The 53,848-nt window shown below is 56.0% G+C and carries 67 protein-coding genes (1 of these 67 cut by a window edge); 43 read left to right on the top strand and 24 right to left on the bottom strand.

Annotated elements, in window-relative coordinates; all coding sequences use genetic code 11:
* The 6 genes from GOX61_RS11785 to GOX61_RS11760 all read left to right on the top strand — a co-directional run.
* On the top strand, window positions 1–807 hold the 3' portion of the coding sequence (locus tag GOX61_RS11785) for a DMT family transporter (protein WP_170334390.1). Its footprint begins 105 nt before the window's first position; the window shows 807 of its 912 coding nt (coding positions 106–912); the start codon falls outside the window, past its left edge; the stop codon is at window positions 805–807.
* Between the two features lie 185 nt (window positions 808–992).
* Window positions 993–1,328, top strand: coding sequence for an AtpZ/AtpI family protein (locus tag GOX61_RS11780; protein WP_170333924.1), 336 nt, complete (start codon window positions 993–995; stop codon window positions 1,326–1,328).
* A gap of 2 nt (window positions 1,329–1,330) precedes the next feature.
* The gene (locus GOX61_RS11775) at window positions 1,331–2,086 is read left to right on the top strand and encodes a F0F1 ATP synthase subunit A (protein WP_170333922.1); all 756 of its coding nucleotides are present in this window, start codon (window positions 1,331–1,333) and stop codon (window positions 2,084–2,086) included.
* Between the two features lie 48 nt (window positions 2,087–2,134).
* Window positions 2,135–2,359, top strand: coding sequence for a F0F1 ATP synthase subunit C (locus GOX61_RS11770; RefSeq protein WP_008755373.1), 225 nt, complete (start codon window positions 2,135–2,137; stop codon window positions 2,357–2,359).
* An 86-nt stretch (window positions 2,360–2,445) separates the two neighbouring features.
* Entirely contained in the window at window positions 2,446–2,997 is a 552-nt protein-coding gene (locus GOX61_RS11765; protein ID WP_170333920.1) for a F0F1 ATP synthase subunit B', read from the top strand.
* Window positions 2,998–3,002: 5 nt separating this feature from the next.
* Window positions 3,003–3,563 carry a F0F1 ATP synthase subunit B gene (locus tag GOX61_RS11760; RefSeq protein WP_155142214.1) on the top strand — a complete coding sequence of 187 codons (561 nt, stop codon included), beginning with the start codon at window positions 3,003–3,005 and terminating at the stop codon, window positions 3,561–3,563.
* 94 nt (window positions 3,564–3,657) lie between these two features.
* Here GOX61_RS11760 and GOX61_RS11755 read toward each other — a convergent pair whose 3' ends face one another.
* On the bottom strand, window positions 3,658–4,161 hold the full coding sequence (locus GOX61_RS11755) for a metal-dependent hydrolase (RefSeq protein ID WP_170333917.1): 504 nt from the start codon (window positions 4,159–4,161) through the stop codon (window positions 3,658–3,660).
* Window positions 4,161–4,931 (bottom strand): FadR/GntR family transcriptional regulator, encoded by a 771-nt coding sequence (locus GOX61_RS11750; protein WP_170333915.1) that lies wholly within the window; start codon window positions 4,929–4,931, stop codon window positions 4,161–4,163. The genes GOX61_RS11755 and GOX61_RS11750 overlap by 1 nt, the downstream gene beginning before the upstream one ends.
* 156 nt (window positions 4,932–5,087) lie before the next feature.
* Here GOX61_RS11750 and GOX61_RS11745 point away from each other — a divergent pair, with 156 nt between their 5' ends.
* The 5 genes from GOX61_RS11745 (at window position 5,088) to GOX61_RS11725 (ending at window position 11,741) form a co-directional block, all read left to right on the top strand.
* Complete coding sequence (locus GOX61_RS11745; RefSeq protein ID WP_170333913.1) at window positions 5,088–6,287, top strand: PLP-dependent aminotransferase family protein; 1,200 nt, start codon at window positions 5,088–5,090, stop codon at window positions 6,285–6,287.
* A 43-nt stretch (window positions 6,288–6,330) separates the two neighbouring features.
* The gene (locus GOX61_RS11740; protein WP_170333911.1) at window positions 6,331–6,738 is read left to right on the top strand and encodes a hypothetical protein; all 408 of its coding nucleotides are present in this window, start codon (window positions 6,331–6,333) and stop codon (window positions 6,736–6,738) included.
* A gap of 140 nt (window positions 6,739–6,878) precedes the next feature.
* Window positions 6,879–10,334, top strand: coding sequence for a chromosome segregation SMC family protein (locus tag GOX61_RS11735; RefSeq protein ID WP_170333910.1), 3,456 nt, complete (start codon window positions 6,879–6,881; stop codon window positions 10,332–10,334).
* Window positions 10,335–10,388: 54 nt separating this feature from the next.
* Window positions 10,389–10,751 (top strand): hypothetical protein, encoded by a 363-nt coding sequence (locus tag GOX61_RS11730; protein WP_170333908.1) that lies wholly within the window; start codon window positions 10,389–10,391, stop codon window positions 10,749–10,751.
* A gap of 192 nt (window positions 10,752–10,943) precedes the next feature.
* Entirely contained in the window at window positions 10,944–11,741 is a 798-nt protein-coding gene (locus GOX61_RS11725; RefSeq protein WP_170333906.1) for a class II glutamine amidotransferase, read from the top strand.
* A gap of 49 nt (window positions 11,742–11,790) precedes the next feature.
* Here GOX61_RS11725 and GOX61_RS11720 read toward each other — a convergent pair whose 3' ends face one another.
* The 3 genes from GOX61_RS11720 to cobD are packed head-to-tail and all read right to left on the bottom strand — an operon-like array spanning window position 11,791 to window position 14,852.
* Entirely contained in the window at window positions 11,791–12,954 is a 1,164-nt protein-coding gene (locus GOX61_RS11720) for a lytic murein transglycosylase (protein WP_170333904.1), read from the bottom strand.
* Window positions 12,955–12,969: 15 nt separating this feature from the next.
* Complete coding sequence (gene cbiB, locus GOX61_RS11715) at window positions 12,970–13,890, bottom strand: adenosylcobinamide-phosphate synthase CbiB (RefSeq protein ID WP_170333902.1); 921 nt, start codon at window positions 13,888–13,890, stop codon at window positions 12,970–12,972.
* Window positions 13,887–14,852, bottom strand: a complete 966-nt coding sequence (gene cobD / locus GOX61_RS11710) for a threonine-phosphate decarboxylase CobD (RefSeq protein WP_170333900.1) — start codon at window positions 14,850–14,852, stop codon at window positions 13,887–13,889. Before cobD ends, cbiB begins: the two co-directional genes overlap by 4 nt.
* 182 nt (window positions 14,853–15,034) lie before the next feature.
* Here cobD and GOX61_RS11705 point away from each other — a divergent pair, with 182 nt between their 5' ends.
* Window positions 15,035–15,397 carry a response regulator transcription factor gene (locus GOX61_RS11705; RefSeq protein ID WP_155142235.1) on the top strand — a complete coding sequence of 121 codons (363 nt, stop codon included), beginning with the start codon at window positions 15,035–15,037 and terminating at the stop codon, window positions 15,395–15,397.
* Here GOX61_RS11705 and GOX61_RS11700 read toward each other — a convergent pair.
* Complete coding sequence (locus GOX61_RS11700) at window positions 15,379–16,368, bottom strand: glutathione S-transferase family protein (RefSeq protein WP_170333898.1); 990 nt, start codon at window positions 16,366–16,368, stop codon at window positions 15,379–15,381. The genes GOX61_RS11705 and GOX61_RS11700 overlap by 19 nt on opposite strands.
* 211 nt (window positions 16,369–16,579) lie before the next feature.
* Between GOX61_RS11700 and GOX61_RS11695 the strand changes: the two genes are divergently transcribed.
* Complete coding sequence (locus GOX61_RS11695; RefSeq protein ID WP_155142239.1) at window positions 16,580–16,933, top strand: hypothetical protein; 354 nt, start codon at window positions 16,580–16,582, stop codon at window positions 16,931–16,933.
* Between the two features lie 3 nt (window positions 16,934–16,936).
* Here the strand turns inward: GOX61_RS11695 and GOX61_RS11690 are convergent, their stop codons facing one another.
* Together GOX61_RS11690 and GOX61_RS11685 are read right to left on the bottom strand one after the other, a co-directional pair.
* On the bottom strand, window positions 16,937–17,464 hold the full coding sequence (locus GOX61_RS11690) for a L,D-transpeptidase family protein (RefSeq protein WP_170333896.1): 528 nt from the start codon (window positions 17,462–17,464) through the stop codon (window positions 16,937–16,939).
* 3 nt (window positions 17,465–17,467) lie between these two features.
* A complete protein-coding gene (locus GOX61_RS11685; protein WP_170333894.1) occupies window positions 17,468–18,640 on the bottom strand; it encodes a MalY/PatB family protein in 1,173 nt (390 codons plus the stop codon).
* Window positions 18,641–18,738: 98 nt separating this feature from the next.
* Here GOX61_RS11685 and def (GOX61_RS11680) point away from each other — a divergent pair, with 98 nt between their 5' ends.
* The 6 genes from def (GOX61_RS11680) to speB all read left to right on the top strand — a co-directional run bounded on the left by def (GOX61_RS11680) (window position 18,739) and on the right by speB (window position 22,080).
* Window positions 18,739–19,257: a peptide deformylase gene (def, locus tag GOX61_RS11680; protein ID WP_155142250.1), complete on the top strand. Its 519-nt coding sequence runs from the start codon at window positions 18,739–18,741 to the stop codon at window positions 19,255–19,257.
* A 22-nt stretch (window positions 19,258–19,279) separates the two neighbouring features.
* A complete protein-coding gene (gene def, locus GOX61_RS11675) occupies window positions 19,280–19,774 on the top strand; it encodes a peptide deformylase (RefSeq protein WP_155142254.1) in 495 nt (164 codons plus the stop codon).
* Window positions 19,775–19,782: 8 nt separating this feature from the next.
* The gene (gene fmt, locus GOX61_RS11670; RefSeq protein WP_170333892.1) at window positions 19,783–20,688 is read left to right on the top strand and encodes a methionyl-tRNA formyltransferase; all 906 of its coding nucleotides are present in this window, start codon (window positions 19,783–19,785) and stop codon (window positions 20,686–20,688) included.
* 15 nt (window positions 20,689–20,703) lie between these two features.
* Window positions 20,704–20,958, top strand: coding sequence for a hypothetical protein (locus GOX61_RS11665; RefSeq protein WP_155142258.1), 255 nt, complete (start codon window positions 20,704–20,706; stop codon window positions 20,956–20,958).
* A 1-nt stretch (window position 20,959) separates the two neighbouring features.
* Window positions 20,960–21,196 (top strand): GlsB/YeaQ/YmgE family stress response membrane protein, encoded by a 237-nt coding sequence (locus tag GOX61_RS11660; protein ID WP_155142259.1) that lies wholly within the window; start codon window positions 20,960–20,962, stop codon window positions 21,194–21,196.
* A 62-nt stretch (window positions 21,197–21,258) separates the two neighbouring features.
* Entirely contained in the window at window positions 21,259–22,080 is an 822-nt protein-coding gene (speB, locus tag GOX61_RS11655) for an agmatinase (protein ID WP_170333890.1), read from the top strand.
* Window positions 22,081–22,083: 3 nt separating this feature from the next.
* Here speB and GOX61_RS11650 read toward each other — a convergent pair whose 3' ends face one another.
* From GOX61_RS11650 to GOX61_RS11625, 6 genes are all read right to left on the bottom strand, one after another.
* Window positions 22,084–22,707, bottom strand: a complete 624-nt coding sequence (locus GOX61_RS11650; RefSeq protein WP_170333888.1) for a trimeric intracellular cation channel family protein — start codon at window positions 22,705–22,707, stop codon at window positions 22,084–22,086.
* On the bottom strand, window positions 22,704–23,171 hold the full coding sequence (rnhA, locus tag GOX61_RS11645) for a ribonuclease HI (protein WP_170333886.1): 468 nt from the start codon (window positions 23,169–23,171) through the stop codon (window positions 22,704–22,706). Before rnhA ends, GOX61_RS11650 begins: the two co-directional genes overlap by 4 nt.
* The gene (locus GOX61_RS11640) at window positions 23,164–23,757 is read right to left on the bottom strand and encodes a class I SAM-dependent DNA methyltransferase (RefSeq protein ID WP_170333883.1); all 594 of its coding nucleotides are present in this window, start codon (window positions 23,755–23,757) and stop codon (window positions 23,164–23,166) included. The genes rnhA and GOX61_RS11640 overlap by 8 nt, the downstream gene beginning before the upstream one ends.
* A complete protein-coding gene (locus tag GOX61_RS11635) occupies window positions 23,754–24,206 on the bottom strand; it encodes a DUF3429 domain-containing protein (RefSeq protein ID WP_170333881.1) in 453 nt (150 codons plus the stop codon). Before GOX61_RS11635 ends, GOX61_RS11640 begins: the two co-directional genes overlap by 4 nt.
* Window positions 24,203–25,153, bottom strand: a complete 951-nt coding sequence (gene ispH / locus GOX61_RS11630; RefSeq protein ID WP_170333879.1) for a 4-hydroxy-3-methylbut-2-enyl diphosphate reductase — start codon at window positions 25,151–25,153, stop codon at window positions 24,203–24,205. Before ispH ends, GOX61_RS11635 begins: the two co-directional genes overlap by 4 nt.
* Window positions 25,154–25,347: 194 nt before the next feature.
* Window positions 25,348–25,923, bottom strand: a complete 576-nt coding sequence (locus GOX61_RS11625; protein ID WP_155142273.1) for a LabA-like NYN domain-containing protein — start codon at window positions 25,921–25,923, stop codon at window positions 25,348–25,350.
* A 130-nt stretch (window positions 25,924–26,053) separates the two neighbouring features.
* On the opposite strand from GOX61_RS11625, the gene folK reads away from it, so the two are divergent.
* From folK to GOX61_RS11565, 12 genes are all read left to right on the top strand, one after another.
* Window positions 26,054–26,635 (top strand): 2-amino-4-hydroxy-6-hydroxymethyldihydropteridine diphosphokinase, encoded by a 582-nt coding sequence (gene folK, locus GOX61_RS11620; protein WP_170333877.1) that lies wholly within the window; start codon window positions 26,054–26,056, stop codon window positions 26,633–26,635.
* A 94-nt stretch (window positions 26,636–26,729) separates the two neighbouring features.
* A complete protein-coding gene (gene rpoZ, locus GOX61_RS11615; RefSeq protein WP_155142277.1) occupies window positions 26,730–27,083 on the top strand; it encodes a DNA-directed RNA polymerase subunit omega in 354 nt (117 codons plus the stop codon).
* 26 nt (window positions 27,084–27,109) lie between these two features.
* The gene (locus tag GOX61_RS11610; RefSeq protein ID WP_155142280.1) at window positions 27,110–29,242 is read left to right on the top strand and encodes a RelA/SpoT family protein; all 2,133 of its coding nucleotides are present in this window, start codon (window positions 27,110–27,112) and stop codon (window positions 29,240–29,242) included.
* Between the two features lie 16 nt (window positions 29,243–29,258).
* A complete protein-coding gene (locus GOX61_RS11605; protein ID WP_170333875.1) occupies window positions 29,259–29,957 on the top strand; it encodes a DUF2062 domain-containing protein in 699 nt (232 codons plus the stop codon).
* On the top strand, window positions 29,950–30,696 hold the full coding sequence (locus GOX61_RS11600) for a pyridoxine 5'-phosphate synthase (protein ID WP_170333873.1): 747 nt from the start codon (window positions 29,950–29,952) through the stop codon (window positions 30,694–30,696). The genes GOX61_RS11605 and GOX61_RS11600 overlap by 8 nt, the downstream gene beginning before the upstream one ends.
* 37 nt (window positions 30,697–30,733) lie before the next feature.
* A complete protein-coding gene (locus tag GOX61_RS11595) occupies window positions 30,734–31,177 on the top strand; it encodes an ABZJ_00895 family protein (protein ID WP_155142284.1) in 444 nt (147 codons plus the stop codon).
* A 67-nt stretch (window positions 31,178–31,244) separates the two neighbouring features.
* Window positions 31,245–31,868 (top strand): LysE family translocator, encoded by a 624-nt coding sequence (locus GOX61_RS11590; RefSeq protein WP_170333870.1) that lies wholly within the window; start codon window positions 31,245–31,247, stop codon window positions 31,866–31,868.
* Complete coding sequence (locus GOX61_RS11585; RefSeq protein WP_170333868.1) at window positions 31,865–32,335, top strand: hypothetical protein; 471 nt, start codon at window positions 31,865–31,867, stop codon at window positions 32,333–32,335. The genes GOX61_RS11590 and GOX61_RS11585 overlap by 4 nt, the downstream gene beginning before the upstream one ends.
* A gap of 5 nt (window positions 32,336–32,340) precedes the next feature.
* Window positions 32,341–32,760, top strand: coding sequence for a holo-ACP synthase (gene acpS / locus GOX61_RS11580; protein ID WP_170333866.1), 420 nt, complete (start codon window positions 32,341–32,343; stop codon window positions 32,758–32,760).
* A 57-nt stretch (window positions 32,761–32,817) separates the two neighbouring features.
* Window positions 32,818–33,657 (top strand): signal peptidase I, encoded by an 840-nt coding sequence (gene lepB / locus GOX61_RS11575; protein WP_170333865.1) that lies wholly within the window; start codon window positions 32,818–32,820, stop codon window positions 33,655–33,657.
* On the top strand, window positions 33,654–34,331 hold the full coding sequence (rnc, locus tag GOX61_RS11570) for a ribonuclease III (protein ID WP_170333863.1): 678 nt from the start codon (window positions 33,654–33,656) through the stop codon (window positions 34,329–34,331). The genes lepB and rnc overlap by 4 nt, the downstream gene beginning before the upstream one ends.
* Window positions 34,332–34,488: 157 nt before the next feature.
* The gene (locus tag GOX61_RS11565; RefSeq protein ID WP_155142295.1) at window positions 34,489–34,965 is read left to right on the top strand and encodes a hypothetical protein; all 477 of its coding nucleotides are present in this window, start codon (window positions 34,489–34,491) and stop codon (window positions 34,963–34,965) included.
* A gap of 26 nt (window positions 34,966–34,991) precedes the next feature.
* Here GOX61_RS11565 and GOX61_RS11560 read toward each other — a convergent pair whose 3' ends face one another.
* Window positions 34,992–36,374: a multicopper oxidase family protein gene (locus GOX61_RS11560; RefSeq protein WP_170333861.1), complete on the bottom strand. Its 1,383-nt coding sequence runs from the start codon at window positions 36,372–36,374 to the stop codon at window positions 34,992–34,994.
* 158 nt (window positions 36,375–36,532) lie between these two features.
* On the opposite strand from GOX61_RS11560, the gene era reads away from it, so the two are divergent.
* Both era and GOX61_RS11550 read left to right on the top strand, forming a co-directional pair.
* Window positions 36,533–37,441: a GTPase Era gene (gene era, locus GOX61_RS11555; RefSeq protein WP_155142298.1), complete on the top strand. Its 909-nt coding sequence runs from the start codon at window positions 36,533–36,535 to the stop codon at window positions 37,439–37,441.
* Entirely contained in the window at window positions 37,438–37,767 is a 330-nt protein-coding gene (locus tag GOX61_RS11550) for a DUF1491 family protein (protein ID WP_155142300.1), read from the top strand. The genes era and GOX61_RS11550 overlap by 4 nt, the downstream gene beginning before the upstream one ends.
* 2 nt (window positions 37,768–37,769) lie before the next feature.
* Here the strand turns inward: GOX61_RS11550 and GOX61_RS11545 are convergent, their stop codons facing one another.
* On the bottom strand, window positions 37,770–38,075 hold the full coding sequence (locus tag GOX61_RS11545) for a hypothetical protein (protein ID WP_170333859.1): 306 nt from the start codon (window positions 38,073–38,075) through the stop codon (window positions 37,770–37,772).
* 182 nt (window positions 38,076–38,257) lie between these two features.
* Window positions 38,258–38,647 (bottom strand): VOC family protein, encoded by a 390-nt coding sequence (locus GOX61_RS11540; RefSeq protein ID WP_155142304.1) that lies wholly within the window; start codon window positions 38,645–38,647, stop codon window positions 38,258–38,260.
* Between the two features lie 168 nt (window positions 38,648–38,815).
* Here GOX61_RS11540 and recO point away from each other — a divergent pair, with 168 nt between their 5' ends.
* Window positions 38,816–39,541, top strand: a complete 726-nt coding sequence (gene recO / locus GOX61_RS11535) for a DNA repair protein RecO (protein ID WP_155142306.1) — start codon at window positions 38,816–38,818, stop codon at window positions 39,539–39,541.
* On the opposite strand, the gene GOX61_RS11530 is transcribed toward recO, so the two are convergent.
* The 3 genes from GOX61_RS11530 to GOX61_RS11520 all read right to left on the bottom strand — a co-directional run bounded on the left by GOX61_RS11530 (window position 39,525) and on the right by GOX61_RS11520 (window position 42,451).
* Complete coding sequence (locus tag GOX61_RS11530) at window positions 39,525–39,917, bottom strand: META domain-containing protein (RefSeq protein ID WP_170333855.1); 393 nt, start codon at window positions 39,915–39,917, stop codon at window positions 39,525–39,527. The genes recO and GOX61_RS11530 overlap by 17 nt on opposite strands.
* Before the next feature lie 50 nt (window positions 39,918–39,967).
* The gene (locus tag GOX61_RS11525; protein ID WP_170333853.1) at window positions 39,968–40,522 is read right to left on the bottom strand and encodes a hypothetical protein; all 555 of its coding nucleotides are present in this window, start codon (window positions 40,520–40,522) and stop codon (window positions 39,968–39,970) included.
* Window positions 40,523–40,759: 237 nt separating this feature from the next.
* Window positions 40,760–42,451, bottom strand: a complete 1,692-nt coding sequence (locus tag GOX61_RS11520; RefSeq protein ID WP_170333851.1) for an acyl-CoA dehydrogenase family protein — start codon at window positions 42,449–42,451, stop codon at window positions 40,760–40,762.
* Window positions 42,452–42,595: 144 nt separating this feature from the next.
* On the opposite strand from GOX61_RS11520, the gene GOX61_RS11515 reads away from it, so the two are divergent.
* Complete coding sequence (locus GOX61_RS11515) at window positions 42,596–43,360, top strand: sulfite exporter TauE/SafE family protein (protein WP_170333850.1); 765 nt, start codon at window positions 42,596–42,598, stop codon at window positions 43,358–43,360.
* 4 nt (window positions 43,361–43,364) lie between these two features.
* Here the strand turns inward: GOX61_RS11515 and GOX61_RS11510 are convergent, their stop codons facing one another.
* The 3 genes from GOX61_RS11510 to GOX61_RS11500 form a co-directional block, all read right to left on the bottom strand.
* Window positions 43,365–43,907 (bottom strand): hypothetical protein, encoded by a 543-nt coding sequence (locus GOX61_RS11510; protein ID WP_155142316.1) that lies wholly within the window; start codon window positions 43,905–43,907, stop codon window positions 43,365–43,367.
* Between the two features lie 33 nt (window positions 43,908–43,940).
* A complete protein-coding gene (locus GOX61_RS11505) occupies window positions 43,941–44,231 on the bottom strand; it encodes a hypothetical protein (protein WP_155142318.1) in 291 nt (96 codons plus the stop codon).
* Window positions 44,232–44,582: 351 nt separating this feature from the next.
* Complete coding sequence (locus GOX61_RS11500; protein WP_155142320.1) at window positions 44,583–46,181, bottom strand: phosphoenolpyruvate carboxykinase; 1,599 nt, start codon at window positions 46,179–46,181, stop codon at window positions 44,583–44,585.
* 347 nt (window positions 46,182–46,528) lie between these two features.
* On the opposite strand from GOX61_RS11500, the gene GOX61_RS11495 reads away from it, so the two are divergent.
* Genes GOX61_RS11495 through GOX61_RS11465 form a run of 7 tightly spaced genes read left to right on the top strand, consistent with a single transcriptional unit; the run spans window position 46,529 to window position 51,953 of the window.
* Window positions 46,529–47,233 carry a response regulator transcription factor gene (locus tag GOX61_RS11495; protein ID WP_155142322.1) on the top strand — a complete coding sequence of 235 codons (705 nt, stop codon included), beginning with the start codon at window positions 46,529–46,531 and terminating at the stop codon, window positions 47,231–47,233.
* 32 nt (window positions 47,234–47,265) lie between these two features.
* The gene (locus GOX61_RS11490; protein ID WP_209015927.1) at window positions 47,266–48,984 is read left to right on the top strand and encodes an ATP-binding protein; all 1,719 of its coding nucleotides are present in this window, start codon (window positions 47,266–47,268) and stop codon (window positions 48,982–48,984) included.
* 3 nt (window positions 48,985–48,987) lie between these two features.
* Window positions 48,988–49,458 carry an HPr kinase/phosphorylase gene (locus GOX61_RS11485; protein WP_170333848.1) on the top strand — a complete coding sequence of 157 codons (471 nt, stop codon included), beginning with the start codon at window positions 48,988–48,990 and terminating at the stop codon, window positions 49,456–49,458.
* Entirely contained in the window at window positions 49,443–50,336 is an 894-nt protein-coding gene (gene rapZ, locus GOX61_RS11480) for an RNase adapter RapZ (RefSeq protein ID WP_170333846.1), read from the top strand. Before GOX61_RS11485 ends, rapZ begins: the two co-directional genes overlap by 16 nt.
* On the top strand, window positions 50,333–50,725 hold the full coding sequence (locus tag GOX61_RS11475; RefSeq protein WP_170333844.1) for a PTS sugar transporter subunit IIA: 393 nt from the start codon (window positions 50,333–50,335) through the stop codon (window positions 50,723–50,725). Before rapZ ends, GOX61_RS11475 begins: the two co-directional genes overlap by 4 nt.
* Before the next feature lie 17 nt (window positions 50,726–50,742).
* Complete coding sequence (locus GOX61_RS11470; protein ID WP_155142330.1) at window positions 50,743–51,012, top strand: HPr family phosphocarrier protein; 270 nt, start codon at window positions 50,743–50,745, stop codon at window positions 51,010–51,012.
* Window positions 51,013–51,053: 41 nt separating this feature from the next.
* Window positions 51,054–51,953: a lysophospholipid acyltransferase family protein gene (locus tag GOX61_RS11465; protein WP_170333842.1), complete on the top strand. Its 900-nt coding sequence runs from the start codon at window positions 51,054–51,056 to the stop codon at window positions 51,951–51,953.
* 51 nt (window positions 51,954–52,004) lie between these two features.
* Here the strand turns inward: GOX61_RS11465 and GOX61_RS11460 are convergent, their stop codons facing one another.
* A complete protein-coding gene (locus GOX61_RS11460; RefSeq protein ID WP_170333840.1) occupies window positions 52,005–52,880 on the bottom strand; it encodes a 3-hydroxybutyryl-CoA dehydrogenase in 876 nt (291 codons plus the stop codon).
* A 163-nt stretch (window positions 52,881–53,043) separates the two neighbouring features.
* Here GOX61_RS11460 and GOX61_RS11455 point away from each other — a divergent pair.
* Window positions 53,044–53,848: DUF6473 family protein (locus GOX61_RS11455; protein ID WP_254436846.1), on the top strand; the 805-nt coding region annotated here is incomplete at its 3' end.

Raw genomic sequence — 53,848 nt, 5'->3', positions numbered from 1 at the left:
TCGATGGGGCGCGTGGGCTTTGGGGCGCTGGGGTGTTGGGTTTACGTGTTGGGTAGGCGTTTGCCGGTCCATCTGACCGTTGGCCGAACTGCGGGGCTGTTGGGCTTTGGCGCGCTGAGTTACGCAGCGCCATTTGCGTTTTATGCGCTGGGCCAGCAGCATATCGGCGCAGGTGTCGCCGGTATTGTTAATGCCACAACACCAGCCTTTGCCGTCATCGTCTCGCATTTCTGGCCCGGAGGTGAGCGGGCCACACTGCTCAAGTCATTGGGTGTGGTTTGCGGGTTTACCGGTATCGTCGTTCTATCACTGCCGCTCTTGCAGTCGGGTGCGAAGTCCGAGTTCTGGGCCATTCTGCTGATCCTGCTCGCACCCGTTTGCTACGCTTTCTCTCTCAATTTCGCGCGCGCATTCCGGGACATGCCGCCGGTTGTTCTGGTGGCTCTTGCCCTAACAGGCGCGACGCTGTCGATTGCCCCACTGGCACTTTGGCGGGAGGGACTGCCGCACATCACGCGTGCCGAGACTTGGGCCTCACTTCTGATGATCGGATTTGTCCTGACCTCGGTGGCATTCATTGCGTTTTATTGGCTGCTGCCAAAGGTGGGACCGACCAATATCTCAACAGTCACCCTGATCGCCCCGGTCTCGGCGCTGGTGCTCGGGACATCTGTTCTGGGGGAGACACTTTTGCCGGAGCATCTGGTCGGCATGGCGGCCATTTTCGCGGGCCTTTTGCTGATCGATGGGCGCATTGTCAGACGTTGGCAAGCGGATAGGGAATACAAAGATCAACCAAAAGGTTGAATATGCGGATTTAGCTACAATCGCCGAATTTGCCAGTCTAACTCTGTGGTCGCATCAGGTGCGCGTTGTAATTAAAGTTTATAAAACAATGCCTTAACCGATCTCGAACTGCGACCTCAATAGCGTTGACTCTGCGCCCCATGCCCCTTAGCACCTAGCCTCAAGACAGTGCGAGGAAACCGCCCGTGACCGATGATGACCAAAAGCAGCGTATGGCGCAGCTTGAGGCCAAGATTGCGGCGGCGAAAAAGGCCAAAGCGCCAAAGCCTCGTGCAGATGCTGACGTGTCCGGTGGCGAGCTTGCCTGGAGGATGGTCATCGAAATGGTTTCCGGTCTTGGGATCGGATTTGGCATCGGATACGGGCTGGACAGCCTGCTCGGGACAATCCCGATATTTCTGGTGCTGTTCACATTGCTGGGCCTTGTCGCGGGCGTGAAGGTTATGCTCCGCAGCGCGAAAGAGGTTCAGGAGAAACAGACGGCGGCCCAAGAGCAGGCCGAACGAGACGAGAGGGACTGAACGTGGCGACCGAGACCACCGCAGCAGAAGGCAGCAGCCTGGTATTCCACCCAATGGACCAGTTCATTGTCAAACCACTCTTTGGCGGTGAGATTGCGTGGTACACGCCGACCAACGTTACACTGTGGCTGTTCCTGGCAATCGCTGCGATCTTCGCTCTGCTGGTTCTCAGCACTTCGAAGCGCGCCATCGTTCCGACCCGTATGCAGTCGGTGGCCGAACTGGCCTACGGCTTTATCTACAAGATGCTGGAAGACATCTGCGGCAAGGAAGGCGTCAAGTACTTCCCATATGTCATGACCCTGTTCATGTTCATCGTCTGCGCGAACTTCCTGGGCATGATCCCCATGTCCTTCACCACCACATCGCATTTCGCCGTGACAATCCCACTGGCGCTGTCGGTCTTCCTGACCGTGACCGTGCTGGGCTTTGTAAAGAACGGCGCAGGCTTTCTGGGCCTGTTCTGGGTCTCCAGCGCGCCTCTGGCTCTGCGCCCGGTTCTGGCGATCATCGAGCTGATCTCGTACTTCGTACGCCCGGTCAGCCACTCCATTCGTCTTGCCGGTAACGTCATGGCTGGCCACGCTGTTATCAAAGTGTTTGCAGGCTTTGCTGCAATCGCCGCGATCTCGCCCGTGTCCGTTCTGGCGATCACCGCAATGTACGGCCTTGAGGTCCTCGTGTCCTTTATCCAGGCGTACGTATTCACCATTCTGACCTGTGTTTACCTGAAAGATGCGCTGCATCCTTCGCACTAAGGTCTGATACCCCAACATCGAAACTTCCAATTCGTAAGGAGATACATCATGGAAGGCGATCTCGCACACATCGGCGCAGGCCTGGCAGCAATCGGTTCCGGCGCAGCCGCAATCGGGGTGGGCAACGTTGCAGGCAACTTCCTGTCCGGCGCCCTGCGCAACCCTTCGGCGGCTGCTTCGCAGACCGCAACCCTGTTCATCGGTATCGCGTTCGCAGAAGCCCTGGGGATCTTCGCATTCCTGGTCTCGCTGCTGCTGATGTTCGCCGTATAATCTGCGGAACCTGATCCTTACGCGCAGGTGGGCCCAAGCCATAGCGGCCCACCTGTTGTAAAGACAAGTTTCCGACGGAGGATATCATGGCGACTGAACCCCTTACAGAAGAGGTAGCTGGCTCGTGCGTCGACTCCTATGGCTCTGCCATCGGGATGCCACAGCTCTGCTTCGATTGGTTCCCCAACCAGATTTTCTGGCTGGTCATCACGCTGGTCGTCATCTTTCTGGTCCTGTCTCGCGTGGCTCTGCCTCGCATCGCGGCAATCCTGGCTGAACGTCAGGGGACCATTACAAATGACCTGGCTGCGGCCGAAGATCTGAAGGCCAAGGCGGTCGAGGCTGAAGAGGCCTATAACAAGGCGCTGGCCGATGCCCGTGCCGAAGCGCAGCGTATCGCTGCCGAAGCACGTGCGGAAATCCAGGCAGGTCTGGATGATGCGATTGCCAAGGCGGACGCGGAAATCGCTGCAAAGGCGGCTGAATCGGAAAAGGCAATTGCCGAAATCCGTGCCGGTGCGCTGGAAAGCATTCAAGTGGTTGCCAAGGATACGGCGGCTGAACTGGTTACTGCGCTGGGCGGCGAGGCGGATGCCAAAGCCATCGCCAGTGCCGTAGACGCGCAATCGAAAGGATAAGTGACATGCGGAACACTCTTGCCCTTATCCTGACCATCGGCGCAGCCAGCCCGGCATTTGCCGCAAGCGGCCCGTTCTTCTCGCTTGGCAACACCGACTTCGTTGTCACGCTGGGCTTTATCGTTTTCATCGCGGTTTTGTTCTACTTCAAGGTGCCGTCGATGATCGGTGGCGCGCTGGATAACCGTGCCGAAGGCATTAAAGCCGAACTGGACGAAGCTCGTGCCCTGCACGAAGAAGCCCGCAGCCTTCTGGCTTCGTACGAGCGCAAGCAGCGTGAAGTACAAGGTCAGGCAGACGCGATTGTCGCTGCTGCCAAGGAAGATGCTGCACTGGCCGCCGAGCAGGCCAAAGCCGATCTGGAAAACTCCATCGCACGCCGCTTGGCTGCTGCGCAGGATCAGATCGCGTCTGCAGAAGCTTCGGCTGTCAAAGAAGTGCGCGATCAGGCCGTGACCGTAGCAGTATCGGCAGCCAACGAAGTGCTGGCAAAGCAGATGACTGCTACTCAGGCGAACAAGCTGATCGATGCGGCAATTGCCGACGTCGGTGAAAAGCTGCACTAAAAGTTTCTGACCCGGTGGTTCCGCTGCCGGGTCTGAATTCTGAGAGGCGATCAAACTCTCGCAAAGCCTTCATATCTGAAGCACATCTACTCCATCAGCCATTATCACTGGATTGTACGCAGGTTGAGTTACGCCTGCGCCAGAGCCATAGCGCTATTGCAAGGGCTGTGATTGCGAGCTCAACTGCAAAGGTCCAGTGGTTCAGAAAAGACAGAATCCAGTGTGAATTGGTTGCCTGCACGACAACAAGCGGCTGCGAGTAGTCCGAATATGGCCAGGCCCATGCGATTTTGCCGACGATGGAATCCAGCGCCATATGAACAACTCCACCAGCACCGAAAAATGCGAGTAAGGTACCCGCCTTAGGGTGGAAAAGCCGTAGCGCAAGTCCAGCAAACAATATAGCGACCCAAACGACAGGTCGATGGGTCAGATAGGCGTGATGATGGTGGGCGCGGTTATCCACCAGATAAAACCAAAGCATGTCCAGATCAGGCGCAACTGCGCCCAGCATTCCTGCGGCGAATGCCAATTTTCCGACATCAGGTGTCGCTGTTCTGAAAATCAGATAGGCACCCGGCAGGTGGCCGATAAACATCAGTTTTGACCGGTTTCATGCGCCAGTCTCTGCTGGGCGATGGTTTCGTTCCTCAGTGCCTTCTGCTGATCCTCCATACATCGCTCGACAAAACTCAGGTGTTGCTGCACCGCTTTCCGGGCCCCCTGAGGATCGCGCGCCTGCAGCGCAGAATTGATGGCCCGATGCTGATCCAGAATCGAGTCTCTGGTTGTGCGTTGCTGGAACATCATCTGTCTGTTGTAGAAAACACCTTGGCGTAGCAGATCGAACATGGATCGCATCATATGCAGCATGACGACGTTGTGGCTGGCTTCGATGATCGCCATGTGAAACTGGGCATCCAGATGTGCTTCTTCCTCGGCTGCGTTGCGATCATGGGCGGCCTTCATCTTTTCAAAGATCGTCTGAATAACCTTAAGATCACTGTCTGATCCTAGCCTAGCCGCCCGCTCTGCTGCCAATCCCTCCATATCCCGGCGAAACGACAGATAATCGAATACAGCTTCATCATGGCTGCTGAACAACTGGATCAGCGCTGGCGAAAATGCCGAGCCCAGCACCTCTGCGACATAGATGCCAGATCCTGCCTTGGCGGTCAGCAGCCCCTGTTCCTGAAGCTCCGAAATCGCTTCTCGCAATGATGGTCGTGATACACCCATGCGTTCGGCCAGTTCTCGTTCCGAGGGCAGGCGTTCACCCGGGCGCAGAATGCCGCGCAGAATGAGTAATTCGATCTGGCGGACAACGGCCAGAGACAGCTTTTCGGTCTGAACTTTTTGAAAGGGCATGACTGTGTCGTTCTAAATTGGTCAAATCATATGACCACGTAAACCAGCCTGCTTCAAGAAACTGCATCATTCAAGTTCATTGAAATATTAGGTCAGAAATATTGACATTAAATTGTGTCGGCATAGGCTGCGCTGAGCAGAGTTCGGAGGAAGCTCATGTCAACGCATCACCTGTTCGCCACCCGTGCATCTCGAATGAAGGCATCCGAGATACGAGAATTGCTTAAGCTACTCGATCAGCCCGGGATTATCTCATTTGCAGGAGGCATCCCCGATCCGGCGCTGTTTCCAGTGGAAGGATTTGCAAACGCTTTTCAGGTGGCACTTGGGGTGGATCAACAGGCCCAGTCACTGCAGTATTCTGTGAGTGAGGGATATGTTCCACTGCGCGAATGGATCGCTGAGCACATGCGCCAGATTGGTGTGGAATGTGACATCGACAATGTGCTGATCACTTCGGGATCACAGCAAGCGCTCGACTATCTCGGTAAGCTTTATCTTTCTCCCGGTGATACCGCGCTTGTGGGTTGGCCGACCTATTTGGGGGCATTGGCGGCCTTCAACGCCTATGAGCCCCGATTTGACCGGATCAGCATAAATGGCAACCGAGGTGCGGCAGAGTATCGGTCCGGGGCAGGTGAGGGGGCGGTCAAGTTTGCCTATCTCTCCCCGGATTTCGCGAACCCGACCGGCGAAACCGTTGATCTGCGAGGACGGGAGGCCCTGCTCGATCTGGCAGAAGAGCTGGATTGCGCCATCATCGAGGATGGTGCTTATCAAGCGCTTCGCTACGAAGGTGAAGCGATCCCGCCGATCCTTAGTCTGGAACTGGCGCGCAAAGGATCGCTTGAGAGCTGTCGCACCATCTATTGCGGCAGCTTTTCCAAGACCCTGTCGCCGGGATTGCGGGTCGGCTGGGTCGTGGCAGCCAAGCCAATTATCTCTCAACTGGTTTTGATGAAGCAGGCGGCTGATCTGCACTCCGCTACGATCAACCAGATGGCGGTCTATCAGGTCGCGAGGGCAAGCTTTGATACCCACATTCCAATGCTCAGAAACGTCTACGGCGTCCGGCGTGATGCGATGTTGGCAGCATTGGAAGAGTATATGCCGAAGGAGGTTCAATGGACCAAACCAGAGGGTGGTATGTTTGTTTGGATCACTTTGCCTTCGGGTATGGATGGCGCTGATTTGCTGTCCAGAGCGCTCGAAACTGTCAAAGTGGCATTCGTGCCCGGGCAGGCCTTTTTCCCTGATGAAACGGGCGCAAATACCATTCGGCTGAGTTTCTCAAACTCTGACGAGGACACAATCCGAGAGGGCATTCGCCGGTTGGGAGAAGTGTTGTGCCGCTGAATCCGGAAAGGATCTGTTAACCAAATTGTCGCAAAGCTGCGGCATGATCCGGTACCTGGCCCTTCTGATGTTGGCAGCTTGCTCTGCGGGTACACCTCATTTCCGAGGGGTACCCGCTACGCGTGTTGCTGTGAACGGCAGCGTGTTTGACGTGCGGGTTCGAAGTGAATTGGCCGAAGCTGTGCGGGTAAACACACAATATGCCCCACGCCTCGGGCCGATCCGCGATCGGGCGGCACTTGCGATGGCGCAGGTTTCGGGCTGTCCCATTCTCGACGTGTTGGGCGATGCCGCAGTTACGGTTGGTGTACTTGGTTGTGATCGTGCGGCAGGGGAGCGCTTGCTGCTGACGGCAATTTCGACGCCAAACTATGAATGTATCGACTATGGCACCTACGAAGATGCAGGCAGTGACTTAGGCTATCAGGTTTTCGAATGTACGCCCTACTGAATGCGCGTATTTTCGCACGGTTTTGGCAAGATATTGTGGATAACTTGGCTCACTGGCCCATATCCTGCGTAACTCCGTTGACTCGTCCCCCATCCCTTGCGCAGACTTCGTGAACGTAGGAATCACGGAAAAAACGGCCATTGCGCTTTAGCAAACTCAAACTGACCGGCTTTAAAAGCTTTGTTGATCCGACCGATCTGATCATCGCGGATGGGTTGACCGGTGTGGTGGGGCCAAACGGCTGTGGCAAGTCCAATCTTCTGGAAGCATTGCGTTGGGTGATGGGTGAGAACCGCCCCAAATCCATGCGCGGTGGCGCAATGGAGGATGTTATCTTTGCGGGGGCTGCCACGCGTCCTGCCCGGAATTTTGCCGAAGTTGTCCTGACGATGGACAATTCAGAGCGACTGGCACCTTCAGGCTTCAATGACAGCGACCAGCTTGAGATTGTCCGGCGCATCACCCGCGATGTGGGCAGCGCCTACAAGACCAACGGTAAGGATGTGCGGGCCCGTGATGTGCAGATGTTGTTCGCGGATGCGTCGACCGGCGCGCATTCACCCGCGTTGGTAGGACAGAACCGTATTGCGGAACTGATCAACGCCAAGCCACGCGCCCGTCGGCGTATTCTGGAAGAAGCGGCCGGTATCTCGGGCCTCTACCAACGTCGGCACGAGGCCGAACTGAAGTTAAAGGGCACTGAGTCCAACCTGACGCGCGTTGATGACGTTCTCGAACAACTCGGGACACAGCTGGCGCAATTGGCGCGTCAGGCCCGTCAGGCTGCACGTTATCGCGAGATAGGCGAGCAACTGCGCCAAGCCGAGGGCATGCTGCTTTATCGTCGCTGGAAAGAGGCCGACATTGCCCGCCAGCAGGCCGAAGAAAAACTGCGCGAACGGATCACCGAAGCATCGCGCGCTGAGGCCGAAGCAAGAGCGGCAGCGGCGAAGCGCGCTGAGATTGAGGAAACCCTGCCGCCCTTGCGCGAAGAAGAGGCTATCGCCGCCGCGGTCCTGCAACGCCAGCAGGTTCAGCGTGATGCACTGGCCGATCAGGAAACCCGCGCGCGCCAGACCATAGAAACGCTGACCAATCGTATTCAGCAGCTTGGCAACGACATCGAGCGTGAGACTGGCCTGAACCGGGACGCCGGGCAGATGATCGAACGACTGGAATGGGAAGCCCGCGAACTGGCCAAAGCTGCCGAAGGTCACGAGGACAAGGTAGCTGAGGCCGCCGAAATTGCCCGCGAAGCTGCCTCGGTTTTGCAGGATCGTGAAGATCACCTGTCGCAGGAAACCGAGGATATGGCCCGCCTCGTTGCGCGCCATCAGTCTGCGCAACGGTTGGTCGAGGATAGTCGCAAGACACTAGCGCGTTCTGAAGGTGAAGAGGAGAAAGCCCGTTCGGCGGTGGAGGAGGCGCGCGGAGCGCTGACCCGTACCAGCGAAGCCTTTGAAACTGCTCAGGAAGCCGAGGAAGAGGCGCGCGAGGCTGCTGAAGCTGCCGAAGAAGCGCTGGCCGCTGCCGATGAGCTGCGCAATGAAACACAGGCGCGCGAAGCCGAAGCCCGGGCACAACGCTCTGAGGCAGAAGGTGAACTGGGCGCCATCCGAGCCGAGACAACGGCGCTGGCTAAACTGGTTGAACGGGATACGGCCGAGGGTGGGCAGGTGCTTGACCTGCTGCGTGTGGCGCCCGGTTATGAAAAGGCGCTTGGGGCTGCACTGGCCGACGATCTGCGTGCGCCTCTGGTCGAAGGGGATGGCCCTTCGGGCTGGGTGCAGGTGGCTGGATATGACAGCGATCAACCTCTGCCCGAGGGCGCCGAACCACTGGCGTTGCACGTCTCTGGACCGGACCGTCTGAGTCGTCGGATTGCACAGATCGGGTTGGTTGATGCCGATCTAGGCGCGCGGTTGCAAGCGTCGCTGAAACCCGGTCAACGGTTGGTGTCGCGCTCGGGCGATCTGTGGCGCTGGGATGGTTTCCGCGCATGGGCTGAAGATGCGCCAAGCGCTGCCGCCCTGCGGCTGGAGCAGCTCAACAAGCTGGAAGCGCTGAAACAGGAACTGACGCGTACCGAAGCGCAAGCTGATGGTGCACGCGCCGCGCATGAGGCGTTGTCACAGCAACTGGCGGATGTGACCGAAGCCGATCGTCGTGCACGCGAAGCGCGTCGTGCTGCCGATCAGCGCATGGCCGAAACCGCGCGCCAACTCAGCCGGGCTGAAGCCGACCGCAATCTGGCACAGGGCAAGCTGGAAACCCTGTCTCTGGCCGTGGATCGCCACAAGGAAGATGCCATGTCTGCTCGCGCTCAGCTGCGCGAGGCCGAAGGTGCGCTGACCGGGCTGGGTGATCTGGATAGCGCCCGCGCGCAGGTCGAGGATATCAAGCAAACGGTTGAAGCAGCGCGGATTACAATGCTGACCCATCGTTCGACCCACGACGAGCTGCGTCGCGAAGGTGATGCGCGTACCCGGCGAACTCAAGAGGTCACCAAGGATCTCAGCGGTTGGCGGCACCGTCTGGAAACTGCTGAAAAGCGTATATCGGAATTGGCTGAACGCAAGGAAAGTTCAGAAGAAGAACTGACCGAAGCCATGGCCGCGCCCGGTGAGATTGTTGAAGCGCGCGAAGAACTGAATGAGCTGATCGAAACTGCCGAGGCGCGCCGTGCAGAGGCAGCGGACAGGCTGGCCGAGGCAGAAACCCAACAGCGTGAGGTTGTACTGGCCGAGCGTGAGGCAGAACGCCTAGCATCCGAAGCACGCGAAACGCGAGCGGCTGCCGAGGCGCGTTGTGATGCAGCCAAAGAAAGTGTTGTCGCTGCAGCCGAGCGCATTGCAGAAGATCAGCAACTGACACCAAACCAATTGCTGAACCAATTGGATGTTAATCCTGATCAAATGCCTGCTGCGGACACGCTTGAGGCTGAGGTGAACCGCCATAAGCGCCAGCGTGATGCGATGGGTGCGGTCAACCTGCGCGCCGAAGAGGATGCCAAGGAGGTTCAGGAAGAATTCGATACGCTCAACAGCGAAAAGTCCGATCTGGAAGAGGCGATCAAGGCCCTGCGCAGCGGTATCGCCAGCCTAAACCGCGAAGGTCGCGAGCGTCTGTTGACTGCGTTCGAACAGGTGAACTCGAACTTTGCAATGCTGTTCAAGCACCTGTTTGGCGGTGGCGAGGCCAATCTTGTCATGGTCGAAAGCGATGACCCGCTGGATGCGGGCCTTGAGATCATGTGTCAGCCTCCGGGTAAAAAGCTCTCGACGCTGAGCCTGCTATCGGGTGGGGAGCAGACCCTGACCGCGACGGCACTGATCTTTGGAGTTTTCCTTGCCAACCCCGCTCCGATTTGTGTTTTGGACGAGGTCGACGCGCCGCTGGATGACGCCAACGTCACGCGCTTCTGTGATCTGCTGGACGAGATGTGCCGTCAGACCGACACGCGGTTCCTGATCATCACCCACCATGCGGTGACCATGGCCCGAATGGATCGGCTGTTTGGTGTTACCATGCAGGAGCAGGGCGTCAGCCAGCTCGTCTCGGTTGATCTGAAAAAGGCCGAGCAGATGGTCGCCTGACCGCTCACTGCAACGTTATGAGGGTTTTAAGGCGCTGCGGGATAATGTGGCTGCATGACACGACTGTTTCTGATCCTTGTGACTTGTATTTCAACTCCGCTTTGGGCTGCTGAATGGGCAACTAAACCGGGCGATGTGCCGCTGAATCAACAGGAACTGGATGCATTGGCGGGCCAGACGTTCACCTTCTATGACGATGGGCAATCCCGTTATTCTACTGGTGGAGCTTACTCCTATACCTATTCGGAGACGAATGGTGGCGGAACCGCATTCGGTACTTATCGCATTGCCGAGGACGGCAGTGTTTGTGTTGATTATCGTAATGGTCTCAGCCGCTGTGATTTGTATGTGCGCAGTGGTGATCGCTTGATACTGATCAACGAAAAAGGCGAACGCTATCCGGTGCGCCCCGATTGAAATCGGTCTTAAGGGCGCCGTTTAAAAGCCGAGCATACTTAAGTTTGCACCAAGTGTTTGAACGACCAGTTGACATAATGTGTGTCAATTGATCGGTGAAACGCAACAAATAAGCGAATAAATGGGGTATATATTGATGCCTCTGACGATAAATTCCTGACAGCAATAACAGAGAATAAAAGGTCAGAGTAGATGTGCCGTTTTTTAGCTTGGGTCGGCGCTAAACGTTATTTGGATGAGTTAGTGCTGAATCAGGAGCAATCCTTGGTCATGCAAAGCCGCAATGCACTTATTGGGAAGACTCCGATCAACGCAGATGGTTTCGGCCTTGCCTGGTATTCGGAACGTGGCACGCCCTGCTTCTACAAAGACACCAACCCAGCGTGGTCTGACGCCAATCTGAAACAGCTGACGCACCATACGCAGTCGCCACTGTTTCTGGCCCATGTGCGTGCTTCAACCGGGACTGCCACATCTCGAAACAACTGCCATCCGTTTGGCTATGGAAAGTGGAGCTTCATGCACAACGGCCAGGCCGGTGGGCACGAGAGTATCCGGCAAGAACTGGACGGTATGATACCAGCTGACTTGTACCAGCACAGGCTGGGTGCAACTGAAAGCGAAGCGATCTTTCTGATAGCGCATGGTGAAGGCTTGGATGACGATCCAATCGGGGCAATGGTGCGCGCTGTTGAACGCGTTGAGGCACTTTCCCGGAAACGCGGATCACTACCTTACCTTCGGTTCGCTGCCTGCTGGTCGGATGGGGAACGCGTATTTGCTGCGCGATATGCCTCGGACCGATTTGCACCCAGCCTCCACTATCGCGCATGCGCTGACGGCATCATAATTTCGTCCGAGCCACTGGATGCTGATAGCGGAGAATGGACTGAGATACCGGCAAACACCGCGATCGAAACCCGAGGCAAATCGCTTAGACTGCACCCGTTTGAGCCAGTTCCACAGAAATATCACGCAAATGTCGCCTAGCTGAGACCTGTTGCGGGTCCGTATGGCGCGAACGTTCTATGCCAGTGATTTACAGCCGATTCAGTAAATCCGTAGTGGGCCAAGCATCCGCTGGCAGGCCAAGTCGCAACTGTTCCGACTGAACGGCAGCGCGTGTTCCGGCCCCCAGAATGCCGTCGATTTTGCCGACGTCATAGCCGCGTGCCTGCAGTTTGCTTTGCAGTTGCTTCATCTGAGCGCCAGACAGGCCAGGGGCAGGATTGCCCGCGTCATAAACTTGTGCGCCTTCCAACCGAGTGCCGAAATAGGCGGCGGTCAGCACATAAACAAAGCTCTGGTTCCATTCGAAATAGACATCGAAATTTGGGTAGGCCAGAAAGGCGGGTCCCTTGTGCCCCTGAGGCAGGATCAAAGAAGCTGGCAGATTGGCCAGTGATCCGCTGCGCGCCTGAACACCCATGGCTTGCCAGTCAGAAATCGCTCTCGGTTTTCCCGGACCCGACAGTGACCAATCCATCTGATCCGGTACAGTCACCTCCTGCAGCCAAGGCTGACCCGGTTGCCATCCCAGATGTGACAGCATTTTTGCCCCGGACATCAGCGCATCTGGTGCTGAGGTTTTCAAAGAGACCTTGCCATCGCCGTCACCATCGACGCCATTTTCGAGGATATCGCGCGGTAGCATCTGCACCATTCCGATTTCCCCAGCCCATGCCCCAGTGGTACGGTTCGGGTCAAAATCACCCCGCTGATACAATTCGATCGCTGCAAAAATCTGCGGTCGGAACAATTCCGGACGTCGGCAATCGTGGGCCAACGTCACCAGAGCATTGCGCGTGTTGAAATCACCCTGGAAAGCGCCGTAGTCGGTTTCGAAGGCCCAAAAGGCCAGCAACACCCCGCGCGAGATTCCGTATTCGCGTTCGATCCGATCAAACACTGCATCGTATTTGCGCGACATGGCTTGGCCGCGTTCAATGCGATTGGCCGAGATCAGGCGGCGTGAGAAATCGATGAACGGCTTTTGGAAAACACCTTGGGCACGGTCTGCCTGCAGTACTTTGGGATCTTGTTGAACGCCTTTGAAAAATGCGTTCACGGTAGATTTGTCAAAACCTTGCTGGACCGCTTCGGACTTCAGACCTTTGACGAAGGAGTTGAAACCGCCACCGCACTGAGCAAAGGCGGGGGAGGCAAAAAGAGTAGCAGCGACAAGGCCAGAGAGAATACGCATGGACGAGCAGGTCCTTCAAAAGAAAAAGTTGACGACAACCCACACCGACAAGACGCCAAGCGCAAGCCCCCAAACCTTCCACAACATGGTACATGCGCGGAAAACCTCGTATGCGCCGATTTCCCGACGCGCATCACCGTTCACCCAGGCCAGATCGCGAATCTGCCCGTCATAACTGCGAGGGCCTGCTAAGGCGATGCCCAAGGCGCGGGCCATGGCGGCTTCAGGCCAGCCTGCATTGGGTGAAATATGGCGACGCGCATCGACGACCATTTCTGCCCAACGAGACCATTGACCGGATAGCGCGATGATCATCACGCAGGTCAGTCTTGCCGGGATCAGATTTAGCAAATCATCAAGCCGGGCTGAGGCCCAGCCGAATTCAAGGTACTTCTCGTTGCGGTAGCCAATCATGCTGTCGGCCGTATTGACGGCCTTGTAGATCAGCAACCCTGGCAAACCCGCAATCAAGAACCAGAACGCGGGCGCAATGACGCCGTCACTCAGATTTTCAGCCGCACTTTCGATGGCGGAACGGGCAACCTGCGCTTCGGTCATTTCAGTGGTATCGCGCGAAACGATGCGAGCAACCATGGTACGCCCTGCAGGCAAAGACTGCCGTAGTGTTTCGCCGACATCCCGGACATGAGTAACCAGCGATTTCTGTGCAAGGAGGATGGCGCAGACAGCGATTTCGATAATCGGGCCGAGCAAAGAAAGCAGCTTGCCAGCGGCAAAGGCTGCAAGAACCAGAAGCGTGACCGTGAATACACCCTTGAGGCGCCGCTGCGACCCTGTGTTCAAGCGTTTGTCAAGCCAGCCAATCGCATTGCCTATTACCACGGCTGGATGGCGAACGCGGGACCAGAGCCAGTCAGGCTCACCCAAAGCTGCGTCCAGACACATGGCACAAACCAGCAACAGCGCGGTGCTCAAAGCGCTGCCTCCAACCGATCCCAGCCACCTGCGGGGGGCAGGCCAAGGCGCAAATAGGTTTGGGAGTAGGGGAAGATGCGGCTCCAGATATGTGCTTTTGCCAATCGGTCTTGCCATTCTGCAGCATCGTCGACCTCATAAAGTCGGAACAGGCTGGTGCCGCCGACCAGAGACGCTCCCTTTCGGGTGAGCAGAGCGTCTAGTTTGCTTGCTTCATTGGCCAGATTTCGGCGGGTGGCATCGGCCCAATCAATATCCCGCAATGCACGTGTCCCGATCCGCAGGGCAGGGCCTGAGACGGACCAGGGACCTGTCAGATCGTTAAGCTTGCTAATCAGATTGGGGTGACCGATTGCAAAGCCCAGCCTCAGCCCCGCCAGTCCCCAGAACTTTCCAAAGCTCTTGAGCACGACGACACCGGGGTGACCCGCGAGGTGGATCAGAGAAGCATCGGGGGTGACGTCGCAAAAACTCTCATCGATCACGGTCAACGGGGCATCAACATCACACTCACGCCAGATGCGGCCGTCGGGATTGTTGGGATGCACGATCACCCGGGCCTCTGCCGGAGCGTTTTCCTGCACGGACCAGCCTTGCGCATTAAAGGCGGCGGCGTGCTCGTTATATGTGGGCATCGTGATTTGCACCCGACCTGTTCGGGCGAGCGCGGGAATCCTGGCAATGAGAGCTGAGGCCCCTGGCGCAGGCAGGATCATGGCCTCGTCCGGAACAGACCAGAACTGACGAGCAGCGTCTGCCAGCCTTTCAAAAGCGCCATGATCCGGCAGTTCCATCCAGTCCGAAGGTTCCAGACCTGAAACTTCATATGGATGCGGATTGATGCCAGTGGACAAGTCGATCCAGTCCGATCGGGTGCCGCCATAGTTCCGGATAGCACCATCCAGACCCCCACCATGGTCGCGTGCGGCCCGCGGGTTCAATTCGTCGCTTTGTCTTGCCATCTGGATCTCTGCCGGAATCGCGTGTTTCAGCCCGCTTCAAGCGGATTTTTGCCATTTATACAAGCAAATCCGCGTGATCCGAGCCCGTGACAGGCATCGTTAACTTTTTGTTAAGGAAATGACGGGATCACGGACCAAGGGGTCGGCACCGTTCACTCTATCAAGTGCCGAGGTTGTTGCAAATGAAAGTTCTGATTGTTGAGAGTAACCCCGATCTGGGTCGGGTGTGGCAACGCCATCTGCAAAGGCAGGAGGCCGAGGTCACATTGGTCGAAACGCAAGAAGCCGCAATTCTGGCGCTCTATAGCACGGCATTCGATATCATCGTCTTGGATCTGGTATTGGAAACCGGCAGTGCGCTTGCCGTGGCTGATTTTGCCAGCTACCGCCGCCCCGATACCAGGGTGATCTTTGTGACCAATACGACGTTCTTTTCAGATGGATCCATCTTTGCCCATAGTCCTAACGCCTGTGCCTATGTGCAAAGCGGCACGCCGCCAGAAGATCTGGCGGCGATGGTCGAGCATTATGCGGCGGGCCGCTGATCCCGTCTGTGGGGCTCCATGTAATCCAGTTCAGGATTTACCGGGATGATCCGGTGCGGATTGATACTGTCATGGCTGAAGTGATAGTGGCGCACGATATGAGCCATGTTCACTGTCTGGGCAACGCCGGGCCACTGGTATAGCTCGCGCGTATAGGCCCACAGGCTAGGGTAATCGATCAACCGCCGCCGGTTGCATTTGAAATGCAGATGATAAACCGGATCGAACCGGATCAGTGTGGTGAACAGTCTCCAATCCGCTTCGGTGAGGCGATCACCCATCAGATAGCGGCGCGAAGCCAGGTGATCCTCAAGCCAATCCAGAGTTTCGAACAATGGGTTTACTGCATCGTCGTAAGCCTCTTGCGAGGTCGCAAAGCCGGATTTGTAGACGCCGTTATTTACGTTCGAATAGATGCGCGCATTGACCTCTTCGATGTCATCCCTCATCGCCTCAGGCCAGTAGTCATCGGTGTTTCCGGTAATCTCGTCAAACGCCGAGTTAAACATACGGATGATTTCGGAGCTCTCGTTGGAAACGATGGTTTCTTGCTGCTTATCCCACAGGATTGGCACAGTCACGCGACCAGAGTAGGTCGGGTCAGCCTTGGTATAGACCTGATGGGCATAGTCCAGACCATAGAGGGTATCGCCGGTTGCACCATTGCCGTCTTTTTCAAAGCTCCAGCCCTTGTCCAGCATATCGGGATGCACAACCGAGACCGAAATATGATCGCTCAGCCCTTTCAGTTCCCGAAAGATCAGCGTTCTGTGCGCCCATGGGCAGGCATGGCTGACATAGAGGTGATAGCGTTCTGTCTCTGCGGGGAAACCACCTTTTCCGGACAGTCCTGCACTGCCATCCGTGGTCAGCCAGTTGCGGAACTGAGCGGCGGAACGCTTGAACGCTCCTCCAGTGGATTTTGTGTCATACCAAGTGTCATGCCATTTACCGTCGACCAACAGGCCCATCTTGTGTCCTCCGCAAGTATTCACGGCGAAGATAGTCTGCGCTTTCAGTGCTTCCTATTGAACCAGGCGCGCAATTAGCCTGCATCGCTGCACACTGGTGGTTGGGATTTCTGTGCAACAGTCGGCGATTGGGCAAAACTAAGTGTCGCGGTTCACTGGATTTTTACATATCTGCCCCCACAATAAAGAGTGTTAAGGGGGGAATAGATTTATGAGTACCTATGTTTCTAAGGAAATGCGTGCCGAATTGGATGCGGCACGAATCGCTACCCTGAAGAAAGCCAGTCGCTTGAGGGTGGAAATGGGCGACAATTACTTCAAAATCCTCAAATTGTGGAATGATGGATTTTCCGTTGAGGCGGAGACTACGCCGCAATTGCGCGGTCTTGTCGACATATACGATGGTGCAAAGCACCTTTATCAATGTCTGATCATTGCTGATGAAGAAGAGGGCGGCGAGATGCGTTATGAGTTCAAACGCAATACCGCCGCAGCTGATAAGGCCCCGTTGGATTTCTATCGCGCTCCCGATGCGCCAATCGCGTTGCTTGGTGTGGAAGACTGACCGCTAGGGTCGGATTTCAACCGTTGTCCCAGTTGGTGCAAGGCTCCAGAGCCGTGCCATTTCAGAATTCGATATTGCGATGCAACCGGCAGTCCAGTCGCCCGGAAGTGTGATGCCAAAGACGCCGTTTGGCTGACCGTGGATGAAGATGTCTCCACCGGGGTCGACGCCCTCAAGACTGGCGTGATCAATATCTTCAGTCTGTGGATAGTCGATACCCAGTGACAGGTGATAAGCGCTTTGAGGATTACGCCTGTCTATCTTGAACAATCCAAGCGGCGTTTTGCCATCGCCTTCCTGCTGCTTGTCGCCCTCAGGCTCAAAACCAAGTGCGATGTCGGCCTGCATCACGATCGCTCCATCCAGCGTGGCCGTCAGCCTGCGGGCAGATTTCTCGATAAGGATATGGTCGACCTGCGAGGCCTCAGGTGCCATCGGCGGGGCAACAGGTCTTGGGCCAAAGCGGTGCCAGCCAAACCAGCCAGCACCAGCCACAAGAACAATCAGTGTTATCAGAGCAAACCGGCGCATGTTTTACTGCAGATCGGAAAATGCGTCTTTCAAGCGATCACAGGCTTCTTCGATCCGGGCACGCTGAGTTCCGAGGTTGAACCGCAGGAACTGTTCACCGCCTGAACCGAATGTTGTGCCGTGATTGACCGCGATCTTGGCTGTTTGCTCGACACGGTTAGTGAACTCAGCGCGATCCATGCCTGTGCCCGAGAAATCGACCCAGGCCAGATAAGTGGCTTCCAACGGCATCGAACGCAGCCCGGGAATGCGAGCAATTGCGGTATCAAAGACTTTTCGGTTTTCGTCGATATAGGCGATCTGTTCGTCCACCCATGCCGCCCCTTCAGCAGAATAGGCGGCTGCGGTCGCAAACTGCCCGACTGAGTTCGGCGCAAGCGACAGGGCGAGCATCCGTTTTGCAAACTGTCCCCGCAATTCAGGATCTGGAATAATCACCTGACCTGTATGCAAACCGGCGATGTTGAAGGTTTTGGATGGCGCAGTCAGCATTAACAGCCGGTCAGTGATTTCCGGTGCAGCATTCTGCATCGGGATGTGAGTGTGTCCCGGATAAACCAGATCGTGGTGAATTTCATCAGACAAAAGCAGCAGGTCGTGGCGTTTGGCAAAATTCGCGACCGCCTGCAATTCGGCTTGGGTCCAGACCCGACCACCGGGATTGTGCGGTGAGCAGAGGATGACCATCTTTTCCTTGCCTGTCATCTGCTCATCATAGGCTTCGAAATCCATCTCGTAGCGGCCATCATTGTTGACCATCTGGCATTCCACAACCTCGCGGCCTGCATTGCGGATCACCTTGGCAAAGGCATGATAGACCGGTGTGAAAAGGACGATCCCATCGCCGGGTTGTGTGAATGTGTCCAGACACATACCAACACCGTTCACCAAGCCCGTGGTGGTAAAGATCGCATCCGCATCCACGACCCAATCATGGCGGGTGCGCATCCACCACCGGATTGCGTCTTTATAAGGCTGGTCGAGATTGACGTAACCGAACACACCATGGTCAACCATTTCGCGCATCTTGTTCAGCACGGGCGCAGGCGCCCGGTAGTCCGTGTCCGCGACCCACATGGCGATCCCGTCATTGGTCGGTACGCCATAGACCTGCTCCATCATGTCCCATTTGGCGCAGTGGGTGCCGTGGCGGTTGATGAGATCGTCAAAACTCATGGGTGTTCTCCTGTCTGATCGCAGGGCAAGCTATCCTGAATCGCGCTGCGTGCAAGGGGGGCGTTGCGGCGACGCACGTGATGGCCTAAGTCAGCCTCATGAAACGCAATATCCTGATCCATCCCGATCCCCGCCTGAAAACGGTCTGCACGCCGGTCGCTGACATCACCGACGAACTGCGTAAGCTGGCCGATGACATGCTGGAGACAATGTATGACGCGCCCGGCATTGGCTTGGCTGCACCCCAGATCGGGATACTCGATCGGTTGATCGTGATTGATTGCGTCAAGGAAGAGGGCGAGGCGCCCCGACCATTGGCGATGTTCAACCCCGAGATTGTTTCGGCATCGGATGAAACCAGCGTCTATGAAGAAGGTTGCCTGTCCATCCCTGACCAGTATGCCGAGGTCACCCGTCCCAAGGTTGTTGATGTCACCTGGTTGGACCGGGACGGGAACCTGCAGCAAGAGACGTTTGATGGGCTTTGGGCCACCTGCGTCCAGCACGAGATTGATCACCTGAATGGCAAGTTGTTCATCGACTACCTCAAACCGCTCAAACGGCAGATGATCACCCGCAAAATGCAAAAGCTGAAGCGCGAGCGCGCCCGCGCATAAGCGTGGCATCGGAGAACAGCATATGACCGTACGCTCCTGCCTGCCCTGGCCAGACAAACGCCTGCGCAGCAAGGCCGATGAAGTGACCGAGATCACGGATGAGATCCGCGCCATTTGGGACGACATGATTGACACGATGGAGGCGATGCCGGGCGTTGGTTTGGCTGCTCCTCAGATCGGTGTGATGATGCAGCTTGCCGTTGTTGACGGTTCGACCGAACGAGGGCGTGCGGTGAAACTTGCAAATCCGGAAATTCTACACAGCTCAGTCGAGTTGCGCGAACATGAAGAGGCCAGCCCAAACCTGCCAGGCGTTTCCGCCAAGGTAAAACGCCCTCGGGCAGTAACGGTCAAATTTCTGAATGAGCACGGTATGATCGATCGCCGGGATTTTGTCGGTATCGAGGCGACAAGCGTGCAGCATCAGATCGACCATCTTAATGGCAAGATGTACTTTGACCGTCTCAGCAAGGTCAAAAGGGACATGCTGTTGCGCAAAGCCAAAAAGGCAGGGTGAGACTGGTTATGCGTATCGTATTCATGGGAACCCCCGATTTCTCGGTGCCGGTGCTGGATGCGCTGGTGAAGGCCGGCCATGAGATCGCTGCCGTGTACTGCCAGCCACCACGCCCGGCGGGCCGAGGGAAGAAGGACAGACCTACGCCTGTTCACGCGCGCGCTGACACTCTGGGCCTGACAGTTCGACATCCAGTGTCACTGAAATCACCTGAGGCGCAAGCCGAGTTTGCAGCGCTTGACGCTGATGTTGCGGTGGTTGTGGCTTATGGGTTGATCCTGCCGCTGGCTATTCTGGATGCACCTCGCCACGGTTGCCTTAATATTCATGCAAGCCTTTTGCCGCGTTGGCGTGGGGCAGCACCGATCCATCGGGCGATTATGTCCGGCGATACCGAAACGGGTATCTGCATCATGCAGATGGAGGCAGGGCTGGATACCGGTCCGGTATTGCTGCGCGAAGCTACTGATATCGGGATCGAGGAAACCACGGCGCAATTGCACGACCGCCTTTCCGTCATGGGCGCGCATCTGATAGTCGATGCTCTTAACCGTTTGCCGGATCTCGCGCCAGAACCGCAACCTGAGATTGGCGTGACCTATGCTGCCAAGATCGATAAGGCAGAAGCGCGTGTTGACTGGTCATCCCCTGCCGTAGAGGTTGATCGACAAATCCGGGGGTTGTCTCCTTTCCCTGGCGCCTGGACTGAAATTGAGGGTGAACGCGTCAAACTGCTGGCTTCGCGGATTGCGCAGGGCCAAGGTGTGCCGGGCGAGGTGCTGGATGATGCGCTGACCGTTGCCTGTGGCGAGGGTGCTGTCGAGCTTCTGCGTCTGCAACGGGCAGGCAAGGGCGCGCAAGACAGGGACGAGTTTCTGCGCGGTTGGAGCATTAATGCCGGAACCCGGATTTAGAAAAGGACAACTGACTTGTATTTGACATTGATGGGGACTGTGCTGATTGCGGCAATCGTTGGTGCACTGTCCGAAAAATCAGGCTTTACCCACAACGGTTATTTGCAATCCATCATCATTTGTATCGGCGGTGCCTTTCTGTTTTTCTTTACCCAGATGATGTTCGGCAGGATGTTTGGCTTCGGACTTGGTCTGGGTTCCCCGGGGCTTAACGCAATCGTGTCATCTGTTGGTGCGCTCATCATTGTGCCGACTCACTGGAGAAAATGAGATGCCCATTGTCGCACTGATCATCATTGGAGCAGCCGCCGGATTTTTGGCGACGAGGTTGATGAAGATCGAGGCCGACATTCCAACCACCATGCTGATTGGCATAGTTGGGGCACTGGTAGGTGGGTTCCTTTTGCGGACGCTGATCACGGTCATGGGCTGGCTGTCCGGTTTCATCGGGGCGGTACTTGGGGCGCTGTTGGTGATCTGGATTTGGCAGACCTATTTTCGCCGCTGAACACTTGACCCTCAACAAAAGTGCAGGCCAGATCGCGCGGCAATGATATCGGAGACCGCCGCATGCCGCATGATCTGAAACCGGGTGATGTTGCCCTGATGGGCATTCCACTGGATCTGCACTCATCTTTTCTGCAGGGGCCAGCCTTTGCCCCCGGGCGAATTCGCGAAGCACTACACTCCGGGGCTGCGAACCTGACCGCCGAGGATGGCACTGATCTTAGTGCGACGGACCGTTTCAAGGATACCGGGGATCTTGATGTTTTTGAGATGCGCGGTCAGGAACCCATTGATCGGATTGAGGCAGGCGCTGCCGAACGTGTGGAAACTGGCGCGCGGCTGCTGTCATTGGGTGGCGATCATTCGGTCGCTTACCCACTGATCAAAGCCCATGCCGAGCGTTATGAAGGTTTGAACATCCTGCATATCGACTCGCACCCTGATCTTTATGATCAGCAAGATATCGGTCCCCTTGGTCACGGCTGCCCTTTCGCACGGGTGATGGAGAATTGCCCGATCAGACGTCTGGTGCAGGTGGGTATTCGCACCATGAACGCGCATCAGCGCACGCAGGCAGACAAGTTCGGCGTCGAAGTGATCGACATGCGTAACTGGCGACCGGACCTTCAACTTTCTTTCGATGGTCCGGTGTATCTGTCGCTGGATCTGGACGCTTTGGACCCGGCCTTTGCCCCCGGAGTGTCACATCATGAACCTGGTGGCCTGAGTACGCGCGAGGTGATCGACTTGATCCACCAGTTTGAAGGGCAATTGGTTGGCGCGGATATCGTTGAACTGAACCCTCACCGTGACCCATATGGGATGACCGCGATGGTTGCAGCGAAGTTTGTCAAAGAAATCGGCGCGCGTTTGCTGATGGGTTAGGGCCTATTGTCTGGGTGGACGGCCCTTATAGACCGGAAGTTTCCAGCCAAATATTAAAGAGCCAGCCCGCAACGCCCAGCATACCAACGCGCAGAGCCCAAGTGACAACAGGGGCTCCAACCCAAGCTTTGTTGCAAAGACTGCAGTAATCGCACCTGAAAAAGCGCAGGAGACGTAGAGTTCACCCTGCTTCAACACCAGCGGCACTTCGTTACACACGACATCGCGCATCAATCCACCCAGGCACCCGGTGCTGATACCCATAAGCACGACGATTACCCCGGACTGCCCCAGTGACAAAGCCGCGCCGGTTCCTGCGGCGACAGCAATCGAAAGTGCGAAACTGTCCAGCCAGACCAGCCAATTGTATCGGCTTTCGACAAGATGCGCCGTAAAGAACACCAAAACCGCAGCCGCCGTTGCAATCAGGATGTAATCGGGTTGCCCAACCCAGAAAATGGGATGCCGGTCCAGCAGCAGATCCCGGACCGTGCCTCCACCAACCGCCGTTAGGCAAGCCATGAACGCGAACCCAACCAGATCAAGCTGCGCACGGCTGGCCACCAATGCGCCTGTCAGCGCAAAGACCAGAACCGAGGCGTAATCCAGCAGGGCAAGCCCGTTCACGCCTTGGCCTTTTTTGGCTTGAATGGCTCCATACCGCCACGGGCAAGCTCGTCAGCACGTTCATTCTCGGGATGCCCAGCGTGCCCCTTTACCCATTCCCATGTGACGTCATGACGGGCCTGCGCCTCATCCAAACGCTGCCACAGATCGACGTTTTTGACCGGTTTCTTGTTGGAAGTTTTCCAGCCATTGCGCTTCCATCCGAATATCCAGCCTGTCACGCCGTTTTTTACATATGCACTGTCAGTCACAATCGTGATTTTTGATGGTCGCTCCAGCGCCTCAAGCGCGGCGATTGCGGCCAGCAATTCCATGCGATTGTTTGTGGTTTCCGCTTCGCCGCCATTCAGTTCGCGTTCTTTGAGGACGTCGTCCCCATCCATCGCACGCAGCAATACCCCCCAACCGCCGGGGCCGGGATTGCCAGAACAGGCGCCATCCGTATAAGCAAACAGATCAGGCATGTGCGGCCAACCTGATCCAGTCCGATACCGATCCATCAAGCCCGGTGCCGCTACCATGCCATTGGCCCGTAACGGTGAATCCTGCCTCCTGCAGATAAGTCTTCAATTCATCCTCACTGTAGTAACTGTAGTACCGACCCAACCTGTCCGGTCCTTCGCCCTGTCCCAGCTTCATGGCGATGAACAGAACGCCATGCGGCTTCAGAGCTTTGTGAATTGCCACCAGATGGTTCGGGAAGGCTGCGCGGGTGGCGTGAAGCAGGCTGAAATTAGCCCATACGCCATCATAGGCTTCGACTTCGTTCAGGTCCGTAAACTCTGCTTGCCGAGCGGTAACTCCATGATTGGCGGAGGCCAGCTTGACCATTTCGGCCGAGGCGTCCGTTGCCTCAACCTTCAGCCCCGCCTGCGCCATGACCAGCGCGGATGCGCCCGGTCCGCAGCCCAGATCAAGGACCATACCTCCCTCGGGAACCGCTGCGATGAAATCGGTCATACCCCGATCCGCTTTGTTTGAGTCATCGGTCAGTTCGGCATATTGCTGTGCCTGTTCGTCATAAACAGAGATGGTATCAGGATCGCTCACAGGTAAACTCCTACAGCAAGACATAAAACTACGATTGCGGTCAGAAGGATGCGCAGTTTCATCCACCAGCGAGGCGCAAGGCCCCAGTGCCAGAATGCGGCATCCAGAAGCAATAAGCCTATGAAGCCAATGATCAGGTTTATCCCGGCAGTTTCCGGTCCACCGCCTGTGGTAAAGAACGCCCAGAGAGCAGGTAGGACTGACAGCGCGTAACACGTCGCGGCCTTGCTTCCCGAGGTCTTGGTCGCGAATCCCCACAAGATCCCGGACATGAAGCTGAGAATGACGGCTCCATAAAAAAGTTGCACGTATGGTCCCACAAAGCGTGGCCCCAGCATTTGGGTGCCCCAGGCCTGCAGGTCTGAATTTACGTATGTTACTGCGCCCCAAACAAACGGGATTAATCCGGCCAGGCCAAGAAACAGGGGTGCCTTGGGCACCCCGCTCATGCGGGCTGCCTCAGAACGCGCGGGACCTTGAATTCAACATTTTCTACAGCGGTTTCGACAAGCTCGACAGTCACATCGTAGCGTTCTTTGAAGGCGTCGATAACTTCGTTGACGAGTACCTCCGGAGCTGAAGCGCCGGCTGTGATGGCAATGCTCGAAATGCCATCGAGGGCTCGCCAGTCGATTTCTCTCGCGCGCTGTACCAACTGCGCATAGGCGCACCCGGCTTTTGAGGCGACCTCGACCAGTCGTCGGGAATTGGATGAGTTTGGCGCGCCCACCACAAGCAGTGCATCGGATTTTGGGGCTACCGATTTGACCGCTTCCTGCCGGTTGGTCGTGGCGTAGCAGATGTCTTCCTTATGCGGCCCCACGATTGCCGGGAACCGAGCCTGCAAGGCTGCTACAATATCTTTGGTATCATCGACGGAAAGGGTGGTTTGCGTGACAAAGGCCAGCTTATCCGGGTTCCGGACGTCAACATTTGCGACGTCGTCAACGGTTTCAACCAACAAAACCTCGCCATCCGGCAACTGCCCCATAGTGCCGATGGTTTCAGGATGACCTTTATGGCCAATCATGATCATCTGCAGCCCGGCCTCGGCATGGCGCTGCGCCTCGATATGCACTTTGGACACAAGCGGGCAGGTGGCGTCCACGAACACCATTTCGCGTTGGGATGCTGCAGCCGGGACAGATTTCGGAACGCCATGGGCTGAAAAGATCACCGGGCGGTCATCTGGGCATTCATCCAGCTCTTCGACAAAGACAGCACCTTTTTCGCGCAGACCATCGACTACGAATTTGTTGTGAACGATTTCGTGGCGCACATAGACGGGCGCTCCCCATTTCTCGAGCGCCATTTCCACGATTTTGATTGCACGATCCACGCCCGCGCAAAAACCGCGCGGTGCGGCAAGATAAAGTGTCAGTGGCTGCTGGGTCATGGCGCTGTCTCCTTGAATGGGACAGGTAAGGCTTTTCATACCGTTGGTCCAGTCAGGACCGGTCTGTCATTCATATGACATGAATCAGTGCTAGCAAAACGGTGTTTCAGCACTGGTCCTTGGTTAAAGAAGCGCGGCCAGGACAATAGATCCTGACCGCGCACATTATTCCGCTTGGTGAGTGGCGGATTGTATCAGGTGCCCGAGGCGACCGCCACACTGCGTGGCTCGTTAGGGATGTCACGCGGAGGCCGGCCGATCACGTCGCGCAGGTCCTCAAGCTCGATGAAGTTGTCGGCCTGACGGCGCAACTCGTCCGAGATCATTGGCGGTTGGCTGCGGATGGTCGAGACAACTGAAACACGCACGCCCTGACGCTGCAGGCTGGCAATCAGCGGGCGGAAATCCCCATCGCCCGAGAACAGCACAATATGGTCAACGCGTGGTGCAAGCTCCATGGCATCGACGGTGAGCTCGATATCCATGTTTCCTTTGACCTTCCGACGCCCCATGCTGTCGGTGTATTCTTTCGCCGGTTTGGTGACCATGGTGAAGCCATTGTAATGCAGCCAGTCAACCAGTGGGCGGATCGGTGAGTATTCGTCGTTTTCGAGCAGCGCTGTGTAATAAAAGGCTCTCAGCAGCTTCCCCCTGCGCATGAACTCTTGCCGCAGAAGCTTGTAGTCGATGTCAAAACCGAGAGCTTTTGCCGCAGCATAAAGATTCGAGCCGTCGATGAACAGCGCTAGCCGTTCGTCCTTATAAAACATAAACAGTCCCTTTCGGTATAACCCAGAGCGCCGCGTGTTACGTGAGTGAGTGAATGAAAAATGATCGACGCGCTGGTGTCCCTATAATTAGGGCTTTTGGGCTGTATCGCAAGTATGCGTCATAAGGAATATGGGGTCAGAAGTGAACAAAACTTGCTCAAACGCAGTGTTAGCGCTAGGCGCAAATCTCAATCTGAGAGATAATGAGCCCAGTGTGACACTTCGCCAAGCGATTGATGCGTTGGAGCGTCAGGGTGTGGTGATTCGCAGGGTGAGCCGTTTCTTTGAAACTCCGTGCTTTCCGGCGGGTGCGGGGCCTGATTACGTGAATGCTGCGGCGCTAATCGAAACCGATCTGGATCCGAACGGCCTGTTGGAATTGCTGCATCGGGTTGAACACGAATTTGGCCGCGCACGCGAACAGCGTTGGGGTATGCGCACTTTGGACCTTGATCTGGTGTGTTGGGAGGATCTCGTGCTACCGGATCAGGCCGAATATAAACGCTGGTTCAACTTAGCTGCGGATCAACAGTCTCAGGTCGCGCCAGATCAGTTGATTGTTCCGCATCCCCGTTTGCAGGACCGGGCCTTTGTGCTTGTTCCGATGGCTGACATTGCACCTGATTGGCGTCATCCCGTTCTCGACCTGACCGTGACTGAAATGATTGCCAGGTTGCCAGCCGAGGATGTATCTGCGGTAACACCGATGTGAAGCATTGGAAAAAGCCATTTCCCGCTTGTCAATGCGGGGAATCACGCTTAGATAAACCCCTTCCTGACACAGATTCATTTGTGGAGAGCGCCCTATGGCCCGCGTGACGGTCGAAGACTGCGTAGACAAGGTTCCGAACCGGTTCGAACTGGTGATGCTTGCCGCCCATCGTGCGCGCGAGATTTCTGCCGGTGCCGCGATCACCGTAGATCGTGACAACGACAAGAACCCTGTCGTTTCGCTGCGTGAAATCGCAGATGAAACTCAGAGCGCAGATGAACTGCGTGAGCGTCTGATCGAAGCGAACCAGACTCAGATCGAAGTTGACGAACCTGAAGAAGATCAGATGGCGCTGCTGATGGGTGCTGAATCGGACAAGCCTGCCGACGACGACATGTCCGAAGAAAAGCTCCTGCGCGCTCTGATGGAGGCTCAAGGCCAGGGGTAACCCAAGCTACACAAGGTGCGGACCGGATGATTTCTGCTGACGACTTGATTGCGCTGGTCCGCAACTACAACCCAAAGACAAATGCAGATCGCATCGCCCGGGCTTACGAGTTCGGGCAGCAAATGCATGAAGGGCAGTTCCGCCATTCCGGAGAGCCCTATTTTAGCCATCCTGTTGCCGTTGCCGCGATCCTGACCGAACAGCGTCTGGATGATGCGACCATCATCACGGCTCTCCTGCACGATACAATCGAAGACACCAAAGCCAGCTACGGCAAGATTTCCGAGTTGTTTGGAGAGGAAGTCGCCAAGCTGGTTGATGGTGTGACCAAGCTGACCAATCTGCAGTTATCCAGCCGCGAAACCAAGCAGGCGGAAAACTTCCGCAAGCTTTTCATGGCAATGTCCAAAGACCTGCGGGTTATCTTGGTCAAGCTTGCCGACCGCCTGCACAACATGCGCACTATCAAGGCGATGCGGCCGGAAAAGCAGGTCATCAAAGCACGTGAGACAATGGATATCTACGCGCCACTGGCTGGCCGCATGGGTATGCAGTGGATGCGCGAGGAGTTGGAAGATCTTGCCTTCCGCGTTCTAAATCCAGAGGGCCGCCAGTCGATCATTCGTCGGTTCATTACGCTTCAGCGAGAAACCGGGGACGTAATCCACCGGATCACCGGAGATATGCGCCACGAGTTGGATAAGGCGGGGATTGAGGCCGAGGTTTTTGGTCGCGCCAAGAAGCCTTATTCGATCTGGCGCAAGATGCAGGAGAAGGATCAGGGTTTCTCGCGTCTTTCCGACATCTACGGCTTTCGCATCATTACGCAGTCCGAGGAGGATTGCTACCGCACGCTCGGTGCGATCCACCAGCGTTGGCGCGCGGTGCCGGGGCGGTTCAAGGACTATATCAGCCAGCCTAAATCGAACGGTTATCGATCGATCCACACCACCGTCTCGGGGCGTGACGGCAAACGGGTTGAAGTACAAATTCGCACCCGCCAGATGCACGACGTTGCCGAAACAGGTGTGGCCGCACACTGGTCCTATCGCGATGGGGTTCGATCCGAAAACCCGTTTGCAGTAGACCCTGCCAAGTGGATCGCAAATCTGACCGAGCAGTTCGACAACGAGGATGATCATGAAGACTTTCTCGAGGCCGTTAAGCTCGAGATGTACTCGGACCAGGTGTTCTGCTTCACGCCGAAAGGGGATGTTGTAAAGCTGCCCCGTGGCGCGACACCGATTGATTTTGCCTATGCGATCCACACGCGTATCGGCCACGCTTGTGTGGGTGCCAAGGTGGATGGGATCCGGGTTCCACTCTGGACACGCCTCAAGAATGGACAATCTGTCGATATCATCACTGCTGACGGCCAGACGCCGCAGGTCACGTGGCTGGAAATCGCAGTGACCGGAAAAGCCCGCACAGCCATCCGTCGCGCATTGCGTGAGGTGGACCGCGAGCGCTTCATCAAGTTGGGCAAGGAACTGGCACGAGCCGGTTTCGAACATGTCGGCCGCAAGGCGACTGACAAGGCGTTGGATACTGCAGCCAAACATCTGCGGCTTAAAGATCGCCACGAGCTGTTAGCGCGCCTCGGAAGTGCTGAACTGACAGCTCATGAAGTGGTTGAGGCCGTTTATCCTGAGCTTACGAAAGATGAAGGTGACGCCATTCCGCTGCGTCGGGCAGTGATAGGTCTGGAACCGGGGCAGAAATTCGATCGCGCGCCTTGCTGCCAACCTCTGCCGGGTGAGCGCATCGTTGGCATCACCTATCGCGGCAAGGGTGTGGTTGTGCACGCCATCGACTGTGACCGCCTGTCCGAGTTTGAAAACGAACCCGAACGCTGGGTTGACCTGCATTGGCATTCGGGAACCCACCCGGCGGTCTATGGTGCGACGCTGGATCTGACCATTGGAAACGATGCGGGCGTATTGGGTCGCATTTGCACATTGATCGGAGAGAAAAAGGCCAATATCTCCAATCTGGAATTTGTTGACCGCAAACCGGATTTTTACCGCCTGCTGATCAATGTCGAACTGCGCGATTTGGAACAGTTGCATTCGCTGATGTTGATGCTTGAGGCGGAAAGTGATGTTGCGGCGGTCGAACGTCATCGGGACAAGGCGGATGCCGCTGTTGCGGCTGGTTGAGAAGGGGTGATCAGGAGTGGTTTTCAAGCGCCGAGATCGACGCTCGCCTGTCCAGATCGCATCGGAATTTGTCTATCCGCGCGGCGGATGGACCCGCGCCTTCCACTATGTCAAACATCGTGTTCGTCGCCTGCCGGATTCACCTGAGCGGATCGCGCGAGGAATCGGGGCAGGGGTATTTACCGCATTCACCCCGTTTTATGGATTGCACTTTGTCGTTGCGGCCGTTCTGGCGCGATTGATCAACGGCAATATTCTGGCCGCGCTTAGCGGCACGTTTTTTGGGAATCCGCTGACCTATGTACCTATCGGAGTGGTTTGCCTGCAAACCGGGCATTTCCTGTTGGGGACCCAATTCGAGAAGGGTGATACCAAGGGTCTGATGGGCAAGTTTGCCGGGGCAATCGGTGATCTGAAAAACAACCTTTTCGCCATGTTTACTGACCGCGTAGCAGACTGGCACGGGCTTGCGCAGTTCTATCATGAGGTTTTTTACCCATACCTCATCGGTGGCATTGTTCCGGGTATGATTGCTGGGGTGGTCTGCTATTTCCTGAGCTTACCGTTGATCCGTACCTACCAACAGCGCCGGCGGGACCGGATCAAGGCGAAATTCGAAGAAATCAAACAGTTGGCTGAATCCAAGGCTGACGCTTCGATCACAAATCCACTAGGGTCAGCCGCAGGGCTGAATAAGGATTCGAGCGATGTCTGAGAACCATCTGCGGTTGGGCGTTAACATTGACCACGTGGCCACGGTGCGAAACGCCCGGGGTGGCGCGTACCCTGATCCTTTGCGTGCTGCCAAGCTGGCTGAAGAGGCTGGTGCTGATGGTATCACCGCCCATCTGCGCGAAGACCGGCGCCATATCTCGGATGCGGATATCGACGGCTTGATGGAAGTGCTGTCAGTACCGCTGAATTTTGAGATGGCCGCCACGCCGGAGATGCAGCAGATTGCCTTGCGCCATAAGCCCCACGCGGTTTGTATCGTTCCCGAAAAGCGCGAGGAACGCACTACCGAAGGCGGGCTTGAGGTCGCACGAGAAGAAAATAAGCTGGCTCATTTCATTGCACCCCTGCGTGAAGTGGGATGTCGTGTATCGATCTTCATCGCTGCTGATCAGCGCCAGATCGAGGCTGCGCACCGAATTGGTGCCGAGGTGATCGAGTTGCACACTGGTGCCTATTGCGATGCGCATGCAGAAGGTCACATAGAAGTGGCTGCACGGGAACTGGAGGCTCTGCGTGAAATGTCGAGCTTTGCGCATTCGCTGGGCCTTGAGGTTCACGCTGGCCATGGTCTGACCTATGACACGGTGAAACCCGTTGCTGAGTTTCCCGAAGTGCGCGAACTCAACATTGGCCACTTTCTGATCGGCGAGTCGATCTTCCGTGGCCTTACACCTGCCATTCAGGAAATGCGCCGCTTGATGGATGAGGCACGGACATGAAACGCTTTACAGGTTGTTCGAGAAAGAGAAATTCATAATGAAAACGAACATTGTACGCTTTTCATTGGTTTACGTTGGAACCTGTATCGCGATGCCGTTTATGGATTTGGCAGCCCAGAAACTATTGGGGGCGGAACTACCAGGTGCCGCGGCGGGAATGATCCCGTTCATGACGGCTGCGATGATCGAAGGACAGCGCTATGTGAAAGATCATGGCGAAAAACCAACTACGTCGGGGATGTGGGCAGCATCGCGCCTAATGGCTTTGGTAGGTCTAGTGTGGTCATTACTTCTGGCCGTGGTTTTTGTTATGGTCTTTCCAGAAGTATTGGCACCACTATCAAGCCTTCCCATCATTTGGATGTTAGTGATTCTTGGCATTTCGTTCGTACTTTCCATTTTGCTTTGTCGCTTGTTCATTGGTTTGGGTGCAAAGAACCAATTGAAGCAGATGGCGCGTCAACACACTCGCTCCTCATGATCGTCATCGGTTACTTCTTCCTGCTCACAGTCGCCGTTCTCGGTATTGTTCGGTTGACCCTTGCGTGATGATCACCTCGGGATTCATAGCAATCTGGATCGCGTGGCTGCTTGCAGGCGGCTCACCCGGACCAGCGACGATGGGCATTGCCGGGACCGCCATGAATGAGGGCCGTCAGGCCGGTCTGGTTTTTGCTCTGGGCATTTGCGCAGGCTCGGCCGCTTGGGGCATCGCGGCCGCGCTGGGGCTGTCGGCCATCATGCTGGCCAATGTCTGGGTGTTTGAAGTTATCCGCTATATCGGCGTGACTTATCTGGGTTGGCTTGCACTGAAGGCCTTGCGTCGCGCTATGACGTCGGACGAAGTGGCTTTGGGTAAGCCGGTGACAGGATCTCTGCGTAGCATCTTTGCCAAAGGTGCCGCCATTCACCTGACCAATCCCAAGGCAATCCTTAGCTGGGGCTCGATCTATGCCATCGTTGCGCCAAACGACGCGAGTCTTTCGATGCTGCTTGGCTATTTTGCGAAGCTCTATGCGGGTTCGCTTCTGATCTTCATCGGCTATGCTTTCCTGTTCTCGTCCGAGCGCATGGTCCGCGCCTACCGCCGCGCCCGCCGCTGGTTCGATTTTGCGTTTGCGGGGTTCTTCGGGGTAGCGAGTTACAAGATTTTGACGGTGAGGCTGTCTTGATTGCTTTATGGAGAGAAGATCAGAAAATCCTTGTTTTCAATCGATTTAGGTTCGTCTTTTTCTTTTCAATTTACCTTTTAATGTCGGTTTCGCCCAACTTCGTGGGGGTGCCCATCCCTGAAGGCGCCTTGTTTGTTCCGGTGAAGCTCTTGGTAATGCCTGTCATGTTGGCCACGATGGTTGAGATATTTCCGTTCTTGTTTAGGCGCTCAGAGCAGTTCTCAAGTGCGACGCTCTGGTACAATGCAGTCTATATGGTTGGCCTTTCGGTATTGTGGTGGTGGGCGGTGCAGATCGCTGTTTTGATCTATGGGTTTCAGCACTGTGGGAGAATTAGTTTCTCTAAGGTCTTTCTTGGAAATGCGGCACTATTGTTTTGGGCTCCGATTGCTATAGGTGTTTGCCGTTTAGTTCTACAATTCCCGGCTCAGTGGCGTTCAACACTGTCCGGCAGCAAGAGTGACTAATACATATGATCCTCGGCATCGGCACAGACCTCGCAAACATTGATCGCATCCAGGGCACGCTCGATCGGTTTGGCGACCGATTTCGCAATCGTGTCTTTACCGAAACCGAACAGCGAAAGGCCGAGCGCCGCGCCGATACTGCTGGCACCTATGCCAAGCGCTGGGCCGCAAAAGAGGCGTGTTCCAAGGCGCTGGGTACCGGGTTGCGCATGGGCATTGCTTGGAAGGATATGGCCGTTACCAACCTTCGAACCGGTCAACCGGTGATGCATGTTACCGGCTGGGCAGCTGAGCGCCTGAATGAGATGACACCCGAGGGGTACGAGGCCATTATTCATGTTACCCTGACGGATGATCACCCTTGGGCGCAGGCCTTTGTGGTGATCGAAGCGCGGCCGCTGCACGAACGGGCCGCGCGGCCTTGACTTGCCCCTGGCAGAGCCGCATGTAGCAGCGGACCCAAGAAACAATCGGAGAGCAGTATGGCCGAGGAAGCCAAAACCGGAAGCGGCGTCTGGGAGACGATCAAAACCATCGTCTACGCCTTGCTGATCGCGGGCGTCTTTCGCACCCTGTTCTTCCAACCTTTCTGGATTCCGTCCGGTTCCATGAAGCCAACATTGTTGATCGGGGATTTCCTCTTCGTCAACAAAATGGCCTATGGCTACTCTTACGCCTCCTGCCCCAGCCTGATCATTCCCAGCGTAGGTCTGAATATCGACGCGGAAGATATCTGTGGCTGGATGCAAGGTGACGAGAATACGCGCTTGCTGGGTGGTGAACCTGACCGTGGCGATGTGATTGTGTTCCGCCATCCGGTTACGGGCCGTGATTACATTAAGCGCCTGATCGGCCTGCCAGGGGATCGTGTGCAGGTGCGTGATGGCGTGGTGATCCTTAACGGGACCCCGGTAACACAAAAACCTGACGGCGTGTTCACTGAGATCGCAGAACCTCAGGGCCCGCAGGGCCTGCGCCCGCGGTGCTCGAACGGTCCTGTCGGGATCGGTGGCGTTTGCGAAAAAGAACGCTTTGTCGAAACGCTGCCAAATGGTGTCTCTTACGAGGTACTGAACATCGGCAATCAGGGGGCAGACAATACAGGCGTCTATATCGTTCCCGAAGGCCACTATTTCTTTATGGGCGATAACCGCGACAACTCCAGTGACAGCCGTTTGCCGCAGTCTGCTGGCGGTGTTGGCTATGTGCCCTACGAAAACCTGATCGGTCGGGCTGATCGCATCATGTTCTCGTCCGCTGGTCGTTCCATGCTGTTCTTCTGGACGTGGCGTGGTGATCGGTTCTTTGAGGCGGTCAATTGAAGCTATCGGCTGAAATGAAGGCGTTCCAGCAACGTCTGGGGTACGAATTCAAAAGCCCTGAGTTGCTGGTACGCGCACTGACCCACGGGTCGGTTTCTTCCTCCACGCGGCCTGACAACCAGCGGCTGGAGTTTCTGGGCGACCGGGTGTTGGGATTGGTGATGGCCACGGCGCTGCTTGAGGCCGACAAAAAGGCTTCGGAAGGCCAGCTTGCTCCGCGGTTCAATGCGCTGGTCAGAAAAGAGGCTTGCGCAGACGTGGCGCGCCAGATCGATCTGGGGGCGGTGCTGAAGCTGGGCAGATCCGAGATGCTGTCTGGTGGTCGTCGTAAGCAAGCCCTGCTGGGCGATGCGATGGAGGCGGTGATTGCCGCCGTCTATCGCGATGCAGGGTTTGAGGCGGCGCGCGATGTGATCCTTGCGCTATGGGGTGACCGCATCCACAATGTTGAGGCCGACGCTCGCGATGCCAAGACATCCCTGCAGGAATGGGCGCAGGCCCGGGGGCAAAAACCACCATCCTATGTCGAAGTATCACGCAGCGGTCCTGATCATGCACCGGTGTTCACCATAGCTGCCCGCCTGCAAGACGGGACCGAGGCCCAATCGACCGCCGGATCAAAGCGCCAGGCCGAGCAGGCGGCAGCCAAAGCACTGTTGGCGCAACTCAAGTAGCACACGGTCTCAGACCCGGATTGTTACAGTTTTTCAATCTAACTTGAGGTCTATGGCAGGTTATCCATCGCGATTGTATCTGAATGTTATCTGCTTTGGCGCTAGCTGAAACACGACGTGTCAAAGCACATCAAATACAACGAAGTGAGGCGGACCAATGCAAAGTGCAAAACTGACCACCGTGAATATCGGCTTTCTTTTTATCGCCGGTTTCATCGCCACCATCGCGTTTGATTTCTGGGGGCAGGTGATCAGCCCCGGAATAGGCTGGGCCAATCTGTCACCTGAGGGACTTGCGCAAAGCCTGCTGTCCAGTCTCGGATTGCCGAGCAACGCCTTTCTGGGCTTTTTTGTCCACTTCTACCTCGTTGGTCTGATCGCCTATCCATTGGGATGGTTCCTGATCTTCAAACCGATCTGGGTTAAGGTTTTAGGGCCGGTCCATATGTTCGCGGCCTCCGCGATTTACGGGTTCGGATTGTGGGTCTTTGCCTTGGGTGGCATCACTACCCTGTCGGGTCTGCCGCCTTTCCTCAACTTCACAGGGATCACTTGGGTCGCGCTGATCGGCCATGTGCTTTATGGCATCGTCATGGTGGCTGTCCTGCGCCTGATCGAGCGCCAGCACGCATAAAGATCGAGGGGCGTGTCACGCGCGCCTCAAACCACCCGGATATATCCGGTTAGCCCGGTTTTCTGATGTTCTATCACGTGACAGTGGAAAGCCCAGTCTCCGGGATTGTCTGCCACCAGCGCGACCTCGGCCACCTCATCCTTGAGCAACAGCATCGTATCGGTCATCAGTGGCGGTAGTTTGCGCAGGTTAGAGCGCAGAGGTACGAAGGCCAGCCCGTGCAGATGGATTGGGTGCAGGTTCGGGGATTCATTGCGCAAACGCAGGATGTAGCTTTTACCCATTTGCAGTGTTGCCAGTGGCCCTACGTTCTCGGCGGCGTCACCGGGCCATGGCGTCCGGTTGATCGACCAAAAACTATACCCCAGCGAGCCACAGAACCCGTCATTTGGCGCGCCGCCTTCGGGGGTCCAGCCAAACACGAATTCATGCAATTCGGCGTTTGTCAGATCCGGTTTAGCAACCGGATTCAGGGGCAGGGGCTTCATTTCGCGCAGATCGCGTGACAGGGATTGGCCGACAGCACGCAGCTGCGCCATGATGCGATGCTTCTGACCGGGGATCTTGGCGACCAGATCGACGGTTTTGCCTTCCTCAGGGGGCATAGTCATGGCGAAGTCAACGCGCTGACCGGGGCCAACCAGCATGGGCTCCTTGGCGCTGGGCATTTGCATCTCAATCTCGACTGGATGTCCGTCCCAGGCGATGATCCGCGCCGCAGCACCCTCAAGGTGCAGTTTGTAGATGCGCGTCGTGTCGGTGTTGACCACGCGCAGGCGCACCAAACCGCCTGCTGGGTGTTCATAGCTAGGTGCATCCAGCCAATTGGCCGTCAGTACATTGCCAAATGTACCTGATCGCGCCGCTCCGCGTGCGGTATATGCGGGCAGGAAGGTGCCTTCCTCATCCAGCCGGAAATCTCGCAGGTTTATTACCTGATCAGCGTCGAAACCCGGGTCTTCCGGCTCGGCTATCACCATTACACCTGTCAGGCCGTGGGCCATCTGCTCCATGGTCATACAGTGCGGGTGGTACCAGTAGGTGCCGGCATCAGGTGGGGTGAATTCATAGTTGAACACTTCATCCGCGCCCATTGGCATTTGGGTGAGGTACGGCACGCCGTCCATTCCGTTTGGGATACGCAACCCGTGCCAGTGCATCGCTGTATAGTCCGGGGTCGCGTTGCGCACCGGCAGTTTCATGACTTCACCCTGGCGCCCGTACAAAACAGGCGGGGGCGCATTCGGCGACAGGCTGACCATTCCGGTCGTCATTTGCTCACGGAACCTGAAGCTTGCAGGCTGAATGACCAGATCCTGTGCACCACTGCTCGCAGCCAATCCGAAACCGCCCAGCCCCAATGCGCCTGCAGCGGCTCCGCTTCCCAGAAGAAACTCGCGACGTTTCATGTCTTGCCTCGTTGAAATGATAGTCACCTGGCTCGGAATGGCGCGGTGCAGTTGAATGCTGCCATCTCGGGTGCATGGCTGCAATGCGACAAAACCCTCTGGTCCATATGGGCTTTCTGCTATAGGGATGCGCACTTGCTAACAGGATCGCAGGACACATGACCACACGCGCCGGATTTATCGCCCTGATCGGAGAGCCCAATGCAGGCAAATCCACCCTTTTGAACCGCATGGTCGGGGCCAAGGTCTCAATCGTGACGCACAAGGTGCAGACCACCCGCGCCCGTATTCGCGGTGTAGCGATGGAAGGTGATGCGCAGTTGGTATTTGTGGACACGCCGGGCCTGTTCAAACCCCGCCGCCGTCTGGACCGCGCCATGGTCGCCGCCGCGTGGGGCGGGGCGGCCGACGCGGATGTCGTCGTGCTGATGGTCGAGGCACATCGTGGCATTACCGAAGGCGTTGAACGTATCCTCGAGGGTCTGGAAGAGATCGGTCAGGGCCGTACCATCGCGTTGGCCATCAACAAGATCGACAAGGTCCCATCCGAGAAGCTGCTGGCGCTGACAAGCGAATTGAATGCGCGCTATCCCTTCGCCGAAACCTTCATGATTTCTGCGGAAAAGGGACATGGTGTCGACGATCTGCGCAAGTGGCTGGCGTCCGAGTTGCCCGAAGGTCCTTGGCTGTATCCCGAGGATCAGATTGCCGACCTGCCTTTGCGCATGATCGCGGCTGAGATGACGCGTGAGAAACTGACCCTGCGCCTGCATCAGGAACTGCCCTATCAGTTGACTGTGGAAACCGAGAACTGGGAGGAGCGCAAAGACGGTTCTGCCAAGATCGATCAGGTCATCTACGTAATGCGCGACGGCCACAAAGGTATCGTGCTGGGCAAACGGGGCGAAACGATCAAGGCCGTCAGTCAGGCGGCACGGGCCGAGTTGGAAGAGTTCCTCGACCGCAAGATCCACCTGTTCCTGCAGGTTAAAGTCCGACCCAACTGGTTGGAAGAATCCGAGCGGTATTCGGAAATGGGTCTGGATTTCAAAGACGGCAACGCATGAGCCGCCTGACGGCTGAATTCTGGGTCCATGCCTATCTGGCGCGGCTGCGGTTTCAGGAGATCCCAGCCTTTGTTGTGGCCCATGGCGATGACACTGCCGGTGCAGTACTGGTCAAACTGAACACGTTGGACGGTCAGGCGATTGCTTTTCAACGCAGCTTTGACTTGATGAGCGGTGAGCGCAAATGGGTTGAACTGTCCAATGGGGCAGAGGTGGACGTAGACAGCGCCATACAGCGTCAGCGCAGCTTTGATCCCGATCTTTGGGTGATCGAGGTTGAGGATCGGCAGGGGCGCCACTTGCTTGGGGAGGAAGGGTTGGAGTAAACCTACCAACCGCCCGTTTTTGCGAAAATGTCGTGGCCGGTCGCATGGGGTGCGCCTCCTGCAAATTCCCGCACCTTGGCAGCAAACTCCTTGAAATATGGCTGCGCCTGCACATGCGCTAACGTTTCTGCACTGTCCCAACGGCCCCAATGAAACCGGGTCGTTCCATCATCCGCTACCGCCACTTGGTAGGTGAATTTCCCTGCTGCCGCCGGATCAGAGTTGATGGCAGATATGAAGGCTGCAGTGGCGTCGGTCCAGGCGCTCTCATTGCCTTCGTAGCTATACGTAATCGTAATTCCGCGCATGATATCTCACCTTTATTTAACTATTGTGTTAATTAAAGGGTGTACCCCATGTGCGTCAAGTGTCATGCAGTTACAACAAAACGCAGGTTGGGGCTGGCGTGCGAAAGATGGGCTCAACCGACTTGTCGATAGTGCCCATCATGCCAATCCAACCCCTTTAGCTTTACTGACCGCGAATGCGATCAGCCGTTTTCACCAAAGTTAACAAAGCTCATCTTGTTACCATCCAGATCACGGGCATAGGCTCCAAAAAAGTCCGGGCCATATTGCGGGCGCGGGCCGGGGTCGCCTTCGTTGGTGCCACCATTGGCCAGTGCCGCTGCGTGGACTTCGCGCACCTCGTCTTCGCTTTCGCACAGCAGGCCGACCATGTTTCCGTTCCCGGGAGCCGCCGTTTTCTGATCGTGTGGCATCGATACCCAGACTCGCCCGCCGCCACGCAGCTCGTAACAGACTGCGTATGGCATGTATTCAGCGACAACCTTGCCACCGATTTCGGCCATGACCGCGTCGTAATAGGTGCGGGCCTTGGCGACATCGTTTGAGCCAATCATGACATAGTTGAGAGACATGGTTTTAATTTCCTTTGATGAGAACATAAAGTGAACATTAGCCAAAGTGCCCGTTATGTGCAATTCGTTTGTCCGACTGTATGAATACCTTCGGCCAGTTTCTGCCTTGCGCGTATGACGGGCATGAGATTTCCTGCGGGCGCATCTGATAACTGAACGGACCCAAACTTGGACTGGCGCGATCACGGCATACTTCTGACCTCTCGCCGCCACGGTGAAACGGCAGCGATTATCGAGGTCTTTACTGAAGGTCATGGCCGGCATGCAGGCGTCGTGCGCGGGGGCACCAGCCGCAAGATCGCGCCAATACTGCAGCCGGGTGCGCAGCTGGACGTCTTGTGGCGTGCGCGGCTTGAGGAACATATCGGTACTTTTCAGGTCGAACCTCTCCGCTCTCGCGCTGCTGCGGCGTTTTCAGGGCGATTGGCGCTTGCAGGACTGAACGCAGTCGTGGCGCTTTTGTCCTTTTGCCTGCCCGAACGCGAACCCCATCCAGCCATTTACAAGCAAACTGAACAACTCATGGATCTGCTCGGACAGGATGACATCTGGCCGCTGGCTTATCTGCGTTGGGAAATGGCGTTGCTGGAAGAATTGGGCTTTGGCCTTGATCTTAGCCGATGCGCCGTGACTGGTACGACTGAGGGTCTGATTTATGTTTCGCCAAAATCAGGGCGTGCAGTGAGCGCTGAGGGTGCAGGCGAATGGGCTGACAGGCTCTTGCCTTTACCACCGTGTCTTCTGGGCGAAGGGCAGGGGGCTGATGATGAGATCGCCCAGGCCCTGGGAACAACTGGATATTTTCTTGAGAACCGGGTTGCACCTGCATTGGGTCACAATCCATTGCCTGATGCGCGGGCACGATTTGTGGATCAGTTCACTCGGCGGCTTTGAATACCATCTCGTGGCCGTCTTCGTTCCGAAGGATCAGGATATCGCCTGACACTTCAGACTGGGTCATGGCTATGAGCGCGGCGAAATAAAACCCTTCGGCCTCAAGTCCAGCACAGGCCGCACGTGTGGCCGTTAGATTCTGGATTTCGAACCAGGGGTATGGTGCACTTAACGTACCGGTATAGCTGTTGCACGGGGCATTGCCCGCAATCTTGCCCTCTTCGGGAAAGCGCAGCAAAGCGCTGGCCGCATAAGGCTGCCCATCTATTTCCTGCAACGCCCATGTCTGGTCTGCCGCACCGTAGGCTGCAACGGTTTCGTCCTTATCACACTGGAAAAGGGCCAGAAGAGGCAGGGTCAGGATTAGGCGCGTCATGCTGATCTCTTATCCATTCCGTAGTGCCGAGGGAACCGGTGTATTGGATTTTAGTAGGGTATCGCACCGCTCAGCAGTTCTTCGCGAACTTCCATGCGAGGTCTCCAGTTGTATCTGGTGTCTTCGCGAACCGGTGCCCAGAACAGCGCACCGCTGTTTCGCCAGGGATCAAGGATGATGCCGTCATTCATCGACGCCCCCTTTGCGCTGATTGCCGCCGAATGATGGATGATCCGGAACGCGGTTGGAGGTGATGTAACCCAATGCAGGTCAAGCGTCCGGAAGTTTTCCTGTCTCAGGCGTGTGGTCATGGCTTGGGCCCAGTCATTGCACAGGCCGCGTTCCCGTAGGCCGTTTGCGACCTTTGCGTTATGTACTATCGCCGGATCGGTGATGTTCCATTCCCGAGCCAGTTGTTGTGAATAGGTATACGCAATCGAAGCGGCCTTTCGGGCCTCAGCAGAATCGACAGCAGGACTTAGGCTTTGAATGGCCTGCGCCAGTTCGTTGATATCGTCCTGGCTGGCAGTCGGCGGTGATGTTGTACAGCCACCCAATGCAAGGGCTGCCAAAGTTGCCCAAAGTGCAAATATCAGTTTTGTCATAATGGTTGCGCCAACTACTCGCCCGAGCCTGTATTCTTTGTCGGTTGCTCTATCCGGGATCAGTGGGGAAGCAAAGGGGAAGAAATCGCATCGGCAATTCAGGGCTGAAATGAGATGGGGCTGAAGCTGTCGCATAAAGTTGTAATCTCAGGTGCGGGTGAGCATGCGTTCTGGCGCAACAAAAAGACCCGGCACAGGGCCGGGTCAAGTTGGGGAAACAAGAGGTTTTTGTTTGTGTCAGCTCAGCAAGCGGCGGGCGATTACCTGTGCCTGAATTTCGGCTGCACCTTCAAAGATGTTCAGGATCCGCGCGTCGCACAGCACACGGCTGATCTTGTATTCAAGCGCAAAGCCGTTCCCGCCATGAATCTGCAGGCCGTTATCAGCTGCGGCCCAAGCCACACGCGCGCCCAGCAGCTTGGCCATACCAGCCTCAAGATCACACCGGTGGCCGTTATCTTTTTCCCAGGCCGAGAAGTACGTCAGCTGACGTGCGATCATGATCTCAACCGCCATCATCGCCAGTTTGCCCGACACGCGCGGGAAGTTGATCAGAGATTTGCCGAACTGTTTACGCTCCTGCGCGTATTGCATGGCAATATCCAGAGCGCTCTGAGCCACGCCAATGGCGCGTGCTGCTGTCTGGATGCGCGCGCTTTCAAAGGTCTCCATGAGCTGCTTGAAGCCCTTGCCTTCTTCGCCGCCCAGCAGGTTTTCACCCTTTACGTGGAACCCATCAAAACCCAGCTCGTATTCCTTCATGCCGCGATAGCCGAGCACCTCGATCTCACCTCCGGTCATGCCGGGGGTTGGGAACGGGTTGTCGTCAGTGCCTGGAGTCTTTTCAGCCAGGAACATGGAAAGCCCACGGTGATCGGTGGTGTCCGGATTGGTTCGCGCCAGCAAGGTCATGACATGGGTGCGCGAGGCGTGCGTGATCCAGGTCTTGTTGCCGGTGATCTTGTAGTCACCGTTTTCATCCTTGACCGCGCGTGTGCGCAGGCTGCCGAGGTCAGATCCGGTATTAGGTTCGGTGAAAACGGCGGTTGGCAGGATTTCAGCACTGGCGATCTTGGGCAACCACTGCGCCTTTTGTTCGTCTGTGCCACCTGCAATAATCAGTTCGGCCGCAATTTCGGACCGGGTCCCCAGCGAGCCAACGCCGATATAGCCACGCGACAATTCTTCAGACACGACGCACATCGAAGCCTTGGACAATCCAAAGCCACCAAACTCTTCGGGGATGGTCAGGCCAAAGACACCCATCTCGGCCAGTTCCTCGATGATCTCAATAGGGATCAGTTCGTCTTTGAGGTGCCACTCATGCGCGTTTGGTTCGACTTTCTCCAGAGCATAGCGCCGGAACTGATCGCGGATCATCTCAAGCTCTTCATCAAGACCGGATGTACCGAACATGGTGGCGCCGGACTGCTCTTCCATCAGTTGGACCAGACGTGTTCGGGCGGCCTGTGAATTGGCCTGAGCCATCAGCGTTTGCACTTCGCTACATTGGAAGCCCGAGAGAGCGTCCCATCCCAATCCCAGATCCTGCAGGCGCACAACCTCGCCCTGGTTCATCGGGATGCCGCCGGCGATCTGGTGCAAATACTCGCCAAAAGCAATCTGGTGCAGCAACTGCTCCATCTCGCCAAGGTTTCCATCAGCATTCAGAGACTCTGCCCAGCGCTGCATCTGCTGCAGAGATTGGTGATATGTGGCCAACCAGGACAACCCGTGTGCCGCTGTCTGATTGGCCTCGACCAGCGCGCCCGAGATTTTGTCGTCTTTGCTTACCATCGCGCGAACCGAAACGCGTGCGCTGTCAAACACGGACTGGACTGCCGGAAGCGCAGCTTTGGTCAAAGTCAGAAGATCTGGCAACACCGCTGATGCAGTCATGTTCGTTGTATCCTGTCCGTCATGGGCCATGAATCACGTCCTTTTCTGGGTCGTCTGGTCATATCATGCTGCACATGCAGCGCAACAAAAATACGCATTAGGCCCATAAATAGTTCAAAAATTACCTGAACGTTTTTGCGATGCAGAGAATTTTCCCGGTGGTATGTAGGGTATATGACGCTGTTTTCATTGTTTACACCTCAAGATCTGTTGCTGGCTTTTGCAGTTGCCTTTGTGGCTGGCTGGGTCAAGGGCATGGTCGGGTTCGCCATGCCAATGGTCCTGATCTCAGGACTTAGTACGACCTTGTCTCCAGACCTTGCGCTTGCTGGTCTGATCTTGCCGACACTGGTCACCAATGGTGTTCAGGCATTGCGTGAGGGTGCAGCTGCCGCGCTGTCGTCTATCCGACAGTTCCGGGTTTTTCTGAGTGTTGGCCTGATCTTTCTGTTGATGGGAGCGCAACTCGTAAGTTTGGTACCCGCCCGGGTTTTCCTGTTGATGATTGGGGTGCCCGTTACATTTTTCGCTTTCATTCAACTGATTGGGTTCGCGCTGAAGCTCGACAAACCATCGGCGCGAGTGGAAGCTGCAATTGGTGCCATTGCAGGATTTGTCGGTGGAATGTCTGGAGTTTGGGGGCCACCAACCGTCGCTTATCTGACTGCGTTGAATACGCCCAAACGAGAGCAGTTGCGTGTTCAGGGGGTCATATACGGGCTGGGCGCGGTTGCGCTGGTGGTTGCGCATCTGGGGTCGGGTATACTCAGATCAGAAACCTTACCCTTTTCAGCGGCATTGATTGTGCCTGCTTTGGCGGGGCTATGGGCTGGCATGCTATTGCAGGATCGGATTGATCAGACAACGTTTCGCAAAGTTACGCTGCTGGTTCTTTTGATTGCCGGGCTGAATCTTCTGCGGCGCGGCATTTTTGGCTAAGGCCTCAGGCGCGGCGCTCCATGAAGCGAAACGCAAAATACAGCCCCAGCATCAAAAAGAACAATCCTGACAAGTCACCAATGAGGTAGGCGATATACTCGGCTGTTGCGCTTCCGAAGGCAAGATTGGTCAATCCGGAAACGAGGAACGAGGTGATCACGCCGACACCCATGACGCATATCCAGCAGGGGCGCTTGTGAGCGGCGGGAAACAGATCCCAACCCATCCATTTGCACAGATAGAACACTGCAGGTGCCGTTGTTACCGCAATGACTATCGCCATCAGGCGGCTGGGTGTGAAGACATCTGACCCTGCGAGAAACGCAAATACGATAAAGACACCGGGTAGAAGTGCGAATATCGCCCGCCAACCAAGCAGCCAGGCGGCAAGAACGCGTACTCCGTGGGGCAAAAACAGCAGGCTCGCCCGGCTTGGATATTCGGGAAAGAACGCGTTCTGCAGTGGCATCAGGACCTCGAAGGTCAGGAAAGATGCCACTACATATGCCAGTGAGGCAAAAAAAGTATCAGAAACCCAGGCGCGCATTCACATCAGCCATTCACGCGCCGTCTGAGCGTATCACCTGGGAGCATGAACGACGTAACGACCCCGGTTGGCGTTACCGCTTTGCGAGAGGTAACCTTTCTGAACCAGCGATTTCAGGGCGCGGAAAAACGTCGGGCGCGATACGCTTTGGACCAAAGTATGTTCAATCAGTCCGAAAGTACGGACTTCCTTGTCGTCTTTGGAGAGCTCTTCGGCCGCATAGTAGATGTCGCGCTCAACCGGAGATAGTTCCTCCAGACCCAGAGTACGTTCCATGCTCTGCATGAGTTTGCGCAATTCAGTAAGTTTCGAAATCTCAGTCATGTCCTTAACCTATTATATCCAGTGTCAGTGACCGCAACGCTGCGACTGTTTGAAACGCATCAAATAGCGCGTCTCATATTGACACTCATCCCCCTTCGAATACAGTACCTATATGATTAGGCGCCTCAATTCGCGATTGTGAGTGAGTTCGCATGAGGTGCCCAAAGGTTCTTTCAGCTGCAGCCCGGTGCAAATGCGCCGGGCTTTTTTCTTTCGATGGTTTTTGTAACTAAACTATGACAGCACACCGGGCAATGAATTTGTATATGCATGAAGCAAAATACAACCAAAAGATGATCTGTCGAAGGTCGTGATCGCCAAGAAAAAAGGGGGCGTTGCCGCCCCCTGTCATCAGCCGATTGCGACGGCCTTAATATCGTCGTCGATAAAGGGCAGATATTGCTCGAAGTTTTCAGCAAACATCTGAACCAGTTTGTCGGCTTGCTTGTCAAACGCAGCCTGATCGTCCCAGGTCCGACGTGGATCAAGCAGCACTTCGGGCACGCCGGGGACTGAAACAGGGACATCAAATCCGAAATTCGCGTCCTTGCGGTACTCGGCATCAGCCAGCGATCCCTCGAGGGCTGCAGTCAGCAGCGCGCGAGTTGCCTTGATCGGCATCCGGCTGCCAACGCCATAGGCCCCACCGGTCCAGCCTGTGTTTACCAGCCAGCAGGTTGCCCCGTGCTGGGCGATCTTATCGCGCAGCAGGTTGCCATAGGCCTCTGGACGGCGCGGCATGAAAGGAGCGCCAAAGCAGGTTGAGAAGGTCGGCTGAGGCTCGGTCACACCACGCTCGGTGCCAGCAACCTTGGAGGTGAAGCCGGACAGGAAGTGGTACATCGCCTGTGCCGGGGTCAGCCGCGCGATCGGAGGCAGCACGCCGAACGCGTCGCAGGTCAGCATGATGATGTTCTTGGGGTGTCCACCCAACGCGCTGCTCGAAGCATTCGAGATATACTCCAGCGGATAGGCGCAGCGCATGTTCGCAGTCAGCGAATCATCGTCAAAATCCAGTTCTTTGGTCTCGGGGTCGAAAACCATGTTCTCGATCACTGTGCCGAATTTCGAAGTTGTCGCGTAAATCTCAGGCTCGGCTTCGGCGTTCAGATTGATGGTCTTGGCATAGCAGCCGCCTTCGAAGTTAAAGGTGCCACGGTCCGACCAGCCATGCTCATCGTCACCAATCAGGACACGAGCCGGATCGGCAGACAGAGTGGTTTTACCTGTTCCGGACAGCCCGAAGAACACTGCTGTGTCGACCGGGTTGCCGACAGCGTGGTTGGCCGAGCAGTGCATCGGCATCACACCTTTCTCAGGCAGCATGTAGTTCAGCAGGGTAAAGACCGATTTCTTGTTTTCACCCGCGTATTCGGTACCACCGATCAGGATGATCTTGCGATCGAAGTTCAGCGCGATAACAGTCTCGCTGCGGCAGCCATGCTTTTCAGGGTTCGCCTGAAAGCTGGGGCAGTTAATAACTGTGAAATCTGCAGTGAAGTCATCCAGATCTTCACGATCGGGACGGCGCAGCAGGTGGCGGATAAACAGATTATGCCAGGCCAGTTCGGTGACCATGCGCACGTTGATTGAGTAGGCCGGATCTGCACCGCCCACGAGATCCTGCACGAAATAATCGCGGCCCTTCATATGCTCGAGCATGTCGGCATAGAGAGCGTCGAACCCTTCCGGGCTCATCGCGGCATTATTTTCCCACCAGATGGTGTCGGCGACACTGTCGGTTTTGACGACATGCTTGTCCTTGGGCGACCGGCCAGTGAATTTACCAGTGGTGACCAGAAAGGCTCCGCCATTGCCAAGGGTGCCTTCGCCGCGCTTCAGCGCCTCTTCGATCAGCGCCGGCTCCATGAAGTTGTAATAGACATTTCCCAGACCCTCGATGCCCTGATCTTCGAGGCGGAATTGCGGGTTAACCCGTCCAGATGTCATGCGTTTCTTCTCCTGTGGCGGCGCGACGGCGGTTAGGCCGGGGTGCGCTCTTGGGGCAGTATGCCGGGAAAAACCGGCGGATGAGCGGGTCTTATCATGGTCGTTCGGGGCATGAACAGGACGGTTTGGCGCAGTTAGCGCAACCAAGCGTAGGTTTAGCGCAACCAAGAAATTACTGTTGAAATTCTGAGCGGGTTTCCTGCTGAATGTACGGCTTTTTTGCCGCATCTGTGTGGCAACAATCGCACGATTCGCAGATACGGATTGATTCGCCGCCTTAAAAACGCCAGAAATGCCATACTAATAAGCGAAATATTGCGTATGAGAGCAGGAATAGGGGTAACCCGATGTCTAAGATTGCACTGGTGGATGACGACAGAAACATTCTGACGTCCGTTTCCATGACGCTCGAGGCCGAGGGGTTCGAGGTCGAAACCTATAATGACGGGCAGGCAGCCCTTGATGCATTCAACAAGAAATTGCCGGATATGGCTGTGCTGGATATCAAGATGCCTCGCATGGACGGAATGGATCTATTGCAGCGTCTGCGACAGAAAACGCAGATGCCGGTGATCTTCCTAACATCCAAGGATGATGAGATTGACGAAGTCCTGGGTCTGCGAATGGGGGCGGACGACTACGTCAAAAAGCCTTTCTCGCAGCGACTTCTGGTAGAACGCATTCGGGCATTGCTGCGCCGTCAGGAAGCAACTTCTGGTGATGCGACAACTGCAAACACCGGCGATACCAAGGTAATGGAGCGTGGCGAACTGCGCATGGATCCATTGCGTCATGCGGTAAGCTGGAAGGGAGCGGATGTTTCGCTGACAGTGACCGAGTTCCTGCTGCTGCAGGCGTTGGCTCAGCGTCCGGGCTTTGTCAAAAGCCGTGACCAGTTGATGGATGTGGCTTACGACGATCAGGTGTATGTCGATGACCGAACCATCGACAGCCATATCAAACGCCTTCGCAAGAAGATGCGCGCTGCTGACCCTGAGTTTTCGGCCATCGAAACGCTGTACGGAATCGGTTACAGATACAACGAAGAATAGGCGCGGCCGTTTTTAAGGGGTAAAGGGGTCTCGTGCGCGACACTGAACAAGCCAGCGAAATGCGGGACGGCGATGTCGTTCTAGGGGATGATTGGGTCATCCCGCAGGATTCCGAGTCTGCTGAAATGAGTGCGCGCCGTTCGCGGCGCAATCTGTTTTCGTTACGCGGCTCGCCGTTGGCGCGGAAAATCATAACCTTCAACCTGATTGCTCTGGTGATTCTCGTCGCTGGATTGCTCTATCTCGACGACACGAGAAAAGAACGCGTTCAGGAGACTGCGCGGAATCTGATCGGCGACGCATTGTTGGTCAGCAACGTGTTTGAAACGCAACTGCGGCAGGCTTCAGTAAATCAGCCGCAGGATACTGCCGATCTTGATGTGAAAGACACTTTGTCCGGCCTTAGTCTGCCTGAGGGAGGAGAGCTGTTCGTTTACGATGGTACCGGCACTCTAATCGGTTGGACACGCGGTGCTTCTCCTGCATCTGAGCTGCCCGTTCTTCTTAGGTCTGATGCGGATCTGCCGACCGGTGGGACGCTGATCAGCGATGCGCTGAATGTCGTCTGGGTTGGGATATCTGGTGTATTCAGTGGATCCAACCAGGATGAAGCGCCTACGCTTGCTCAACGTGTTCAGGACATGATCCCGACCGCTTTGCAGGGTGGTATGCAGGTTCAGGCAGTGTCTGATGCCGCTGGGGATACCGTGATTGTCGCCGCCACTCCGATTCTGCGTGAGGGTGTGCCTGTAGGGGCCGTTGCAATGGCCGGTCCCGCTGGTGAAATTGACGCTCTGGCCCGCAAAGAACAGGAGCGTATTTTGCAGATGTTCGTCGTTGCGCTTTTGGTGTCGATTGGCCTCAGCCTTGTGCTGGCCTCAACCATCGCCAACCCGCTCGCCGATCTTGCCGCGGCAGCTGAGATGGGAAAGGACCGCGGCGCGGGCGTTAATCCAGGACGCATTCGTATCCCCGATCTGAGCGCAAGACCCGACGAAATCGGGCGCCTGAGCAGGGCTCTGCGTGGAATGGTGACTGCGCTTTACAATCGCATTGATGCAAATGAACAATTCGCAGCGGATGTCGCGCATGAGATCAAGAACCCTCTGGCAAGCCTGCAATCCGCTGTTGGTACGTTGCGCATGGTCAAACGCGAAGATCAGCGAGACAAACTATTGGGCGTTATCGAGCATGATGTTCGACGGCTGGATCGGCTGGTTAGTGACATCTCGAATGCCTCGCGGTTGGATGCCGAGCTTGTCAAAGAAGAAGAGCAGCCCTTCGATCTTCTCAAATTGATTGGCAATATCGGTCAGTATTTGGGTGAAGATGCGCGTTCGAAGGGCATCGACTATATCACGGACCTGCCTTCAGAGCCGATCGTTGTGAATGGTCTTGAGGCTCGACTCGCTCAGGTGTTCGTCAATCTGATCACCAATGCGATATCTTTCTGCGAAGAACATGACGCCATTCGGGTTTGGGTCCGCCAACGCGAAAACCGTGTTCTGATCGTGGTCGAAGATACAGGTCCGGGCATTCCGGATCAGGCCCTGACCAAGGTTTTCAAGCGGTTCTACTCCCAGCGGCCGGAAGAGCATTTCGGCAACAACTCCGGTCTTGGGCTGGCTATTTCCAAACAGATCGTCGAGGCCCATGGCGGCGTGATCTGGGCCGAGAACATTCGCCCGACAGAAGCGGACATCACCTCGGATCCGCTTGGTGCCCGGTTTGTTGTCGGGTTACCTGTCTAGGTCATGGGCACAGATAACCTGTCCGATCTTGCAAACAGAGACACGGCTTGTGTTCACGCCACCTGTGTTGCGGTTGAGGGTAGAGCGGTCTTGATTTTGGGCGACTCAGGTGCCGGAAAATCAGGGTTGGCACTAGAATTGATGGCCCTGGGTGCGGATCTGGTGGCTGATGATCGGGTGGATTTGCGGATGCAAAGAGATCAGCTTATTGCAGATGCGATTCCATCAATCAGAGGGCTGATCGAGGCGCGCGGCATCGGGTTGTTAAGGGTCAAACCATGCGGTCCTGCGCCTGTGCATTACGTGGTTGATCTAGGACAGATTGAGGAAAGGCGTTTGCCGGACCCCCAGATGATCAAGGTCCTGAGGCAAACTGTTCCCTTGCTTCGCGGAGATGGTGTACCCAATTTGGCTGTAGCACTGATACAATTTATGAAAATGGGACGCGTAGATCCGCAATGGCCGAGCAAATAACTTCGCAACGGCGCATCGTCCTAGTGACAGGGCCTTCTGGCGCCGGCCGGTCGACTGCGATCCACGTCCTGGAAGATCTGGGTTTTGAAGCGATCGACAATTTGCCGATGGGTCTTTTGTCCCGACTGCTGGACGGTCCCGAGCCTGCACGCCCAATGGCGCTGGGCATCGATGCGCGCAACCGGGAATTCTCAACGATCGGGTTTATTGAACTCGCAGAGAAATTGGGGAGGATGGAGCAGGTTGATCTGACCGTACTCTATCTGGATTGCAGTAACGAAGTATTGCTGCGTCGTTTCTCCGAAACCCGCAGACGGCATCCAGTGGCCTCAGGTGCAAGTCCTGAAACCGGCATCCTACAGGAAAAAGAACTTCTACAGCCCATACGCGAGATCGCGGACACCCTGATCGACACAAGCGTACTGAACATTCATCAGTTGCGGGAAGAGGTGGAGCGTTGGTTCGCACCTCAAAGCGGTCGGCATCTGGCGGTTTCCATCGAATCGTTCTCCTACAAGCGCGGCTTGCCGCGTGGGTTGGACATGGTTTTCGATTGCCGGTTTCTGGCCAATCCCTATTGGCGGCCGGAGTTGCGGTCTGAAGATGGTAGAAATCCCGATGTTGCGGCCTATGTTCAATCCGATGCCAACTACGATCCTTTCTTCGACCGGGTCGTGGATCTGCTCAAGGTGTTGCTTCCTGGTTTTCGGGCTGAGGGCAAAGCGCATCTCTCGGTGGCCTTCGGCTGTACCGGCGGCCAGCACCGTTCGGTCGCCGTGGCGGAAGCGGTTGCAAAGGCCCTTGCAGAAGGGGGGCAGCAGGTGGCAATTAGGCACCGCGAAATGGAGCGTCGATCGTTGAATGTGAGGCCGGATTGATCGGGATCGTAATCGTAGCGCATGGGGGGTTGGCTCAGGAGTATCTGGCCGCCATGCAGCATGTCGTGGGACAACAGCCCGGTCTGGTTGCGATTGCAATTGAAGCGGACCACGATCGCGAAGCAAAACAATCTGAAATCTGTCGTGCCGCAGATGAGGTGGACGTTGGAGACGGTGTGGTTGTCGTAACCGACCTCTTTGGCGGTAGCCCATCGAATCTGAGCCTACGCGCTTGTGCGCCCCAGGATCGCCGTATCCTTTATGGGGCGAATCTACCGATGCTGATTAAATTGGCCAAAAGTCGCCACTTGCCCGTGGCCGATGCCGTGCGGCACGCAATGGAGGCTGGACGCAAGTATATCAATACGCAAAATGTGACGTTGGATTGAGACCGGACTGATTGAATATGGCTAACCGAAGCTTGAGAATCATTAATGAAAAAGGACTTCATGCCCGCGCTTCGGCTAAGCTTGTAGAAGTAGTCGAGGGGTTTGACGCAAGGGCAGAAGTTTCAAAGGACGGACTTTCTGCGTCAGGCGACAGTATCATGGGTCTTTTGATGTTGGCAGCCTCTCGCGGAACCACTATTGACGTCGAGACGTCCGGACCGGATGCTGAGGCGTTGGCAGAAGCGTTGGAAACCTTGGTCAACGACAAGTTCGGGGAAGGTTTCTAGGCACTGCTCTGCCACGAGACGAAGAACGGGAAGACCAGGAATTGGCGGAAACCGCGCACGATACCAAGACGAATACCGTGGTGGATGGGACCACAGATCAGGGTGAAGTCTACGACCGTAGAACTCTGACTTATGCGAACTCGTTCGACGACGCATGGACCTCGACTGCGATCCGCGCAATCGAATGGTGCACGGGTAAGCTGACCATTCTGCGGATGGTCAACAAGTTCGAGAAGAAGAACGAGTACTACCGTGGCCAGAAATTCTGGGGCGGCGCGCTTGAGGTTATGGGGATCGACCTGACCACACCTCAGGAACAGCTCGCCCGTATCCCAAAGGAGGGACCCGTTGTCGTTGTGGCCAATCACCCGCATGGGATGGTGGATGGCATGATTCTGGCTGAACTGATTGGTCAGGTGCGCAGTGACTACCGTATTCTGACGCGTTCTGTACTGACTGGGTTGGATGAGGCGGCAACGTCTTTCATGATCCCGGTTCCATTTCCGCATGATCCCGAAGCTCAAACCAAGATGCTTGAGATGCGAGGGAAAGCGATGGCTCATCTGAAGGCAGGGGGCGTCGTAGCGTTGTTCCCATCTGGCGTAGTCATGTCATCAGACGATTGGTTCGGCCCTGCAATTGAACGCGAATGGAACGTCTTCACAGCCCAGATGATCCGCCGATCCAAGGCAAAGGTTCTGCCGATCTTCTTCCCGGGCAGCAACTCGCGCTGGTATCAGATCGCGAACAAGTTGTCGCCTATTCTGCGGCAGGGGCTTTTACTTCATGAAATCGTTCGATCCTGCAACAAACCGCAATCGCCGGTCATCGGTGAGCCGGTTTCCGACGAAGACATGCAGTTGCTGGAAAAAGATCCGCGTGGGTTTATGGCATGGCTCAGAAAGCGCACAATGTCGCTGAGCCAGAGTTCGAATTCTTGAATTGATCGCAGACCCGAGTATTAGCCCGCAATCGCATGCGGGCTGAAATTGTCATCGGGTTGGTACCGGAACTTCACCGCGATAGTCATAGAAACCACGTTCGGTCTTACGACCCAGCCAACCTGCTTCGACATATTTTGTCAGCAAAGGGCAGGGGCGGTACTTGGTGTCAGCCAGTCCGTCATGCAACACGTTCATGATCGCGAGACAGGTATCCAGCCCGATGAAATCGGCCAGTTCCAGGGGCCCCATCGGGTGATTGGCGCCCAGCTTCATGGACTGATCGATGGATTGGACGTTTCCGACACCCTCATAGAGCGTGTAAACTGCTTCGTTGATCATCGGCATCAGGATACGGTTCACGATGAAGGCCGGGAAGTCTTCGGCGCTGGCCGCAGTCTTGCCCAGCCGGTCCACAACAGCTTTGCAAGAGTTATAGGTTGCTTCATCAGTTGCGATACCCCGGATCAACTCGACCAATTTCATGACCGGCACAGGGTTCATGAAGTGAAACCCCATAAACCGCTCAGGGCGGTCGGTCCGGCTGGCGAGACGGGTGATCGAGATCGATGAGGTATTCGATGTCAGGATCGTATGTGGCAGCAAATGCGGCTGCAGGTCCTCGAAGATTGCCTGCTTGATCGCCTCGCGTTCGGTGGCAGCCTCAATGACCAAGTCGGTTTGGCCCAGATCCGGCAGGCTCAGCGTTGTTGTGATGCGTTTCAATGCTGCCTGCATCGCTTCATCAGAGATCTTTCCACGCGATGCCTGGCGGGCCAGGTTGGCTTCGATCGTCACAATTGCGCTGTCCAGCGCCTCTTGGCTGACATCGTTCAGCAAGACATCATAATCCGCCAACGCCATGACATGAGCGATTCCGTTGCCCATCTGTCCAGCGCCAATCACTCCGACTGATTTCACATCCATGTTCAATGCCTTTGTATCACGGGATACCGCGACACTATCGGCAGACGGGGGGCAGCAGCAAGGGGATCAGACCCATCGAATTCGCTTCAAATGCGCACATTAGGAATTTCTCAAGACCTGAGGCTGCAAGATGGCAATTGGGTGAAAAAATTGGGTGAGTGTCATGAGCTATCATCATGCGGGTTCAGATGGGCCAGTAGATTCTGTTTGCCAATACGCCGGATCGAAACTGTGGTTCCGCGGACCGGAGCGATCTTTGGATGCACCCTACATAGCCTGTGTCGGAGGAGATGAGACATTCGGGCGATTTGTAGGGCAACCTTTTGTGGATTTACTGGAAAGGCGATTGGAGAAGACCTGCGTCAATCTTGGGAGCCTTTTCAGTGGGGTCGAGGCGCTTTCCCTAGATGCGGGCATGCTCAGGATCGTGAACGACGCCGAGCTTTGCGTGCTGCAACTGCCGGACGTTCTGTCACAGTCGAACCACTTTTACCGCGTCCACCCGCGCAGGAATGACCGTTTTCTCGAACCGACCCGTGATCTGCTTTCGCTGTATCCCGATGTAGATTTTACGGAAGTGCACTTCGTGCGGCATTTGCTGGCCCGGTTACAAACCCATTCGGACGCAAGAATAGAAGCTGTTGCTCAGGAGCTCAGTGAGGCTTGGGTATTGGGAATGAGATCGTTTCTTGAGCGGGTTACGGCCCCGGTTCTTCTCCTTTGGTTGCATGTGAACGACCAAGATGTGTGGGAGGATGCAGGAACTACTGAAAGAGATTTGGTGCCCGTTACACAAAGCATGGTGGACCAAATACGGCCGCTGTGTGCGGATTGCGTAGAACTTCAGGTTCAGACAGCGGGTGCATCAGAGGAACTGGAGGATGCCATGTTTGGCAGTCTTCAACAGCCTATGGCCTTGCATTGTCTTGGACCATCGGCACATCGTCATATTGCGTCATGTTTGTATG

Source organism: Ruegeria arenilitoris (genome assembly GCF_013030265.1).
GTDB lineage: Bacteria > Pseudomonadota > Alphaproteobacteria > Rhodobacterales > Rhodobacteraceae > Ruegeria > Ruegeria arenilitoris_E.
This window is presented reverse-complemented; position numbering and strand designations above follow the sequence as displayed.

Bases quoted from the DNA above. Each gene is read 5' to 3' on its own strand.
- GOX61_RS11550 (WP_155142300.1), top strand. From the start codon at position 37,438: ATGAGCCGCCTGACGGCTGAATTCTGGGTCCATGCCTATCTGGCGCGG.
- GOX61_RS11685 (WP_170333894.1), bottom strand. From the start codon at position 18,640: ATGAGTTTTGACGATCTCATCAACCGCCACGGCACCCACTGCGCCAAA.
- era (WP_155142298.1), top strand. From the start codon at position 36,533: ATGACCACACGCGCCGGATTTATCGCCCTGATCGGAGAGCCCAATGCA.
- GOX61_RS11720 (WP_170333904.1), bottom strand. From the start codon at position 12,954: ATGCGTATTCTCTCTGGCCTTGTCGCTGCTACTCTTTTTGCCTCCCCC.
- GOX61_RS11730 (WP_170333908.1), top strand. From the start codon at position 10,389: ATGACACGACTGTTTCTGATCCTTGTGACTTGTATTTCAACTCCGCTT.
- GOX61_RS11600 (WP_170333873.1), top strand. From the start codon at position 29,950: ATGTCTGAGAACCATCTGCGGTTGGGCGTTAACATTGACCACGTGGCC.
- GOX61_RS11690 (WP_170333896.1), bottom strand. From the start codon at position 17,464: ATGCGCCGGTTTGCTCTGATAACACTGATTGTTCTTGTGGCTGGTGCT.
- GOX61_RS11750 (WP_170333915.1), bottom strand. From the start codon at position 4,931: ATGCCCTTTCAAAAAGTTCAGACCGAAAAGCTGTCTCTGGCCGTTGTC.
- GOX61_RS11520 (WP_170333851.1), bottom strand. From the start codon at position 42,451: ATGGCCCATGACGGACAGGATACAACGAACATGACTGCATCAGCGGTG.
- GOX61_RS11565 (WP_155142295.1), top strand. From the start codon at position 34,489: ATGCAAAGTGCAAAACTGACCACCGTGAATATCGGCTTTCTTTTTATC.
- rpoZ (WP_155142277.1), top strand. From the start codon at position 26,730: ATGGCCCGCGTGACGGTCGAAGACTGCGTAGACAAGGTTCCGAACCGG.
- acpS (WP_170333866.1), top strand. From the start codon at position 32,341: ATGATCCTCGGCATCGGCACAGACCTCGCAAACATTGATCGCATCCAG.
- GOX61_RS11760 (WP_155142214.1), top strand. From the start codon at position 3,003: ATGCGGAACACTCTTGCCCTTATCCTGACCATCGGCGCAGCCAGCCCG.
- GOX61_RS11515 (WP_170333850.1), top strand. From the start codon at position 42,596: ATGACGCTGTTTTCATTGTTTACACCTCAAGATCTGTTGCTGGCTTTT.
- ispH (WP_170333879.1), bottom strand. From the start codon at position 25,153: ATGACCCAGCAGCCACTGACACTTTATCTTGCCGCACCGCGCGGTTTT.
- GOX61_RS11460 (WP_170333840.1), bottom strand. From the start codon at position 52,880: ATGGATGTGAAATCAGTCGGAGTGATTGGCGCTGGACAGATGGGCAAC.
- GOX61_RS11635 (WP_170333881.1), bottom strand. From the start codon at position 24,206: ATGAGCGGGGTGCCCAAGGCACCCCTGTTTCTTGGCCTGGCCGGATTA.
- GOX61_RS11660 (WP_155142259.1), top strand. From the start codon at position 20,960: ATGCCCATTGTCGCACTGATCATCATTGGAGCAGCCGCCGGATTTTTG.
- GOX61_RS11545 (WP_170333859.1), bottom strand. From the start codon at position 38,075: ATGCGCGGAATTACGATTACGTATAGCTACGAAGGCAATGAGAGCGCC.
- GOX61_RS11500 (WP_155142320.1), bottom strand. From the start codon at position 46,181: ATGACATCTGGACGGGTTAACCCGCAATTCCGCCTCGAAGATCAGGGC.
- GOX61_RS11510 (WP_155142316.1), bottom strand. From the start codon at position 43,907: ATGCGCGCCTGGGTTTCTGATACTTTTTTTGCCTCACTGGCATATGTA.
- GOX61_RS11625 (WP_155142273.1), bottom strand. From the start codon at position 25,923: ATGTTTTATAAGGACGAACGGCTAGCGCTGTTCATCGACGGCTCGAAT.
- GOX61_RS11770 (WP_008755373.1), top strand. From the start codon at position 2,135: ATGGAAGGCGATCTCGCACACATCGGCGCAGGCCTGGCAGCAATCGGT.
- GOX61_RS11755 (WP_170333917.1), bottom strand. From the start codon at position 4,161: ATGTTTATCGGCCACCTGCCGGGTGCCTATCTGATTTTCAGAACAGCG.
- GOX61_RS11540 (WP_155142304.1), bottom strand. From the start codon at position 38,647: ATGTCTCTCAACTATGTCATGATTGGCTCAAACGATGTCGCCAAGGCC.
- GOX61_RS11740 (WP_170333911.1), top strand. From the start codon at position 6,331: ATGATCCGGTACCTGGCCCTTCTGATGTTGGCAGCTTGCTCTGCGGGT.
- cobD (WP_170333900.1), bottom strand. From the start codon at position 14,852: ATGGCAAGACAAAGCGACGAATTGAACCCGCGGGCCGCACGCGACCAT.
- GOX61_RS11495 (WP_155142322.1), top strand. From the start codon at position 46,529: ATGTCTAAGATTGCACTGGTGGATGACGACAGAAACATTCTGACGTCC.
- GOX61_RS11695 (WP_155142239.1), top strand. From the start codon at position 16,580: ATGAGTACCTATGTTTCTAAGGAAATGCGTGCCGAATTGGATGCGGCA.
- lepB (WP_170333865.1), top strand. From the start codon at position 32,818: ATGGCCGAGGAAGCCAAAACCGGAAGCGGCGTCTGGGAGACGATCAAA.
- GOX61_RS11590 (WP_170333870.1), top strand. From the start codon at position 31,245: ATGATCACCTCGGGATTCATAGCAATCTGGATCGCGTGGCTGCTTGCA.
- def (WP_155142250.1), top strand. From the start codon at position 18,739: ATGAAACGCAATATCCTGATCCATCCCGATCCCCGCCTGAAAACGGTC.
- speB (WP_170333890.1), top strand. From the start codon at position 21,259: ATGCCGCATGATCTGAAACCGGGTGATGTTGCCCTGATGGGCATTCCA.
- GOX61_RS11705 (WP_155142235.1), top strand. From the start codon at position 15,035: ATGAAAGTTCTGATTGTTGAGAGTAACCCCGATCTGGGTCGGGTGTGG.
- def (WP_155142254.1), top strand. From the start codon at position 19,280: ATGACCGTACGCTCCTGCCTGCCCTGGCCAGACAAACGCCTGCGCAGC.
- GOX61_RS11745 (WP_170333913.1), top strand. From the start codon at position 5,088: ATGTCAACGCATCACCTGTTCGCCACCCGTGCATCTCGAATGAAGGCA.
- GOX61_RS11765 (WP_170333920.1), top strand. From the start codon at position 2,446: ATGGCGACTGAACCCCTTACAGAAGAGGTAGCTGGCTCGTGCGTCGAC.
- GOX61_RS11525 (WP_170333853.1), bottom strand. From the start codon at position 40,522: ATGACAAAACTGATATTTGCACTTTGGGCAACTTTGGCAGCCCTTGCA.
- GOX61_RS11595 (WP_155142284.1), top strand. From the start codon at position 30,734: ATGAAAACGAACATTGTACGCTTTTCATTGGTTTACGTTGGAACCTGT.
- GOX61_RS11610 (WP_155142280.1), top strand. From the start codon at position 27,110: ATGATTTCTGCTGACGACTTGATTGCGCTGGTCCGCAACTACAACCCA.
- GOX61_RS11485 (WP_170333848.1), top strand. From the start codon at position 48,988: ATGGGCACAGATAACCTGTCCGATCTTGCAAACAGAGACACGGCTTGT.
- rnhA (WP_170333886.1), bottom strand. From the start codon at position 23,171: ATGCCTGATCTGTTTGCTTATACGGATGGCGCCTGTTCTGGCAATCCC.
- GOX61_RS11530 (WP_170333855.1), bottom strand. From the start codon at position 39,917: ATGACGCGCCTAATCCTGACCCTGCCTCTTCTGGCCCTTTTCCAGTGT.
- rapZ (WP_170333846.1), top strand. From the start codon at position 49,443: ATGGCCGAGCAAATAACTTCGCAACGGCGCATCGTCCTAGTGACAGGG.
- fmt (WP_170333892.1), top strand. From the start codon at position 19,783: ATGCGTATCGTATTCATGGGAACCCCCGATTTCTCGGTGCCGGTGCTG.
- GOX61_RS11700 (WP_170333898.1), bottom strand. From the start codon at position 16,368: ATGGGCCTGTTGGTCGACGGTAAATGGCATGACACTTGGTATGACACA.
- folK (WP_170333877.1), top strand. From the start codon at position 26,054: ATGGGGTCAGAAGTGAACAAAACTTGCTCAAACGCAGTGTTAGCGCTA.
- GOX61_RS11560 (WP_170333861.1), bottom strand. From the start codon at position 36,374: ATGAAACGTCGCGAGTTTCTTCTGGGAAGCGGAGCCGCTGCAGGCGCA.
- GOX61_RS11505 (WP_155142318.1), bottom strand. From the start codon at position 44,231: ATGACTGAGATTTCGAAACTTACTGAATTGCGCAAACTCATGCAGAGC.
- GOX61_RS11725 (WP_170333906.1), top strand. From the start codon at position 10,944: ATGTGCCGTTTTTTAGCTTGGGTCGGCGCTAAACGTTATTTGGATGAG.
- GOX61_RS11470 (WP_155142330.1), top strand. From the start codon at position 50,743: ATGGCTAACCGAAGCTTGAGAATCATTAATGAAAAAGGACTTCATGCC.